Annotated in this window: 46 protein-coding genes and 4 tRNA genes (2 of these 50 running past the window's edge); 35 read left to right on the forward strand and 15 right to left on the reverse strand. The window is 56.0% G+C overall.

Annotated features, from left to right (window positions below):
- The 5 genes in view from bcsC to bcsR are tightly spaced (at most 11 nt apart) and all read right to left on the reverse strand, a layout consistent with a single transcriptional unit that may run on beyond the window.
- Positions 1-1,917: the 5' portion of a cellulose synthase complex outer membrane protein BcsC gene (gene bcsC, locus AC6I8X_RS00795; protein WP_497840407.1), read on the reverse strand. It extends 1,392 nt beyond the left edge of the window; the window shows 1,917 of its 3,309 coding nt (coding positions 1-1,917); the start codon lies at positions 1,915-1,917; its stop codon lies off the left edge, out of view.
- Complete coding sequence (bcsB, locus tag AC6I8X_RS00800; RefSeq protein ID WP_313683876.1) at positions 1,910-4,207, reverse strand: cellulose biosynthesis cyclic di-GMP-binding regulatory protein BcsB; 2,298 nt, start codon at positions 4,205-4,207, stop codon at positions 1,910-1,912. Before bcsB ends, bcsC begins: the two co-directional genes overlap by 8 nt.
- An 11-nt stretch (positions 4,208-4,218) precedes the next feature.
- Positions 4,219-6,825, reverse strand: coding sequence for a UDP-forming cellulose synthase catalytic subunit (bcsA, locus tag AC6I8X_RS00805; RefSeq protein ID WP_497840408.1), 2,607 nt, complete (start codon positions 6,823-6,825; stop codon positions 4,219-4,221).
- Positions 6,822-7,553, reverse strand: coding sequence for a cellulose biosynthesis protein BcsQ (gene bcsQ, locus AC6I8X_RS00810; RefSeq protein ID WP_497840409.1), 732 nt, complete (start codon positions 7,551-7,553; stop codon positions 6,822-6,824). The genes bcsA and bcsQ overlap by 4 nt, the downstream gene beginning before the upstream one ends.
- On the reverse strand, positions 7,553-7,747 hold the full coding sequence (gene bcsR, locus AC6I8X_RS00815; RefSeq protein ID WP_313683882.1) for a cellulose biosynthesis protein BcsR: 195 nt from the start codon (positions 7,745-7,747) through the stop codon (positions 7,553-7,555). Before bcsR ends, bcsQ begins: the two co-directional genes overlap by 1 nt.
- 199 nt (positions 7,748-7,946) lie before the next feature.
- Here bcsR and bcsE point away from each other — a divergent pair, with 199 nt between their 5' ends.
- The 6 genes from bcsE to AC6I8X_RS00845 all read left to right on the forward strand — a co-directional run bounded on the left by bcsE (position 7,947) and on the right by AC6I8X_RS00845 (position 16,796).
- Positions 7,947-9,494 carry a cellulose biosynthesis protein BcsE gene (gene bcsE / locus AC6I8X_RS00820; RefSeq protein ID WP_313683884.1) on the forward strand — a complete coding sequence of 516 codons (1,548 nt, stop codon included), beginning with the start codon at positions 7,947-7,949 and terminating at the stop codon, positions 9,492-9,494.
- Entirely contained in the window at positions 9,494-9,682 is a 189-nt protein-coding gene (gene bcsF / locus AC6I8X_RS00825; RefSeq protein ID WP_084871687.1) for a cellulose biosynthesis protein BcsF, read from the forward strand. Before bcsE ends, bcsF begins: the two co-directional genes overlap by 1 nt.
- Entirely contained in the window at positions 9,682-11,319 is a 1,638-nt protein-coding gene (gene bcsG / locus AC6I8X_RS00830; protein WP_497840410.1) for a cellulose biosynthesis protein BcsG, read from the forward strand. The genes bcsF and bcsG overlap by 1 nt, the downstream gene beginning before the upstream one ends.
- A gap of 194 nt (positions 11,320-11,513) precedes the next feature.
- The gene (gene hmsP, locus AC6I8X_RS00835) at positions 11,514-13,526 is read left to right on the forward strand and encodes a biofilm formation regulator HmsP (RefSeq protein ID WP_313683893.1); all 2,013 of its coding nucleotides are present in this window, start codon (positions 11,514-11,516) and stop codon (positions 13,524-13,526) included.
- Between the two features lie 229 nt (positions 13,527-13,755).
- Positions 13,756-15,042, forward strand: a complete 1,287-nt coding sequence (locus tag AC6I8X_RS00840) for a dicarboxylate/amino acid:cation symporter (protein WP_299455451.1) — start codon at positions 13,756-13,758, stop codon at positions 15,040-15,042.
- A gap of 245 nt (positions 15,043-15,287) precedes the next feature.
- Positions 15,288-16,796, forward strand: a complete 1,509-nt coding sequence (locus tag AC6I8X_RS00845) for a M16 family metallopeptidase (RefSeq protein ID WP_497840411.1) — start codon at positions 15,288-15,290, stop codon at positions 16,794-16,796.
- A 3-nt stretch (positions 16,797-16,799) separates the two neighbouring features.
- Here AC6I8X_RS00845 and AC6I8X_RS00850 read toward each other — a convergent pair whose 3' ends face one another.
- Positions 16,800-17,672, reverse strand: coding sequence for an alpha/beta hydrolase (locus AC6I8X_RS00850; protein ID WP_299455447.1), 873 nt, complete (start codon positions 17,670-17,672; stop codon positions 16,800-16,802).
- A gap of 367 nt (positions 17,673-18,039) precedes the next feature.
- Positions 18,040-18,972: a 2-dehydro-3-deoxygluconokinase gene (gene kdgK, locus AC6I8X_RS00855; protein ID WP_497840412.1), complete on the reverse strand. Its 933-nt coding sequence runs from the start codon at positions 18,970-18,972 to the stop codon at positions 18,040-18,042.
- Positions 18,973-19,254: 282 nt separating this feature from the next.
- Here kdgK and pdeH point away from each other — a divergent pair, with 282 nt between their 5' ends.
- Positions 19,255-20,028, forward strand: coding sequence for a cyclic-guanylate-specific phosphodiesterase (gene pdeH / locus AC6I8X_RS00860; protein WP_299455443.1), 774 nt, complete (start codon positions 19,255-19,257; stop codon positions 20,026-20,028).
- 62 nt (positions 20,029-20,090) lie between these two features.
- On the forward strand, positions 20,091-22,151 hold the full coding sequence (locus tag AC6I8X_RS00865; protein ID WP_497840413.1) for an AsmA family protein: 2,061 nt from the start codon (positions 20,091-20,093) through the stop codon (positions 22,149-22,151).
- Here AC6I8X_RS00865 and ppiC read toward each other — a convergent pair whose 3' ends face one another.
- Positions 22,152-22,433: a peptidylprolyl isomerase PpiC gene (gene ppiC / locus AC6I8X_RS00870; RefSeq protein ID WP_084871696.1), complete on the reverse strand. Its 282-nt coding sequence runs from the start codon at positions 22,431-22,433 to the stop codon at positions 22,152-22,154.
- A 152-nt stretch (positions 22,434-22,585) separates the two neighbouring features.
- Between ppiC and rep the strand changes: the two genes are divergently transcribed.
- Positions 22,586-24,610, forward strand: a complete 2,025-nt coding sequence (gene rep, locus AC6I8X_RS00875) for a DNA helicase Rep (RefSeq protein ID WP_313684720.1) — start codon at positions 22,586-22,588, stop codon at positions 24,608-24,610.
- 37 nt (positions 24,611-24,647) lie between these two features.
- Here rep and ppx read toward each other — a convergent pair whose 3' ends face one another.
- Positions 24,648-26,132 carry an exopolyphosphatase gene (ppx, locus tag AC6I8X_RS00880; protein WP_313684729.1) on the reverse strand — a complete coding sequence of 495 codons (1,485 nt, stop codon included), beginning with the start codon at positions 26,130-26,132 and terminating at the stop codon, positions 24,648-24,650.
- A gap of 7 nt (positions 26,133-26,139) precedes the next feature.
- A complete protein-coding gene (gene rhlB, locus AC6I8X_RS00885; protein ID WP_497840414.1) occupies positions 26,140-27,435 on the reverse strand; it encodes an ATP-dependent RNA helicase RhlB in 1,296 nt (431 codons plus the stop codon).
- A gap of 117 nt (positions 27,436-27,552) precedes the next feature.
- On the opposite strand from rhlB, the gene trxA reads away from it, so the two are divergent.
- The 16 genes from trxA to AC6I8X_RS00965 all read left to right on the forward strand — a co-directional run bounded on the left by trxA (position 27,553) and on the right by AC6I8X_RS00965 (position 41,183).
- Positions 27,553-27,885 carry a thioredoxin TrxA gene (gene trxA, locus AC6I8X_RS00890; RefSeq protein ID WP_021183775.1) on the forward strand — a complete coding sequence of 111 codons (333 nt, stop codon included), beginning with the start codon at positions 27,553-27,555 and terminating at the stop codon, positions 27,883-27,885.
- A gap of 347 nt (positions 27,886-28,232) precedes the next feature.
- The gene (rho, locus tag AC6I8X_RS00895) at positions 28,233-29,492 is read left to right on the forward strand and encodes a transcription termination factor Rho (RefSeq protein WP_013507337.1); all 1,260 of its coding nucleotides are present in this window, start codon (positions 28,233-28,235) and stop codon (positions 29,490-29,492) included.
- Between the two features lie 275 nt (positions 29,493-29,767).
- Positions 29,768-30,844 (forward strand): UDP-N-acetylglucosamine--undecaprenyl-phosphate N-acetylglucosaminephosphotransferase, encoded by a 1,077-nt coding sequence (gene wecA / locus AC6I8X_RS00900; RefSeq protein WP_299455429.1) that lies wholly within the window; start codon positions 29,768-29,770, stop codon positions 30,842-30,844.
- Between the two features lie 31 nt (positions 30,845-30,875).
- On the forward strand, positions 30,876-31,925 hold the full coding sequence (gene wzzE / locus AC6I8X_RS00905) for an ECA polysaccharide chain length modulation protein (protein WP_497840415.1): 1,050 nt from the start codon (positions 30,876-30,878) through the stop codon (positions 31,923-31,925).
- A 10-nt stretch (positions 31,926-31,935) separates the two neighbouring features.
- Positions 31,936-33,060 (forward strand): non-hydrolyzing UDP-N-acetylglucosamine 2-epimerase, encoded by a 1,125-nt coding sequence (gene wecB, locus AC6I8X_RS00910; RefSeq protein WP_313684707.1) that lies wholly within the window; start codon positions 31,936-31,938, stop codon positions 33,058-33,060.
- Between the two features lie 2 nt (positions 33,061-33,062).
- Positions 33,063-34,322 carry a UDP-N-acetyl-D-mannosamine dehydrogenase gene (wecC, locus tag AC6I8X_RS00915; protein ID WP_497840416.1) on the forward strand — a complete coding sequence of 420 codons (1,260 nt, stop codon included), beginning with the start codon at positions 33,063-33,065 and terminating at the stop codon, positions 34,320-34,322.
- A gap of 21 nt (positions 34,323-34,343) precedes the next feature.
- Entirely contained in the window at positions 34,344-35,051 is a 708-nt protein-coding gene (gene rffC / locus AC6I8X_RS00920; protein ID WP_313684703.1) for a dTDP-4-amino-4,6-dideoxy-D-galactose acyltransferase, read from the forward strand.
- Positions 35,038-36,168, forward strand: coding sequence for a dTDP-4-amino-4,6-dideoxygalactose transaminase (rffA, locus tag AC6I8X_RS00925; RefSeq protein ID WP_313684701.1), 1,131 nt, complete (start codon positions 35,038-35,040; stop codon positions 36,166-36,168). The genes rffC and rffA overlap by 14 nt, the downstream gene beginning before the upstream one ends.
- Entirely contained in the window at positions 36,168-37,421 is a 1,254-nt protein-coding gene (gene wzxE, locus AC6I8X_RS00930; RefSeq protein ID WP_497840417.1) for a lipid III flippase WzxE, read from the forward strand. Before rffA ends, wzxE begins: the two co-directional genes overlap by 1 nt.
- Positions 37,418-38,488: a TDP-N-acetylfucosamine:lipid II N-acetylfucosaminyltransferase gene (gene wecF / locus AC6I8X_RS00935; protein ID WP_497840418.1), complete on the forward strand. Its 1,071-nt coding sequence runs from the start codon at positions 37,418-37,420 to the stop codon at positions 38,486-38,488. Before wzxE ends, wecF begins: the two co-directional genes overlap by 4 nt.
- A complete protein-coding gene (wzyE, locus tag AC6I8X_RS00940; RefSeq protein WP_497840419.1) occupies positions 38,485-39,828 on the forward strand; it encodes an ECA oligosaccharide polymerase in 1,344 nt (447 codons plus the stop codon). Before wecF ends, wzyE begins: the two co-directional genes overlap by 4 nt.
- 39 nt (positions 39,829-39,867) lie before the next feature.
- Positions 39,868-40,602, forward strand: coding sequence for a lipopolysaccharide N-acetylmannosaminouronosyltransferase (gene wecG / locus AC6I8X_RS00945; protein WP_497841006.1), 735 nt, complete (start codon positions 39,868-39,870; stop codon positions 40,600-40,602).
- A gap of 158 nt (positions 40,603-40,760) precedes the next feature.
- A tRNA-Arg gene (locus AC6I8X_RS00950) sits at positions 40,761-40,837 on the forward strand.
- A 64-nt stretch (positions 40,838-40,901) separates the two neighbouring features.
- Positions 40,902-40,977, forward strand: a tRNA-His gene (locus tag AC6I8X_RS00955).
- 16 nt (positions 40,978-40,993) lie between these two features.
- Positions 40,994-41,080: transfer RNA gene (locus AC6I8X_RS00960), tRNA-Leu, on the forward strand.
- A gap of 26 nt (positions 41,081-41,106) precedes the next feature.
- Positions 41,107-41,183: transfer RNA gene (locus AC6I8X_RS00965), tRNA-Pro, on the forward strand.
- Positions 41,184-41,757: 574 nt separating this feature from the next.
- Here AC6I8X_RS00965 and hemY read toward each other — a convergent pair.
- From hemY to hemC, 4 genes are read right to left on the reverse strand one after another with little or no spacing between them, the layout of a single operon-like run.
- The gene (gene hemY, locus AC6I8X_RS00970) at positions 41,758-42,954 is read right to left on the reverse strand and encodes a protoheme IX biogenesis protein HemY (protein WP_497840420.1); all 1,197 of its coding nucleotides are present in this window, start codon (positions 42,952-42,954) and stop codon (positions 41,758-41,760) included.
- Between the two features lie 2 nt (positions 42,955-42,956).
- Entirely contained in the window at positions 42,957-44,090 is a 1,134-nt protein-coding gene (gene hemX, locus AC6I8X_RS00975) for a uroporphyrinogen-III C-methyltransferase (RefSeq protein ID WP_299455413.1), read from the reverse strand.
- A gap of 23 nt (positions 44,091-44,113) precedes the next feature.
- A complete protein-coding gene (hemD, locus tag AC6I8X_RS00980; RefSeq protein ID WP_084871712.1) occupies positions 44,114-44,854 on the reverse strand; it encodes a uroporphyrinogen-III synthase in 741 nt (246 codons plus the stop codon).
- Complete coding sequence (gene hemC, locus AC6I8X_RS00985; protein ID WP_299455410.1) at positions 44,851-45,795, reverse strand: hydroxymethylbilane synthase; 945 nt, start codon at positions 45,793-45,795, stop codon at positions 44,851-44,853. Before hemC ends, hemD begins: the two co-directional genes overlap by 4 nt.
- A gap of 283 nt (positions 45,796-46,078) precedes the next feature.
- Between hemC and AC6I8X_RS00990 the strand changes: the two genes are divergently transcribed.
- From AC6I8X_RS00990 to AC6I8X_RS01035, 10 genes are all read left to right on the forward strand, one after another.
- Positions 46,079-48,637, forward strand: coding sequence for a class I adenylate cyclase (locus AC6I8X_RS00990; RefSeq protein ID WP_299455408.1), 2,559 nt, complete (start codon positions 46,079-46,081; stop codon positions 48,635-48,637).
- 121 nt (positions 48,638-48,758) lie between these two features.
- The gene (gene lptM / locus AC6I8X_RS00995; protein ID WP_299455406.1) at positions 48,759-48,962 is read left to right on the forward strand and encodes an LPS translocon maturation chaperone LptM; all 204 of its coding nucleotides are present in this window, start codon (positions 48,759-48,761) and stop codon (positions 48,960-48,962) included.
- A gap of 30 nt (positions 48,963-48,992) precedes the next feature.
- Positions 48,993-49,817, forward strand: a complete 825-nt coding sequence (gene dapF / locus AC6I8X_RS01000) for a diaminopimelate epimerase (RefSeq protein ID WP_084878255.1) — start codon at positions 48,993-48,995, stop codon at positions 49,815-49,817.
- On the forward strand, positions 49,814-50,518 hold the full coding sequence (locus tag AC6I8X_RS01005) for a DUF484 domain-containing protein (protein ID WP_313689032.1): 705 nt from the start codon (positions 49,814-49,816) through the stop codon (positions 50,516-50,518). The genes dapF and AC6I8X_RS01005 overlap by 4 nt, the downstream gene beginning before the upstream one ends.
- Positions 50,515-51,423, forward strand: coding sequence for a tyrosine recombinase XerC (gene xerC / locus AC6I8X_RS01010; RefSeq protein WP_084871717.1), 909 nt, complete (start codon positions 50,515-50,517; stop codon positions 51,421-51,423). The genes AC6I8X_RS01005 and xerC overlap by 4 nt, the downstream gene beginning before the upstream one ends.
- Positions 51,423-52,139: a 5-amino-6-(5-phospho-D-ribitylamino)uracil phosphatase YigB gene (gene yigB / locus AC6I8X_RS01015; RefSeq protein WP_310616776.1), complete on the forward strand. Its 717-nt coding sequence runs from the start codon at positions 51,423-51,425 to the stop codon at positions 52,137-52,139. Before xerC ends, yigB begins: the two co-directional genes overlap by 1 nt.
- 55 nt (positions 52,140-52,194) lie before the next feature.
- Positions 52,195-54,357 (forward strand): DNA helicase II, encoded by a 2,163-nt coding sequence (gene uvrD / locus AC6I8X_RS01020; RefSeq protein ID WP_084871719.1) that lies wholly within the window; start codon positions 52,195-52,197, stop codon positions 54,355-54,357.
- Positions 54,358-54,432: 75 nt separating this feature from the next.
- Entirely contained in the window at positions 54,433-54,489 is a 57-nt protein-coding gene (gene ysgD / locus AC6I8X_RS01025) for a YsgD/CorL family protein (RefSeq protein WP_409521669.1), read from the forward strand.
- Between the two features lie 186 nt (positions 54,490-54,675).
- A complete protein-coding gene (gene corA / locus AC6I8X_RS01030; RefSeq protein ID WP_313683525.1) occupies positions 54,676-55,629 on the forward strand; it encodes a magnesium/cobalt transporter CorA in 954 nt (317 codons plus the stop codon).
- A 140-nt stretch (positions 55,630-55,769) separates the two neighbouring features.
- On the forward strand, positions 55,770-56,822 hold the full coding sequence (locus tag AC6I8X_RS01035) for an AbrB family transcriptional regulator (RefSeq protein WP_416410650.1): 1,053 nt from the start codon (positions 55,770-55,772) through the stop codon (positions 56,820-56,822).
- Here AC6I8X_RS01035 and rarD read toward each other — a convergent pair.
- On the reverse strand, positions 56,793-57,671 hold the 3' portion of the coding sequence (gene rarD, locus AC6I8X_RS01040) for an EamA family transporter RarD (RefSeq protein ID WP_497841007.1). The gene runs 21 nt beyond the window's last position; 879 of the gene's 900 nt are visible here — the last part of the coding sequence; its start codon lies beyond the right edge, outside the window; its stop codon occupies positions 56,793-56,795. The genes AC6I8X_RS01035 and rarD overlap by 30 nt on opposite strands.

The raw sequence follows: 57,671 nt of genomic DNA on the forward strand, positions 1-57,671 counted from the left end.
CTGCTGCGCTCGCTCGCTGTCGCCGCTGTTCTGCCAGGCAAGCGCCACGCGACGGCCGCTGTTGAGGCTTTCCTGCGCCACGCTGGCCGGTAATTGCTGCAACGCCTGGCGCGCTTCCTGTGGGCGATGCAGTGCCAGCAAGGCTTCGATACGTCCCAGCGCGGCGTCATTGTTGTGTGCATCCTGTTGCAGCACTTGCTGATAAGCCGCCAGCGCACTGCGTGCATCGCCACGCTCCAGCGCCCGGTCGGCGCGGGCGAGGACTTTCTGCTGATGAAGGCGCTCAGCCAGCCCACGCATATTGTCATCCCAGCGCGCCTGCGGCAGACGGTTGAGCGCCGCCAGCGCGGCGTCATCCTCATCACCGGAGGACAGCCACAGTGCCTGCGCGTAGGCAGCGCCGGGGTCCTGCGGATGCTGGCGCACCATATTGTCGATGACTGCGCGGCCCTGGGCGGCTTCTCCGCTGTTGCGCAGTGCCCCCGCCAGCCGGTACGACAGCCAGATGTCGTCAGGCATCACCAGCGCTGCCTGGCGATACTTCACCACCGCCTGATGCCACTGGCCCTGTTGTGCCAGCGCATCCGCTTCGGCGAGCAGGCGGTCACGGCGCAGTGCCGTCAGACGGCGTTGTGCCGTGCTGTTGCTGCGATCCATTCGCAGCGCCTGCTGCCAATATTGTTCCGCCTGCGCGCTGTTGTGGCGTGCCTGCGCCACATCGCCCAGGCCAATCAACGCCCAGCTGTCGCGACTGTCGATGGCCTGGGCGTAGCGATATTGACGTTCCGCCCCGGCGATATCGCCTTTCTTCAGGGCGTTATCCCCGCTGTTGATCGCCAGCCAGTAACGGTTGGTTTGCAGCAACGATTGCCATTTGCCCACCTGGGTACTGGACTGGCCGTTTTTGATCGCTTTTTCCAGCCAGCTAATGGCGGCGGCACGGTTATTGGCGCGCGCCTGGGCCTGGCCCATCGCGCCCATCAGTTCGGCATCGTCAGGTGTGGCTTTCAGCGCTGCGCTCAATGAGGCTATTGCCCCTGCGCCACCGCCAGCATCGACCAGCGCCAGCCCACGCATGCGCTGACGGTACGCCGGATCGGCCAGCAGTTTTTGCTGCCGTGCCAGCTCCTGCTGTCCGCGCTGTTGCGCATCGCCGGAGGTAAAAATGCTGAGATATTGTTGCAGACTGGCGACGCTGCGATCGCTGACCGGCTGATTCTGAATCTGTTGCAGCCAAAGCTCGGAGGCGGCATCACGGCCACCATCGCGTTTGGCGAGGCTGCGCAGTTGCGTCAGCGCGTCACCCGGCTGATTGTTATCAAATGCCATGCGCGCCAGTTGCAGTTCCACGCCAATATTGCCGGGGTAACGCTGCTCCAGCTTCTGCAACTGACGGTACGCCGTCATCTGCTGGCCGGGCAGACGCGCCACCAGTTGCCAGTACTCCAGCTCGGTGGTGACATCCGGGAAGACGCCGTGAAATAGCGCGTCCCAGGCGGCTTTGGCTTCAGGGAGGCGGCCCGCAGCCGCCAGCAGTCGTGCCTGTTGCAGCTGCTGGCGACCAACGCTTGTGGTCAACGCCAGACCGGCTGCGGATTCCCGGGCGGCAGCGGATTGTGGTGCCACACGTTTCAGTTCATCCAGCAGCTGCCGGGCTTTGGTCTGATCGCCCTGACGCAGCGCCATACGGATCTGCGCTGCCAGCACCTGGGGATTATCAGGGTCGATTTTTTCCAGCCGGTACAGCGACTGCTGTACCAGATCGTACTTGTTGGTCGATTCACCGGTGCGAATCTGCATCAGCAGCCATTCGACCGGCGACACCTGCGGGCCAGCCGGGGCGGCGACCGCACCTGCCAGCATGCCCAGCGTGCTGCTCAGCAGCAAGCTGACCCGCAACGCGCGTGCTTTATTCATCGTCTTCGTCTTCAGCCAGACGACGGCGACTCACCATACGCATCAGACGCCATGTCATCAGCGCAAACAGCAGCACAACCAGGGTCGCGCACACCGCCAGCCACACCGGATGGGTCGCCAGCATATTCCACAGACGCTCCCACCATGGCAGGTGGCCAACGTAGTAGGTATTGCCGACGCGCAGGCTGTAAACGCCCGATTCACGGATGATCGAGGCGGCACCAAAAATGGCGGCGCGCTTGCCGCTGTCCTGCATCGCGTTGTTGAGCAAATCCCAGCCGCGCGGGCTGTCGGCCAGCAGCGCCACCACGCTGCGTTGATCAAAGAACGGAGACTGGAAGCCGACAATCACCCCCATTGGCCCGCGTGAGCTGATGGTGGTCTGGCTCTCGACAGCGCGGTCAGCGGCGGAGGCGTGAATATTCGGTGCGCTGACCTGGCGGGTTGGCATATTGATCCAACTGCGGGCGGCAGCGACCAGAGCGTTGATCTTGCGGTCGTCCTGGAGATCGTCCGGGATGCTGCCGATCATCAGCAGATCGGCATCGGTGTTTTTCGCTTTGCTCCAGTCATCGCTGACCTGCACGCGCAGCGCCGGATAACCGGTTTGCGCACCGATGCTGCCAATCGCATTCAGCAGGGTGGTGACTTCGCTGTTGTTCGGTTTCGGCTGCACCAGTACCAGCGTCTGCGCCAAATCGGCGTAGCGGCTGTATGGGAAGCCCGCGTTGGCCCAGGCGCGCAGTGACGGCATTTCGATGTAATGACGATAGCCGGAGAAATCGATGCTGGAGTGATCGTCAATCACGACATGATGGTCAACGGCGGTGACGGTTTCGCAGCGTCCATCGGCGGTGCCGCCAATAAAGGTGTTGGCGTAGTCGAAGTTGAAACGCAGCTGGTTAACCACGCCAAGGCGCAACGCCGGGATGGTCAGCTGGCGGCTGCTATCCTGCAACCCCTGAATCAGCGGAATGTGCAGCATCTGCTTCGCCGCGGTGTCTTTCGGCGTCAGCGGGTAATCCTGCATAAACTGGTTGTTCAGATGAACCGCCAGACGCGAGCCATCCTGTTGAATCGGCGAGGTGTAGCGGTAAATCAGGTCCATATCGATACCGCGTGCGCGTACCAGGAACAGATCGGGTGGCAGGTTGAGTGTCAGGGCGATCGGATTGGGTTGCAGGCCGTCTGCCTGGAGCTGGTTCTGGTACTGCGTCAGTTCGCCAAAGGTGGTGCGACGGTCGGTGCGTACCCAGTTCGGCGCATCGTAGGCCTGGCGTGGTGCCAGCAGTTTGACGTTATCCACCGTCGAGCTATCGCCGCGCAGTAGCAGTTCACCCTGCGCAATCCCTTCCACCGCCGTCAGCAAATCTTTGTCATCACGGCCAAGGATCAGCAGCATTTTCTCATACGGGTTATCCGGCTGGCTGACCATCGTCACCGTGGGTTTATCCACCGGTGGCATATCCTTCAGGAAATCGGGGCGTTGGTCGTTGGTGGCGAACACCACCGCGTGCTGTTCCTTCGGCAGCTGGTTATACAGCACCGGGAAGGTCTGGCCGCGCCATTGCGCTTTGCTGCCAAAGTAAGAGGCGAGGATGGCAGCGGCGCGCTGTTGTTGCAGGTCTGGTGCGCTGCGGAACACCATCGGCAGCTGTAACGGACGGCTGTCGCGGCTATCAAAGAAAGGTTCCGGGAAATGCGACAGATCGTTTTTCAACGGCAGCTTTTGCAGCGTCAGGTCGAGCTTGCTCTCTTTACCGATATCCAGCCAGATGGTGCTGTTGGCCGGGTTTTCGCACACGTTGGCGTAGTGGCCGACCAGTTCCAGTCGTATGCGGTTAAAGTCGCCGATAAAGCGCGGATCAATCGCCAGCTGAGCCTGGTTCTCTTTGCCGAGCTGATCGGCGGTGAGGGTGATCAGGCTGACCAGTTCATCGTTGAGATAGACCTTAAGCTGCGACAGCGTCGGGATTAACGCCGGTGACGGACGATAGTTGAGGGTCAGCAGTGCGCGTGTCACCACTTCATCACTGCGCACGCCAAATTCAATCTGACTGGTTGGCACCGTGCCGCGTAATGTCATGCTGCCCGGCGGTGGCGCAACCTGATTGAACAGCAACTGGCTGGCACGCAGCGGCGCATTTGGCATCAGCAGGTCATTTGCCACCGGCAGCGCGGTCTGAACTGCGGCCTGGGGTGCAACCGGGGCGGCGGGCTGCGGTGCGGCCTGCGCCACAGTGGCGGTGCCCAGCAGCAGGGCGGTGAACCAACTCAGTTTTCTCGTCATGGTCATATCACTTAATGAGTGTTTTCTGTTTTCACGCGGCCAATACCCTGCGGCAGCAGTGATGCCAGCCAGCCCAGAAGTCGGGTGAGCAGGCTGAATAAACGACGCAGCTGCGGCGGCCCGTACTCCGCCAGACGCAGATAGCCTTTAAAGCCCAGCACCATAATGTCGGCGAGGCTTTGCACCGGCTTGTCTTCCGGGAATCCGTCCTGCCACAGCGCCCAGGTATCGGCGCGGGCAAAGGTACATTGAATAAATTCAATGTGTTGTTCGGTGGTGAGTTGATGCAGGCGGATACCGGCGCGGCGACCAAATACGCGTTGCACCTGGCAGGGGAAGCTGAACTCCTGCTGACCGCGGCGCAGCAGCAGCCATACCGGCTCCTCTTCCTGCAACGCATCCGCTTCGCGTAGCTCTACGCCGACGCCACCGTCCGAGTAGTCACGCAGCGTGCACGGCACCATATGACCATCTTCACGCGCAATGGCGGCGGGCATGGCAATCTCGACGCGATGGGCTTCGCGAATCTGCCGGGCTTCAACCGACACCGCCACCGCACCGCCAAGGATGACCATGTTGTAGATCACCCAAACCAGGCTGACCCAGATGGTGAGGATTTCGTTGGACGGACCGTAAGCCATGCGCCAGAAGGCCATCACGATGCCCGCCAGATTCAGCAGCACCAGAATCATGTAGGGTTTGGTGATCACCCAGTCGAGATGGCGTTTTTCCACCAGACCCCCCTTGGCGGTGACATTGAATTTACCTTTGTGTGGATTAAACAGTGCCACCGTGGTGGGGCGGGCGATATACCAGGCCAGCACCGTTTCATACACTTCACTCCAGAATGAGTGCCGCCAGCGTCCCTGAATACGCGAGTTGGTCAGACTGGTGTGCAGCATATGCGGCAGCACGTAGATGGCAATCGCCAGCGCCGGAGCGTAGATGATATAGGCGTGGCACAGCAGGAATGCCAGTGGGGCCAGTAGAAAGATCAGCCGCGGAATCCCGGCAAGAAAATGCAGCATGGCGTTGGCGTAACACAGGCGCTGAACCAGTTTTAACCCTTTGCCGAACAGCGGGTTATCCAGACGGAAAATCTGCACCATGCCGCGCGCCCAGCGAATGCGCTGGCCGATATGCGCCGACAGGCTTTCGGTCGCCAGCCCGGCAGCCTGCGGAATGCGGATATACGCCGAGGTATAGCCGCGCCGGTGCAGGCGCAGCGAGGTGTGCGCATCTTCGGTGACGGTTTCCACTGCGATGCCGCCAATTTCATCCAGCGCGCTACGACGCAGCACTGCACAGGAGCCGCAGAAAAACGCCGCGTCCCAGGTATCGTTGCCATCCTGCACCAGACCATAAAACAGCGAACCTTCATTCGGCGTCTGACGGAAGCGTCCGAGGTTGCGCTCAAAAGGGTCGGGGGAGAAGAAGTGGTGTGGCGTCTGCAACATCGCCAGCTGGTGATCTTGCAGGAACCAGCCCATAGAGAGTTGCAGAAACGAACGTGTCGGTACATGGTCGCAGTCAAATATCGCCACGTAGTCGCCCCGACAGCGGGTTTTCAGCGCATGGTTGATGTTGCCCGCTTTGGCATGTTCACGGGTCGGGCGTACCACGTATTGCACGCCGACTGTGGCGGCAAACTCGCGGAACTCGTCACGCGTACCGTCATCGAGAATATAGATAGTCAGCTTATCCCGCGGCCAGTCGATACCCATGGCGGCATAGATGGTCGGTTTCACCACGCTAAGTGGCTCGTTATAGGTCGGCACAAGGATATCGACGCTCGGCCAGCTGGAAATATCCGCAGGCATAGAAAGCGGCTGGCGATTGAGCGGCCATAATGTCTGAAAATAGCCCAGCACCAGCACCGTCCAGGAGTAGGTCTCTGCGCCAATCAACAGCAGGCCGAACGCCAGGCTGAGGGGATCATCCCAGTTGAGGGTTTCGGTATAGCGCCACCACAGATAGCGACAGGAGACGGTGAGCGACAGCACAATCAGCATGATGGTGGACAGTCGTCCTGGTACGCGGCGTACCAGCATCGCCAGGCTCCACAGCAACAGCACGAAAACAAACTGCGTCATGATGCCGAATGGCTGTGAAATACACAGCAACGCCAGCAGGCTGGCGGTAATGGCGGCGGTAATAAACAGCAGCTGGCGCAGGCGCGGTGGTAAGCGCTGCAGACGCTGTTCGCAACGCAGGGTCAGACGATGCTGCTCCAGCCTGCTCGGCAGCGCGCCAAGCCAGCGGTACAACTGCTGACGCCAGCGGAACAGGGGCTGAAACGCGTTGAAGCGCTGACGTTCGCTGCGCGGGTTGTCATCCAGCGGCAGCACCAGCAGCAGCCACAGGCTTTGCAACAGATAGCGCAGAAAATCGAGCGGACGCGGACGCTGTGGAGAAATCTGCGGATAGTAACGCTGACGCTGTTGCAGAATACGCTGCCAGCCCGGCGTTTCCAGGCGCAGCAGCGACCAGGCCAGCACACACCACATCAGATGCAGAATGATGGTCGGCCAGCCGGCACCGTGCTGGCGAGCGGATTGGGCGCGCTGTTGCAGCGCCTGCCACGCCTGTGGCACCAGCAACCAACGCAGCGGGTTCATTTATCCGTTCCTGCCACGTTGAGCAGCAGCCAGTTGGCCAGGGTGTTTATCTCTTCGCTGGCGAGGGCGTGCGGGCGATATTCACCCACCGGCTGCTTCATCATCAGCGCTTCCGCCAGTGCCTCATCCCGATGGATCACCTGGGGAATCAGGTTGTTCAGCGAACTGATCCACAGCTGATGCAGATCCTGTTGAAGTCTGCTGTTGGCGTTGAACTGGTTGATTAAAAACAGGGTGTGCGGCAAAAAATGTGGATGATGCAGACGCAACTGGCAGTTGGCATCCGGGGTCAATACCTGCACCAGCCGATCAGCGGCGCGCAGAAAAGGCAGATGCCAGAGCGATACATCCGCCGGGATATCCATAATCAACCAGCGGTATTGTGATTGCAGTGGCGGTAAAGCATTAAGCAACGGTTCAGCAAATTTCTCTCCGGCAGTGCGAATGCTTAACCCCTGCTGATGGGTTAATGCGCCGAATGGCAGGAAATCCAGCCCTGGCAGGTAACGCTGTGCCTGGTGTTGCCACGGTTGATTAGCGAGCAGTGCGGGTGCCCAGCCTGCCGGTTCCATGACGGGAAGATTAAAGTGAGTAGCCAGTTGATTTGCAGGGGAAAGATCGATGACCAGCACCGATTCCTGCAATGCGTTCAGCGCCCAGCCGAGCGCGGCGCAGAGCGCAGTGGCACCACAGCCGCCGCGCAGCCCCTGAAGAGCAATGACCGGCATTAGCGTTCAGGCTCCTGTGCGACCGTTAATTCCTGAAGTAGCGGCCAGCATGACACCAGGGTATTCAGACGCTCTGCGCGGGCAATATCTATGTAGCGAAATGCCTTTAAAGAAAAGGCCTCACTCAGGGCATTTATGTCATCCTGCTCGCCACTGGTATGTGATACCAGCGAAAAGGCATTTTCTGTTTTCATTACTTTTTTGCCACCGGAAAAACGACAACGGATGAAAAATGGTTATATTTATTTGAGATAAGTTTAGCGTTAACAAAAACGCTAAACACCCACACAGATCAATGTGATTTGAGTTAGTGCGCTTATTTTTTATTTCAACAGTTCCAATCGCTGCCGTCTATAATAAACTAGCCTGGATTGTACAGATCGCGAATCAAATATGAAAAATCTCTATGCGCTCGGCCTGCAACAGGTTCAGCAGGAATTAATTACGCTGCAAACGCCAGGGCTTTACTGGATAACCAGCCAAAGGCCGGAGGATGCGCGATCGTTGCTGCGTCAGGTGGTTAGTCACCAGCAGGCGGTAACCCTGATCAGCTCGGGTGAGAAGCCCCGCGCCTTGCTGACCCCGGATACTTTAAGCGGACCGGCACGCATTCCATTATTTTCGCTGCCGTCGAATAAATCCAGCTTGTTACAATTGGTTAATGATTTTGCGCGCGTGCTGAATAGAAAAAATGGATTGCTGCTGTTTTATAGTAATACCGTGCAGTGGGAAAAATTATCGTCAGAGGAGTTGACGGCCTGGCTGAAACGTATGCGTCGTCTGTTAATGGAAAAACAAATGACGTTGCTGGTAATAACTTCCGGTACATCAATAATTAACCTGCGCAATCATTTGCAGCGTTATTTTCGCCAGATTGATGGTGTCGCCCATTTAGAGTATGAACAGGATAGCTGGCAATATCGAATTAACTGGTGGTATTCCGCCGATCGTTTGTTAGCTGACCGCGCTATCCGGCTCAATTTTATCGACCAGCAGTTTATTGCTGCCAGCGAGGCAGAACAAAATATTCCGCTGAGCCTCAATGATGAGAATCAATTTCTCGCCGAGGAAAGCGTGCTGGAAGGTGCGCCACCGCTGTCCGCGCAGTGGCGATTGTTTAGCAATAATGATGGGGTGTATACCCGTGCGCAGCAGGCCAATGCGGCCACGGTGATCTTCAGCCTCGCCAATAACCACGACATCAATGCGCTGGCGAAGATGGTCCATAGTTTGCGTCGTTCACGCGGTAACGCACTGAAAATTGTGGTGCGCGAGATGAATACCAGCCTGCGCTACAGCGATGAACGCCTGCTGCTGGCGTGCGGCATCAATGCCATTGTGCCGACAGCGGCAACCCTGTCGCGTTTTCTCACCACGCTGGAAGGGATTCAGGGCCAGCAATTTACCCGCCATGTCCCGGCAGATCTCCCGGCGCTGATGCAGGCGTTGCAGCCGTTGCAGCAACGCGGTTATCTGCCGCTGGAGGGTTTTTGCAGCGCGGTGCAGAAACTGATGAAAAATACGCTGCTGCCGGAAAACGATAAAGGTTTGATGGTGGCGTTACGTCCGGTGCCACAGCTGAAGCCGGAACAGGTCCTGACCCTGTGCAAACCACGTCGCTTTGGCGACCTGGTGACGCAACGTGAGGATCGTATTTACCTGTTTCTTTCTTCCTGTCGCTTTAACGATTTGGATATTGCGCTGAAATCTATTTTTTCGCTGCCCCATGACGAGTTGTTCAGCAACCGTATGGTGTGGTTTGAGGACAACCAGATTGTGTCGGAAGTCCACAAAATGCGGCAGCTGACGCCGGTGACGCAGCATGATCTGCCTGCCGTGCCGGTGGCCGTAAACCTGGATCCGTCCCCCTCTGCGCCCCATGCACGCGCGGCGCAGGTTCCCCAGCCGATTAGCCTGAATATTGAGGGAGCGCCGCGCTGATGACACTAATGGACTGGGTGCAGGTCATCATCCTGCTGTTATTAATTCTGCTCTTTCTTAAATCCCTGTTGGCCCGCTGGCTGCCGCGCAGCAGCAATAGCCTGCTGATGCGCCTGCTGCCTGCTCGTGCGCTCAAGTCGGAAGGGGTCTGGCAACGGAATACGACGAAAACGGATACCAAACCGTAATGAGTGATAAAAAATCTTTGGCAAGCGGCTGGTGGCGTGGGCTTGGCGGCTGGAATTTCTATTTTCTGCTTAAGTTTGGTCTGCTGTGGTATGGCTACCTGAACTTTCATGCGCTGAGCAACCTGGTGTTTCTCGCCTGGCTGCTGTTTCCGCTATCGTCGCTGCGCTGGCACCGGCTGCGCAACTGGGTGTCGATACCGATTGGTTTTGGCCTGTTCTGGCACGATACCTGGCTGCCGGGTCTGAGTTCGATTCTTAGCCAGGGCGATCAGGTTGCGGGGTTTTCCACCGCTTACCTGCTGGATCTGCTCGATCGCTTTATCAATTGGGAGATGATTGGCGCGGCTTTTGTGCTGCTGGTGTTGTATCTGTTTATCGCCCAATGGATTCGCATCACGGTGCTGGTAGCGGTGGCGCTGATTTGGCTGAACGTGATCAACATTGCCGGCCCCTCTTTCAATCTGCTGCCCGGTAAAGCGGCCACGCCAGAAGTGGTGCTGAATAACCCACCCGCTGCTGGCGGTAAAACCCCGGATGCGCTCGATCAATCTGCGCCGCCGACCAGTGCCAATCTTACCGCCTGGCTCAATCGTTTCTACGACAGCGAACGTCAGCGCGTCACCCATTTCCCGGACAGCCTGCCTGCTGACTCACAGCCGTTTGATATTCTGGTGATCAACATTTGTTCGCTGTCGTGGTCCGATCTGGATGTGGCTCAGCTGCGCAATCATCCGCTGTGGCACCATTTCGACATTATGCTGGATAACTACAACTCGGCTACCGGCTATAGCGGCCCGGCGGGAATTCGTTTGCTGCGCGCCAGTTGCGGACAGACCTCTCACAGCAATCTGTATAAAGCCACCGATCAGCGCTGCTACCTGTTTGATAACCTGGCAAAACTGGGCTTCAAACAGGAACTGATGATGGATCATACCGGCGTGTTCGGTAACTATTTGCAAGAGCTGCGTGATTATGGCGATATGCAGGCGCCGCTGATGTCGCAAAATGGTATCGCGCCGGAACTGACCTCGTTTGATGGCTCGACGGTGTTTAATGATGGTCAGCTGATGCAGCGCTGGCTGGATCAACGCAGCAAGAGCAACGATGCGCGCAGCGCCACCTTCTATAACCTGATCCCGCTGCATGATGGCACGCGTGAATTAGGCAGCACCCGGACTGCCCCCTGGCAGCCACGCGCCAAAGTGTTGTTTGACCAGCTCGACACCTTCCTGACCAATCTGGAGAAATCCGGGCGGCGCGTGATGGTGCTGGTGGTACCGGAGCACGGTGCCGCCTTGCAGGGCGATAAGATGCAGATGTCCGGTTTGCGCGATATCCCCAGCCCAGCCATTACCCATGTGCCGGTGGGGATCAGCTTTGTGGGGATGAAAGCACCGCATCAGGGCCAGCCCCTGACCATCAATACGCCCACCAGCATGCTGGCGCTTTCGGAGCTTATTTCTCGCGTAGTGGATGGCCAGGTATTTAATGCGCCGAATGTGAATATGTCAGCGCTGACTGATAATCTGCCGCAAACGCCGGTGGTATCTGAAAACGATAATGCGGTGGTGATGATGTATCAGGGCAAACCCTGGATTCGTCTTAATGGCGGCGATTGGGTGGCATACCCGCAATAAATATATAACGACCACAAGCGCGATTTATCGCGCTTGTGGTGCCGGTACGTTAATTAATCCGAATAATGTCTTTTATCCCCTCGCCAGCCGATTTTTCGACTTTCTCCCGGCGAAAAAAAACCGTGATCTGGGATATACTTGCTGCGCATTTTCCTGTCTGATAACACGGCTAAGAGTTGCCAGGAGAGATTTTGTTGCGCGTCAGTCGTTCTTTAACGATTAAGCAGATGGCCACAGTCTCCACCGTGGCGTTGGTTACTATCTGTATCTTTATCGTCATCCAGTTATTTCATTTTGTGCAGCAGCGCAGGATTGACTACGCCCAGCAGATGGAGAACGTGGCGCATACCGTGCGTCAGCCGCTGTCCGAAGCGGTGTTAAAAGCCGATATTCCCCAGGCCGAACGCATTCTTAATACCCTGAAACCCGCCGGCATTCTGTCTCGTGCCGATGTGGTATTGCCCAATGCGTTTCAGACACTGCACGCGGATTTTGAGGTGGAGAAGCCGATACCACGACTGGTGGCGCGTTTGTTTGAGTTGCCAGTACAAATTACGCTGCCACTGTATTCGGTAGAACGGACTGGGCTGCCGAAGCCGATTGCCTACCTGGTATTACAGGCTGATTCATCCCGGGTGTATCAGTTCATCCTCAGTACCCTGGCAACGATGATCACCACCTATCTGCTGCTGGCACTGATTTTGTCGGTATCCATCAGCTGGTGTATCAACCGACTGGTAGTGCACCCGCTACGTAATATTTCGCGTGATTTGCAGGAGTTGCCGCCGCAGTCAATCCTGACGCATAAGTTGCCGCTGCCCAACAACCATCGCGACGACGAAATTGGTATGTTGATTCGCAGTTATAATCGCAACCAACAAGTACTGGAGTCGATTCACGATGAAATGAGCCGACTGACGACGCACTTTGCCGTCACCGATTTGCCGAATCGCGCGCTGTTTCTGGCCCTGCTCGATCAGCACCTCAGCCATCCTCATCGTCATAACCCCTGGGGGGTGATGGTGATCCGCATCGAAACCTTGCAGGACGCGAACGGCGTGTTGAGCGATGAGCAGCGCGACATCCTGATGCTGACGCTGGTGGAGAAAATCCGCAGCACTATCGATGACCATACGCTGCTGGCACAAACCGGACCCAGCGACTTCGCGCTGCTGATGAAGCGCGCGCACAATCCTTTTCGATCGATGCGACTGGCACGCAATCTGATGTTGCGCATCAACCAGCCGGTCAATCTGCAACAATTGCAGCTGCGGCCTAATGCCAGCATCGGTCTCGCGTTGCATGACGACACGCCCATTTCTGCCAGTGAACAATTGGATCGTGCCACTTCCGCGATGATGTCGGCGCGCCATCAGGGTAAAAACCAGATCCTGTTCTTCGACCCGGCGCTGACTGAGCGGGCGCAGAAACGCTTAACCCAGGAGCATGACATTTTGCAGGGGTTACAGGATGAAGAATTTGCGCTGTATCTGCAGCCGCAAATCAATATGGCGACCGGGGAACTGGCCGGAGCGGAAGCGCTGTTGCGCATGCGTCAGCCAGATGGCAGCTGGGGGTTGTCGGAAGAGTTTATCGCCAGCGCCGAGGAGATTGGCGTGATTGCGTCCATTGGTCGCTGGGTGTTTGAAGAATCCTGTCGCATTATCGCCGCGTGGCAGAAGCAGGGCATTAATATCCCGCTCAGCGTCAATATCTCGGCGGTGCAACTGCGCGACCCCAGCGTGGTCAGTCATTTGCAGGGGTTACTGGCGCGTCATCGTATTACGCCGGGCAACTTTGTGCTGGAAATTACCGAAACCGCGCAGATTGGCGATGCTGAACAGGCGATGGCGTTGCTGCGCATGCTGCAGCAGACCGGGGTGGCTGTGGCACTGGATGATTTCGGTATGGGCTACTCCAACCTCAACTATCTGCACCAGTTTAAGGCGTTGCCGGTCAATAAGTTAAAGATGGATCGCAGTTTTGTCGCCGCCCTGCCGGATGATGACACCATGGTACGTATCGTGGCCGCCATCGCGGACATTATCCATCTGGATGTTATTGCCGAAGGGGTGGAAACCGCCGAACAACGTGACTGGCTGCTGGCACGTGGTATCACCATTGGTCAGGGCTATCTCTATGCCGAGGCGCTGCCGCTCAATGTCTTCAATCAACGCTGGCTTGACAAGTTATCACCCACCGAATAATCACCTGATTTATTGATTTTCCTTGCGAAATTGCACAATACTCACTTGCTGAAGCGTTTCAGTTCATAGTTAGAGTTTTGTAACTTTTGTAAGGAATGTAACCCTATATTAATCCTGTTAACCGGATGTTATTTTCCCTGAGGTCGGCAGGGTCTTCCCGGATCCCGCAACGACCTCATCAAATTATTAAATAAATGACGGTGAAATCCGTCTTCACTGGACACCTGTTATGAAAACCTCGCTGTTTAAAAGCCTCTATTTTCAGGTGCTGGTTGCCATTGGCATCGGCGTTCTGTTAGGCCATTTTTATCCTGAGTTAGGCGCGCAGATGAAGCCGCTCGGAGATGGCTTTGTTAAGTTGATCAAGATGATCATCGCCCCCGTGATTTTCTGTACGGTGGTGACCGGTATTGCCGGCATGGAGAGCATGAAAGCAGTTGGGCGGACTGGCGCGGTTGCGCTGCTCTATTTTGAAATTGTCAGTACCATCGCACTGATTATCGGCCTGATTGTGGTCAACGTGATTCAGCCGGGCGCGGGAATGAACATTGACCCTGCCACGCTGGACGCTAAAGCGGTTGCCGTTTATGCCCAGCAGGCGGAACAGCAGGGTGTGGTTGCCTTCCTGCTGGATGTGATCCCGAACAGCGTGATCGGTGCCTTTGCCAGCGGCAACATCCTGCAGGTGCTGTTGTTCGCGATTTTGTTCGGTTTTGCCCTGCATCGCCTCGGTGATAAAGGCACGCTGATTTTTAACGTGATCGAAAGCTTCTCTAAAACCATCTTCGGCATCATCAATATGATTATGCGTCTGGCTCCGATTGGTGCTTTCGGTGCCATGGCGTTCACCATCGGTAAATACGGTGTCGGCTCACTGGTGCAGCTCGGTCAGCTGATTATTTGCTTCTATATCACCTGTATTTTGTTCGTGGTGGTGGTGCTGGGGCTGATTGCTCGCGTTGCCGGTTTCAACATCTTTAAATTCGTGGCTTACATCAAAGAAGAGTTGCTGATCGTGCTGGGTACCTCCTCTTCAGAATCCGCGTTGCCGCGTATGCTGGATAAGATGGAGCGCCTCGGTTGTAAGAAGTCGGTGGTGGGGCTGGTGATCCCAACGGGTTACTCGTTTAACCTCGATGGCACCTCGATTTATCTGACGATGGCCGCCGTGTTTATCGCCCAGGCGACCAACGCGCATATGGACGTCTTTCATCAGATCACCCTGTTGGTGGTGCTGCTATTGTCATCGAAGGGGGCAGCAGGTGTGACCGGTAGTGGCTTTATCGTGCTGGCCGCCACCTTGTCGGCGGTGGGACATCTGCCGGTGGCTGGTCTGGCGTTGATTCTCGGCATTGACCGTTTTATGTCCGAGGCGCGTGCATTAACTAACCTCGTCGGTAATGGTGTGGCGACGGTGGTGGTGGCGAAGTGGGTCGGTCAGCTGGATGAGCAGCAATTGCAGGAGACGCTTTCTTCAGCGAAAAAGGTAAAAAACGCACCAGAATCTTCACTGTAAAGCAGCAATTGCGTTAATTTGCCGGGAAATGCCCGCTGTGACTTGCCCTCACAGCGGGCATTTGCATAATAAACCCCATTGATTTTTTTCCCGGTTTTTCACCTCGTTGCGCGACTTCCTGGCCATCTTGTGGTCAAAGAGTCAGTTGAAGAATAAACGTGGCGGCAAATTGCCGCACCGGTCGCTGTTAAGTGTGACCGAACGTGCCGTGATAACGAGTGTTGATCTGTTTGATAGGGGTTCACATGCAGGGCACCAGAATTCGGCTTTTGGTTGGCGGATGGCTGCTGGCGGCATCCGGTTTCAGCGTACACGCCGAAACGCTCCAGCCTGATCCCGCCTGGCAGGAAGGCAAACTGGACAATGGTTTTAGCTGGCAGCTGCTGACTACGCCGCAGCGTCCCAGTGACCGTATTGAGCTACGCCTGATCGTTAATACCGGTTCGCTGGTGGAAAGTGCACAGCAAACCGGTTTCAGCCATTTGTTACCACGTCTGGCGTTGGTGCATAACACCGCGCTCGACACCAATCAGCAACGCGCGCTGTGGCAACAGGCGATGGATCCCCATCGTCCATTGCCACCGGCGATTTCGTCGTATGATTTCACCCAATATAATCTGAGCCTGCCCAATAACCGGCCGGAACTGCTGAAAGAAGCGCTGAGCTGGCTGTCGGCAACCGCAGGCAAAATGACGCTGAATGAACAGGTGGTGGCAAGCGCTCTGAGCGCGTCCGATCCCATCGCCACCTGGCCACCCAATACCCAGGATGTCTGGTGGCGCTATCGTCTGAAAGGCTCCGCGCTGTTGGCGCACGACCCCGGCCAACAGCCGCGTGCGCCGGTGGATATTGCGCAGCTGAAAACGTTTTATCAACAGTGGTACACGCCCGATGCTATGACGCTGTACGTGGTCGGTAATGTCGATAGCCGCGGCCTGGCGGAGCAGATTAATAAAGCGTTCTCGTCCCTGCAGGGCAAACGACTGTCACCGGCGGCGATGCCGACGTTGTCGCCGTTGCCGCATCAGCCAGTGAACCTGGTGAACGGTGGGATGAGTCAGGATCGCTTATCGCTGGTGTGGGATACCGCGTGGCAGCCAATTCGTGATTCGCAAAATCTGGAACATTACTGGCAGAGCGACCTGGCGCGTGAGGCGTTGTTCTGGCATGTGCAGCGTGCGCTGGGGGATAGCAAAGCGCAAAGCGTGCAGGTCGGCTTTGATTGCCGTGTGCTGTATCAGCGTGCACAGTGCGCCATCAATATGGATAGTCCTAACGCCTCGCTGCAACAGAATATGAATCTGGTGGCGAAAGAGCTGGCGTCGGTACGTGATAAAGGCTTACCGCAGGATGAGTTTGATGCGCTGATGGCGCAGAAACTGCTGGAGCTGAACAAGCTGTTCGCTACCTATGCACGCACCGACACGGATATTCTGATGGGACAGCGTCTGCGCTCGCAGCAAAATGCGGTGGTAGATATCGCGCCAGAGCAGTATCAGAAGCTGCGCCAGGCGTTTCTCGGCGGTTTAACCCGGGACCAGCTCAATCAGGAATTGCGTCAGCAACTGTCGCAGGAGCTGACCATGGTGCTGATTCAGCCGGAAGGGGAAGCGGAGACCAATGTGAAGATGTTGCAGGAAGGCTGGGATAAAGTGATGGCCCCGCCAGCGACCCCTGTGACGCCAGCCACGCCGGATGATGGCAAAAACGACGGCAATGCCAGCGGTAGCGAGCTGGCTCCGCCGTCGTCTTAAGTGTCAGGTTTTGGCCCGCAGCCACTCGGTCACCAACATCGGCCAGCTGGCTAACGGCAAATCGGCGACGCCACGGATGCCAAATCCGTGGCCGCCTTTCTGATAGAAATGAATTTCTGCCGGAACCTGGTTTTCGCGCAGCGCGCTAAAGAACACCATGCTGTTATTGACCGATACCGTCTCATCGTCCGCTGCGTGGATCAGCAACGTCGGTGGCGTCTGGTTATGCACCCGGGTTTCCAGCGAATAAGCCTCAATGGTTTTCTGATCCGGCCAGGCGCCCAGCAGGCGGGTGCGCGAACTTTCGTGTGCCAGACCATCACGCATGCTGATCACCGGGTAAATCAGCACCATCGCGTCGGGCCGAGGGGAAAAGCTGTCCGCCTGATCCTGCACCGGATAGATCTTCTCGGCGAACCGCGTGCCGAGGCTGGCGGCGACATGTCCGCCTGCGGAGAAGCCCATCATCACAATATATTTGCCGTTCATCCCACGCTGCGCGCGTTCGCGCAATACCCGTACCGCCCGTTGCGCATCTGCCAGTGGGGCGTCCGGGCCTTCATGATGGCCGTCATAGGGTAAACGGTAGGTCATCACCGCCAGCGTATATCCCATCGAGGTGAAGAAGGTTGCCAGTGCGCTGCCTTCCCGATCGATGAGTACCCGCTGATAACCACCACCCGGGGCGACCAGCAGCGTGATGCCGTTGGAGTCCTGTGGATGCCAGATCGCCATTTCCGGGCAGCGTACGCCCGTGGCGGCGCGATCGTAGGGTTCATATTCTTTGGCGAGATCGACAATTTGCGGCTGTGCGCGTGAGTCGCTGGCACCCGGGGCATCACCGTGCGGCCAGATATTAATAATTTCTGTGTGCATAAATCAGTCCTGAGCGAGTTATGTTGTCTTTCTTGTTGTCGCGGCCGGATCAACAGCCTCCTGCTGTTGTTGATTAAAACATGGTCTTTTTTGCAGCGATCGTCCAGCCGAAAACCGGCGATTAGCAGAGATTCGGACAATACCTGGCGCACATTTTTGTTGCCATAACTCATTGAATTTAAAATTAGATCTTAAGTGTGGCTAAAGTGCTGTTACCCGATCTGGAGGGGTTTTGGATTACATCAGTCAATAAGCAAAATTTGCCGTGATAAATGTGGATTTAAGGGAAATTTTCAGGGTGGTGTTGTTAGCCGGGATGATGATTGGCTGGCGAAAAAACGCCCTGACTGGCAGGGCGTTGGTCCCGTTACTGCGGCATGGCACTCAGTGGGATAATTGCGCCACGATGCTGAATCACCGTGCTGGCGGTAAGGTGACCGCGTGCAGCAGCGGCATCCGGATCGGCACCCTGCAGGCGCAGCGCCAGATACCCTGCGCTGAATGAATCCCCGGCGGCAGTGGTATCGATCACTTTTTCTTTCGCCAGTTTAATGGCGGGCACATCGACCAGCGACGCATCACCCACCGCCACCAGGCAGGATTCCGCTCCGCGTTTGATGACAATTTCCGCGACACCCGCCGCACGTGTGCGGGCAATCACTGTTTCCAGCGGCTGCTCGCCCCACAGCAGATGCTCATCATCCAGTGTCAGGAAGGCGATATCGGTGTTTTGCAGCATGGCGGCATAGGCCTGCTGCGCGCTGGCCTTATCTGCCCACAGGCGCGGACGATAATTATTATCGAAAATGACTTTGCCGCCGTTGCGGCGACAGGCACTGAGCAGTGCCATTAACTTCTCGCGGCTGGCAGCGGGTAAAATCGCCAGACTGATGCCGCTCAGATAGAGATAATCGTAATGTGCCAGCTGCTGGCAAATCGCGTCAGATTGCGGGCTATCGAGCCAGTAGCGTGCGGCGGCATCGCTGCGCCAGTACCAGAAGGTGCGCTCGCCGTGTTCATCGGTTTCGATGAAGTACAGACCGGGCATTTTATTGTCGAGCCGCTGGATTAAATCGGTCTGCACCTGTTCCTGTTGCCAGGCGGCAATCATCTGGTCACTGAAGCTGTCGGTGCCGAGTGCGGTAACGTAATCCACGCGCAGCTGCTCTGAGGCAGACTGGCGCGCCAGATATACCGCGGTGTTCAGCGTATCGCCGCCAAAACCGCGTTTGATGTTCTCACCTTTTTCGGACAGCTCAATCATGCATTCGCCAATGATGGCGATTTTCTTCTGCGTCATGGTCTTCGGCCTGTAGTGAATTCTGCCTCTAGTCTCGCGTCTGGTATGGCAGTCGTCAATGTTTTTCAAAACGGCGTTTTAATTCCACTTAAGGCAGCAAAGTGGCGTCTCAAAGGTGATTTAGCGGTCAAACCGCCGTTTGTTTTACCGATTAAGCGCGACATGCGCTGTTACACTCAAGAGCTCGTGTGGCTGGTCGGTTGATAAAGTTATCCAGGTGATCGCCGATAATTGCCGCTGAGATGCTATTTGCAGGCACTCACCACCTACCAGGAAAAAACCATGGTGATGAAGAAATTAAGTCATCGGCTGCCTTCTTCAATTGAACTGGAGCAACAACAGGAAACGCGTCTCTTCTGGCAGCAGTGCCAACGATTCTATACTTTCCAGCCGATCTACCAGGTCTCAGGCCGCTTGCTGGCTATTGAATTACTGACTGCGGTGACGCACCCATCCGCACCAGAAAAAAGGCTTTCGCCGGAAATCTATTTTGACGCGCTGGATATTGCGCAGCGTCTCGATGTGGTGCAGGAACAGCTTGAGCTGCTGATGCAGTGGTCGGTGCTGTTTTGTCAGCGTCAGCTGGTGGCATCGGTCAATATTGATGGCCCTACGCTGCTGGCGATTCAGCAACATCCACAGATCCGCAGCCTGATTGCCCAACTGCCATGGGTACGTTTTGAACTCACCGAACACCATGTGTTGCCACAGGAAGAGATGATCGCGCAGATGCCAGAACTTGGTCCGCTGTGGCTGGATGATTTCGGCTCCGGCATGGCGAACTTTTCAGCACTGACTGAACTGCGTTACGACTATATCAAGCTATCGCGTGAGCTGTTTATTCTGCTGCGTTCCACCGAAGAAGGGCGCACGCTGTTTTCCATGTTGCTGGCGCTGATCAATCGTTATTGCAACGGCGTCATCGTCGAGGGTGTGGAAACCGAGGAAGAGTGGCAGCAGGTGCGCAGCTCTCCGGCGCTGGCCGCACAAGGTTATTTCTTCTCCCGCCCGGTTCCGTTCAGCGAACTGGAAAACATGGCCTTAGCGCTTCCCTGATGCCGTTCTTTAACGTCTCGACTATCTTTAAATGAGACGTGGAAGGGCAAGGAGGAAGCAGCATGTCTCGAACAGGAAAAGTCCTGAGCTGGGTTATCGGGATTTTTTTGTTGCTGGTTGTGGTGGTCGTGGTTGTGATTGCAACCTTTGACTGGAACCGCCTGAAGCCAACCATCAACCAGAAAGTCTCGGCAGAACTGAATCGACCTTTCGCCATTCGCGGCGATTTAGGTGTCAGCTGGGTGCGCAATCGCGCAGAACCAGGCTGGCGCAGCTGGGTGCCATGGCCGCAGGTCCATGCCGATGACATAATGCTGGGCAATCCCCCGGCGATTGCGGATGTCACCATGGTGCATTTACAGCGGGTCGAAGCGACCTTAGCGCCGCTGGCGTTGCTGCATAAGCAGGTTTATCTGCCGTGGATCAAGCTGCAACAACCCGATGCCCGCCTGGTACAAACCGCCGACAAACAAAACAACTGGACTTTCAACCTCGCCAGCAGCCAAACCAGCGATGCCAGTGCTGCGCCTTCGGCGTGGTCGTTCCGCCTCGATAATATTTTGTTTGATCAGGGGCAGATCCACTATCTCGATGCCATTAACAAAGCCGATGTCAGCGTCACCATCAATCCGCTGGGCAAACCGGTGCCTTACGCGCAGGTGGCGGGCGGAAATGATAAGCAGCAGGGCGCGGGTGACTTTGTGTTTGGCTGGAAAGCCAGCGGCACTTACAACAATCAACGCCTCGATGGTGAAGGCAAAATCGGTGGTATGTTGTCGCTGCGCAGCCAGACCACGCCGTTCCCGTTGCAGGTTGATGTGCGTAATGGCACCACGCGGGTGCGCGTTGATGGCACTTTGCAGGACCCGCTCAATCTCGGCGGGCTGGATGTGCGCCTGCGCTTCGCGGGCGACACACTGGCGAATTTGTATGGTTTAACCGGCGTGTTGTTGCCGGATACGCCGCCGTATGAAACCGATGGGCACCTGATCGCGCGTTTCAACGAGGACAAAGGGCCATCGTTCCGCTATGAAAATTTTAACGGCCATATCGGCGACAGCGATATTCATGGATCGCTGGTTTACCGCCAGCAAAAACCGCGTCCGATGCTGACCGGCGAACTGTCCTCAAATCAGCTGCGCATGGCTGACCTGGGGCCGCTGATTGGCGTCAACTCCGGTAAAGGCAGCGAAAAAACGCAACAGGCGAAAGCGCAGCGTGGCGAAGCCTCAACGCAACCTGCCGATCGCGTGCTGCCGCATGATAAGTTTGTGACCAAAAGCTGGAACGCGATGGATGCCGATGTGAAATTCAGCGGCAAACGTATCGAACACAGCAATTCGCTGCCGTTAAGCGATCTTTATACCCATTTACAGCTGAATAACGGCGATTTACGTCTCGATCCGCTGCGTTTTGGCATGGCGGGAGGGACACTCAACGCCACCATCCATCTGGAGGGGGATCGCACGCCGATGCGCGGTCGTGCGGATTTGCATGTACGCAAACTGAAGCTGCGCCAGCTATTTCCTGGCGTGCAGGCGATGCAGAAAAGCCTCGGCCAGCTTAATGGCGACGCGACGCTGAGCGGCACCGGTAATTCGGTGGCGGATTTGCTGGCAACCAGCAACGGTGAGCTGAAGCTGCTGATGAACGACGGGCTGATCAGCCGTAGCCTGATGGAGATCGCTGGGCTGAATGTCGGCAACTATGTGGTTGGTAAGATTTTTGGCGATGATGAGGTGCGTATCAACTGCGCCGCCACTAATCTCAACATCCGCAATGGGCTGGCGACGCCACAGCTGTTTGTGTTTGATACCGAGAATGCGGTGATTAATGTGTCGGGCAGCGCCAACTTCGCCAATGAACGTCTTGATTTAACCATCGACCCCGAAAGTAAAGGCGTGCGCATCATTACGCTGCGTTCACCGCTTTACGTGCGCGGCACCTTTAAAAGCCCCGACGCCGGGGTGAAAGCCGGGCCGTTGATTGCCCGTGGTGCCGCTGCCGTGGCGCTGGGTACGGTGCTGGCACCGGCTGCGGCACTGCTGGCACTGGTTTCGCCGAGCGACACCGATAGTAATCAATGCAGCAAGGTGTTGCAGCAGATGAAGCAGAAGAAATGATCAGTTACGCCACAGCACCTTGATGATGTGGTAACCAAAGGCGGTTTTCACCGGTCCGTAAGGTTGCAGTAACGGGCAGCTGAACACCGCCTTATCAAAGGCTGGTACCATCTGGCCTTTGCGGAACTCGCCCAAATCGCCGCCGTTACGCCCGGAGGGGCAGGTGGAGTGTTTTTTCGCCAGCTGCTGGAAATTCGCGCCTTTTTCCAGCTGGGCCAGCAGCGCTTTTGCCTGTGCTTCATCCTTCACCAGGATGTGTAAAGCCGCCGCAGTTTTCGCCATGATTCGGTCCTGTTGTGTATAATCTCGCGCATTATAGCCCGCACAGATTCGTAGCGGCGCGATTTATCGCGCGAGTGTGATGCGCCTGAAGCACGCGCGATAAATCGCGCCGCGACATGTGCAATTTTTATCCTGATGAGTGAAATCCTGTTATGCGTTTAAACCCCGGCCAACAACGTGCTGTCGAATTTGTCACCGGTCCATGCCTGGTGCTGGCCGGTGCTGGCTCGGGTAAAACCCGTGTAATCACCAATAAAATTGCCCATCTGATCCGCGAGTGCGGCTACCAGGCGCGTCACATCGCCGCCGTGACCTTCACCAACAAAGCCTCGCGCGAGATGAAGGAACGTGTGGCGCAGACGCTGGGGCGCAAAGAGGCGCGCGGCCTGATGATCTCCACCTTCCATACCCTGGGGCTGGAAATCATAAAGCGCGAATATGCCGCGCTGGGCATGAAATCCACCTTTTCGTTGTTTGATGATCAGGATCAGCTGGCGCTGCTGAAAGACCTGACTAAGCAATGGCTGGAAGAAGACAAGACGCTGTTGCAGCAACTGATTTCCACCATTTCCAACTGGAAAAATGACCTGGTGGATCCACAGGGCGCGGTGGGGCTGGCGAAGTCACAACGTGACCAGATTTTTGCCCACTGCTACCAGCTGTACGATCAACACCTGAAATCCTGTAACGTGCTGGATTTTGACGATTTAATCCTGCTGCCGACGCTGCTGCTGAAACGTAATCAGGAAGTCCGCGAGCGCTGGCAGCAGCGCATTCGTTACTTGCTGGTGGATGAATATCAGGACACCAACACCAGCCAGTACGAATTGGTCAAACTGCTGGTGGGCGCACGGGCGCGTTTTACCGTGGTGGGCGACGATGATCAGTCGATCTATTCCTGGCGTGGTGCGCGTCCGCAAAACCTGGTGCTGCTGAAAGAAGATTTTCCGGCGCTGGAGGTGGTGAAGCTGGAGCAGAACTACCGTTCCTCACAGCGCATCCTTAAAGCCGCCAATATCCTGATTGCCAACAATCCACATGTGTTTGAGAAGCGCCTGTTCTCCGAGCTGGGTGTCGGTAGCGAGCTGAAAGTGCTGATGGCCAATCATGAAGATCATGAGGCGGAGCGCGTCGCGGGAGAGTTGATTGCGCATCACTTTATCAATAAGACGCAATACAAGGATTACGCCATTCTCTACCGCGGCAACCATCAGTCGCGGGTTTTCGAGAAGCAGCTGATGCAGAACCGTATTCCCTATCGGATTTCGGGGGGCACCTCGTTCTTCTCGCGACCGGAGATTAAAGATCTACTGGCCTACCTGCGTGTACTGACCAATCCCGAAGATGACAGTGCCTTTCAGCGTATTGTGAATACGCCGCGCCGCGAGATCGGACCGGCTACCCTGCAAAAACTCGGCGAGTGGGCCACGCTGCGGAATAAGAGTATGTTCAATGCCAGCTTCGATATGGGGCTGGGGCAGACTCTGAGCGGGCGCGGGCTGGAACATCTGCAACGCTTTACCGGCTGGCTGAATGAGGTGATTCAACTCACGGAGCGCGAGCCGGTGAATGCGGTTCGTGACCTGATTCGCGGCATCGACTACGAAAGCTGGCTGTTTGAAACCTCACCCAGCCCGAAAGCGGCTGAAATGCGCATGAAAAACGTCAATATGCTGTTCCAGTGGATGACGGAAATGCTGGAAGGAAACGAGCTGGATGAGCCAATGACGCTGGCGCAGGTGGTCACACGCTTTACCCTGCGCGACATGATGGAACGCGGGGAGAGCGACGAGGATGTCGATCAGGTACAGCTGATGACGTTGCATGCCTCGAAAGGGCTGGAATTCCCTTATGTCTATCTGGTGGGGATGGAGGAAGGTTTGTTGCCGCACCAGAGCAGCATCGATGAAAACAATATCGAGGAGGAGCGTCGTCTGGCGTACGTGGGGATTACCCGTGCGCAGAAGGAGCTGACCTTTACGTTGTGCCGCGAGCGACGTCAGTATGGCGAGCTGGTACGCCCGGAGCCGAGCCGTTTTCTGCTGGAATTGCCGCAGGATGATGTGGTGTGGGAACGCGAGAAAAAAGTGGTCAGCGCCGAGGAACGGATGAAAACCGGGCAGACGCGTGTCGCCGGGTTACGGGCGATGCTGGAGAACGCGAAGAAGGGGTCATAATGTAGCGACGCGATAAATTCGCGTCGCTACGGGTAGATCAGGACAGGGTTAATAACCAATGTACATACGACTGATAATGACTCTCCTGCTCCAGCAACTCCGCCCTTAACGGATGCGCCTGCAGCCAGCCCGCTGGCAGCGTCAGGTGCAACGCATCATCATCCGCCTGCAAGCGTACCGCCGGTAAGGTGTCATCGCGACGACGGCTGGAGAAGATAATCGCCAGACGCAACAAACGGCACAGACGCTCAGCCAGGCGCGGTGGCACGGCATTTTGCTGCGTCAGTAGCGCGAGATCGATGCTGCCGCTCTGGTTCTGTAACAGGCAGGCCAGTAGTTTTTTCTGGGCGGGGGTAAAACCGGGAAGATCGAGATGGCGAATCAGGTAAGCGGCGTGCTGTGAAGCCTGGCGGAAATCGACGCTCAGGCCAATTTCATGGATAGAGCAGGCACTGAGCAGGAGATCGCGACATCGATGATCCAGTTTCCAGCTGGTACTTACCTGGCGAATAAAACTTTCCGCTAATTGCCGGACACGTTCGGCCTGATCCACATCGATGGCAAAACGACGCTGCACGTTTTGCAGGGTACGGCTGCGGATATCGCGATCAATCGGCAGATGAAGCATGCCATAGACCAGGCCCTCGCGCAGTGCGCCACCGGCCAGCGTCATGCTCTCGATACCGAGTTCCTGAAAGATAGCGATCAGGATCGACAGACCGCTGGGGAAAACCAACGCGCGTTCCAGCGTCAGTCCCTCAATTTCCAGCTCTTCCAGCTTGCCGCACTGAATGGCGCGCTGTTTCAGCTGTTGCAGTTTGCTCAGGGTGATACGTTCATCCATCCCCTGCGCCACCATAATTTCCTGTAACGCCTGCACGGTGCCCGAGGCACCCACACAAATCTGCCAGCCTTTTTCCCGCAGAGATGCCACCACCGGACGAATCATTTCGCGTGCAGCCTGCTCGGCCTGGGCGAAATTCTCCTTTGCCAGATGACGATCGCTGAAGTAGCGCTCCAGCCAGGTTACGCAACCCATCGACAGACTAAACAGCGTGGTGGCATGGGAGCCCTCACCGGTGACCAGTTCGGTACTGCCACCGCCAATGTCCACCACCAGACGTTGATCGGAACCGCCGGTGGTATGCGCCACGCCCTGATAAATCAGTCGGGCTTCTTCTTCGCCGCTGATCACATTGACCGGGCAACCAAGAATCTGCTCTGCGGTGGCAAGAAAATCCTGCGCGTTCGCGGCAAGACGCAGCGTGGCAGTCGCGACCACGCGGATCTGCTCAGCAGGAATATCCTGCAACTGTTCGGAGAAAAGTTTCAGGCACTGCCAGCCGCGTTGCATCGCTTCTGCTGATAGCTGGTTCTCTTTGTCCAGACCGGCAGCCAGACGCACTTTGCGTTTAATACGCGCGACCGTCTGAATGCTGCCTGAGACTTCGCGCACCACCAACATATGAAAGCTGTTGGAACCCAGATCAATCGCAGCATAAAGTGACGATGCGCTTAGCATGGTGTGCTTAACCCGAACGTTTACGGTTGTTATTACGCGGTGCGCCACTGCGACGGTTGGCATTGTTGCCACCACGACGCGGGCCATTGCCAGAGCGGTTACGGGTCAAGCGTTTCGGCGGCGGCAGGTCACTCAGCAGTGCTTCGCTGTTGTATTTGCTCACCGGAATGCCGTGACCGATATACTCCTCAATGGCTGGCAGGTTCAGTGCATACTCTTCACACGCCAGGCTGATGGAGTGACCGCTGGCACCCGCGCGGCCAGTACGGCCAATGCGGTGCACGTAATCTTCACGATCGTCGGGCAAATCGTAGTTAAACACGTGGGTAACCGCAGGAATATGCAGACCACGCGCGGCGACATCGGTTGCCACCAGGATATCAACGTCACCTTTGGTGAAATCGTCGAGAATGCGCAGACGTTTTTTCTGTGCCACATCACCGGTCAGCAAACCGACGCGATGGCCATCGGCAGCCAGGTGGCCCCAGATGTCTTCACAACGATGCTTGGTGTTGGCGAAGACGATGGCACGATCTGGCCACTCTTCTTCAAGCAGGGTCTGCAGCAGACGCATTTTCTCTTCGTTAGAAGGATAGAAAAGCTCTTCTTTGATGCGATGGCCGGTTTTCTGCTCCGGTTCCACTTCCACGTATTCAGCGTTGTTCATATGTTCGAACGCCAGTTCGCGCACACGGTACGACAACGTGGCGGAGAACAGCATGCTCAGACGCTGTGTCGCAGGAGGAATGCGGCGGAACACCCAGCGGATGTCTTTGATAAAACCGAGATCGAACATACGGTCGGCTTCATCCAGTACCACCACCTGAATCGCGCCCAGATTGATGTGGTTCTGTTTGGCGTAATCAATCAGGCGTCCGGTGGTACCCACCAGAATATCCACGCCCTGTTCCAGCACTTTCAGCTGTTTATCGTAACCGTCGCCACCATAGGCAAGACCCAGCTTCAGGCCGGTGGCTGCTGCCAGCGGTTCTGCATCAGCATGGATCTGCACTGCGAGTTCACGCGTCGGCGCCATGATCAACGCGCGCGGCTGATTAACCTGGCGGCCTTCAGCTGCAGGATGAGTAAGAAGATGATGAAACGTTGACGTCAGAAACGCCATCGTTTTGCCGGTACCGGTTTGCGCCTGACCCGCGACGTCACGCCCTGAAAGCGTAAGAGGCAACGCGAGCGCCTGAATGGGCGTGCAGTTATGAAAGCCTTTCTTTTCAAGGGCTTCCACTACCTTTGGGTGCAGGGCGAAGTCGGAAAACTTCTGTTCTGTTAAGTGTGTTTTGCTCATAGTGTGGTAGAATATCAGCTTACTATCGCTTTACGAAAGCGTATCCGATGAAATAAAGTCAACCTACGTTGGTAAATTTTACGCCAATTCGCCAGGCATAATCTTGTGGAGTAAAACATGAGCAGCGATAAAATCGTTCACCTGACCGATGACAGTTTCGACACTGACGTGCTGAAAGCAGACGGTGTGACACTGGTAGATTTCTGGGCTGAATGGTGTGGTCCTTGCAAAATGATCGCGCCGATCCTTGATGAAGTCGCAGAAGAGTACGACGGTAAGCTCACCATCGCCAAGTTGAACATTGACGACAACCCGGGCACCGCGCCGAAGTATGGCATTCGCGGCATTCCGACCCTGCTGCTGTTTAAGAACGGCGAGGTGGCGGCTACCAAAGTTGGCGCACTGTCAAAAGGCCAGCTGAAAGAGTTCCTGAACGCTAACCTGGGCTAAGCCCAGCGCGGTGTTTCGTCCGCAGTGGTGAATTTTTTCTCCACTGCTGGACGTCTCCGTTTTAGCGTGATAAGTTGTCAATACTGCATTACGCACTTACCTTGTAGTTTGCATCTAAAGATTTCCTTTGTCAGACCCTATTCGCATTGAACGTTTTCGTGGTTTGGCAATCTGACGGCTAGTACCCCTGGCAACATTATCGACCGTCTCCTCGCTCCCTTATCGCCATCCCTGACGATATCCGTCGAGCAGAGTCGAATAAAGAGCCATTAAACAGGCATGGAATATTCGCCATACCATTCACGACAAACATTTCGAGAATTACCCCGAGTTTAAGAACCCATCATATGAATCTTACCGAATTAAAGAATACGCCGGTTTCTGAGCTGATTACTCTCGGCGAAAATATGGGGCTGGAAAACCTGGCGCGTATGCGCAAGCAGGATATTATTTTCGCCATTCTGAAGCAGCACGCCAAGAGTGGTGAAGACATCTTCGGTGATGGTGTGCTGGAGATACTGCAGGATGGATTTGGTTTCCTCCGCTCTGCAGACAGCTCCTACCTCGCCGGTCCCGACGATATCTACGTTTCTCCCAGCCAAATCCGCCGCTTCAACCTCCGCACAGGTGACACCATCTCCGGTAAAATCCGTCCGCCGAAAGAAGGTGAGCGTTATTTTGCCCTGCTGAAGGTTAATGAAGTTAACTACGATAAGCCGGAAAACGCCCGTAGTAAGATTCTGTTCGAAAACCTCACGCCGCTGCACGCAAACAGCCGTTTGCGTATGGAGCGGGGTAATGGCTCAACTGAAGACCTGACCGCACGTGTGCTGGATCTGGCTTCTCCGATTGGCCGTGGCCAGCGTGGTCTGATCGTTGCACCGCCGAAAGCCGGTAAAACCATGCTGCTGCAGAACATCGCACAGAGCATCGCTTACAATCACCCGGATTGCGTGCTGATGGTGCTGCTGATTGACGAACGTCCGGAAGAAGTGACCGAGATGCAGCGCCTGGTGAAAGGCGAAGTTATCGCATCGACCTTCGACGAACCGGCTTCCCGTCACGTGCAGGTTGCAGAAATGGTGATTGAGAAGGCCAAGCGCCTGGTTGAGCACAAAAAAGACGTGATCATCCTGCTCGACTCCATCACCCGTCTGGCGCGTGCCTACAACACCGTTGTTCCAGCCTCCGGTAAAGTGTTGACCGGTGGTGTGGATGCCAACGCCCTGCATCGTCCGAAGCGTTTCTTCGGTGCGGCACGTAACGTGGAAGAGGGCGGCAGCCTGACCATCATCGCGACTGCGCTGGTTGATACCGGTTCGAAGATGGACGAAGTCATCTACGAAGAATTCAAAGGTACGGGCAACATGGAACTGCACCTTTCCCGTAAGATTGCGGAAAAACGTGTGTTCCCGGCGATTGACTACAACCGCTCCGGTACGCGTAAAGAAGAGCTGCTGACTTCTTCTGAAGAACTGCAGAAGATGTGGATCCTGCGCAAAATCATCCATCCGATGGGTGAAATCGATGCGATGGAGTTCCTCATCAACAAACTGGCGATGACCAAAACCAACGACGAATTCTTCGATATGATGAAGCGTTCCTGACGCGTTGGGTGTGGAGAGCGCCTCAGCCGTTCTTTCCGCACAATTTGCCAGGATTTATCACTAACGCCACGTCTTAACGTGGCGTTTTTCATTTCCGGGCATTAGGATTAGGCCTGTCGGGAGTATTTATAATGACTGTGGCAGAAGTGATTATTTTTTAATCAAACGCACACTTCTGAGGCGGAATTAGGACTCGGGATGAACGGCAAAGGCGAAAAAATTGCTTATTGTTGTCCACGATTTTAGCTGAGAGCGTTAATGTGAATTTACTCACTATGAGTACTGAACTTGGTATAGTTTTTCTGTTTTCCTTAGCGTTCCTGTTTTTTGCTCGTAAAGCGGCTAAAAAGATTGGGCTGGTTGACACACCCAATTCCAGAAAACGTCACCATGGTGCCATTCCGCTTGTCGGGGGTATCTCCGTCTACGCGGGGATCTGCTTCGCTTTTATCATTTCCAACTACTATCTCCCCCATGCTTTGCTGTATCTCAGCTGCGCCGGTGTGCTGGTGTTTGTCGGTGCACTGGATGATCGCTTCGACATCAGCGTGAAGATTCGTGCCGGGGTGCAGGCTGCCATTGCCGTCGTGATGATGGTGGGGGCCAAACTCTATTTACTCAGTCTCGGTTTTATCATTGGCCCGTTCGAGTTGATTGTTGGCCCGTTTGGCTACGTGCTGACGCTGTTTGCCGTCTGGGCGGCTATCAACGCCTTCAATATGGTTGATGGTATCGATGGTTTGCTGGGGGGCTTATCCTGCGTCACCTTTGGTGCGATGGGCATCATTCTGTACTTTGACGGTCAGAGCAGCCTGGCGATGTGGTGCTTCGCCATGATTGCCGCCACCATCCCTTATATTCTGCTTAACCTCGGTTTCCTCGGACGACGCTACAAAGTGTTTATGGGTGATGCCGGTAGCACCATGATCGGTTTCACCATCATCTGGATCTTACTGGAAACCACGCAGGGTCTGAGCCACCCGATTACGCCCGTGACGGCGCTATGGCTGATTGCCATCCCGCTGATGGATATGGTTGCCATCATGTATCGCCGTCTGCGTAAGGGGATGAGTCCGTTTTCTGCCGACCGCCAGCACATCCATCATCTGATTATGCGCGCGGGCTTTACTTCGCGGCAGGCATTTCTGTTGATTACCACTGCGGCGGCGATCCTTGCGGGTATCGGGGTATTGGGTGAGTATCTGGCCTTCATCCCGGAGTGGGTGATGTTGTTGCTATTTCTGGTGGCGTTTTGTTTCTACGGCTATTGCCTGAAACACGCCTGGCGCGTCGCGCGTAAAGTTCGCCGTATCAAACGCCGCTGGCAGAGCGCGAGCGAAGTTAAAAAATAATTATTAAGAACCCGAATAAGGATTCCTTGTTATGACCTCTGTTGTTGTGGAGAACGAACTGGATATTCGCGGCCTGTGCTGTGCACTGTGGCGCGGCAAACGCTGGATTATGGGTCTGGCGCTGCTGTTTGCACTGCTGGCATGGCTGGCTTCCATGCTGATGAAACAGGTATGGAGCACCACGGCGATTACCGATCGACCCACGGTCAACATGCTGGGCGATTATTTCGTCCAGCAGCAATTTATCAATAACCTTGATGCGCGTAACAACACGCTGAACCTGAACACACCCGCACCCACGGTGATGGACGAAGTGTATCAGGAGTTCACCATGCAACTGGCTTCATGGGATACGCGTCGTGAGTTCTGGTTACAGACTGACTACTATAAAAGCCGCAAAAGTGGCAATACCCGCAACGATGCGGCGTTGCTTGACGAGATGATCACCAATATCCAGTTCACGCCAGCTGATCCGGCGCATAACACCCTGGATAACATTAAACTGAATGCCGAAAGCGCCAGCGATGCCAATAATCTGCTGCGTCAGTACATTGCTTACGCCAGCGAACGGGCAGCACGCCATCTTGATGAGGAGTTGCAGGGAGCCTGGCAGGCGCGTAGCGAGCAATTAAAGGCGCAGGTGAAACGTCAGGAAGATGTGGCGCAGGCGGTATTCGAACGTCAGCGTCAGCGTATCGGGCAGGCGTTGAAAATCGCCAGCGAGCAGGGTATCAAAGAAAACCGCGCGGTTGCGAACAGCGGGAACCTGCCGGACAGTGACCGCTTCCTGCTGGGGCAGCAAATGCTGCAGGCCCAGCTTGATACTCTGCAGGCAAGCGGACCTGCCTACGATTTAAGCTATGATCAAAACAGGGTGATGCTGGCGACGTTGCAGGCCGGACCCCAGCTGGATAAGCAGTTCCAGACTTATCGTTACCTGCGTACACCGGAGGAACCGGTGACACGTAGTAGTCCACGTCGGGCGTTTATGATGATCATGTGGGGCGTCATCGGCGCGCTGGTGGGTGCGGGGGTTGCATTGGTGCGCCGTCCGCGCCCGATGTTACCAACGAGTCATTAAGAGAAGCCGCGTGAAAGTTCTGACCGTATTTGGCACTCGTCCTGAGGCGATCAAAATGGCACCTCTGGTGCAGGCGCTGGCGCAGGATGCTGCGTTTGAGTCACGCCTGTGCGTCACGGCGCAGCATCGCGAAATGCTCGATCAGGTGCTGCGTCTGTTCAACCTGCAACCCGATTACGATCTCAATATCATGCGCCCGGAGCAGGGCCTGACAGAGATCACCTGCCGTATTTTGCAGGGCATGAAAACCGTGCTGGCTGACTTCAGGCCCGATGTCGTCCTGGTGCATGGCGACACCACCACCACGCTGGCCGCCAGCCTGGCGGCGTTCTATCACCAAATTCCGGTGGGGCATGTGGAAGCGGGTCTGCGCACCGGTAACCTGATGTCACCGTGGCCGGAGGAAGCGAACCGCACCCTGACCGGCCATCTGGCAAGTTATCACTTCACGCCCACCGAAAACTCGCGCCAAAACCTGCTGCATGAAAATCTGCCGGATCAGCGTATTTTCGTCACGGGGAACACCGTCATTGATGCGTTGCTGTGGGTACGTGACCGCGTGCTGGATGATGCTGACCTCAATGCCAGGCTGGCGGCGCGTTATCCGTTCCTCAACCCGGATAAAAAGCTGGTGCTGGTCACCGGTCATCGGCGTGAGAGTTTTGGCGGCGGTTTCGAACGTATTTGCAGTGCGCTGGCGCACATTGCCCGCCAGCATCCGCAGGTGCAAATCGTTTATCCGGTGCACCTCAACCCCAATGTCAGCGAACCGGTGAACCGCATTCTGAGCGGCATCGAAAATATCGTGTTGATTGAGCCGCAGGAGTACCTGCCTTTTGTCTGGCTGATGAACCGGGCCTGGCTGATCCTCACCGATTCGGGTGGTATTCAGGAAGAAGCCCCCTCACTAGGCAAGCCGGTGCTGGTGATGCGTGACACCACCGAGCGTCCGGAAGCGGTGGCTGCCGGTACGGTCAAACTGGTTGGTACCGATGTTGACAAAATTGTCGCTGAAGTCAGCCAGCTGCTGGACAACGAAGACGCCTGGCTGGCGATGAGCCATGCGCACAACCCTTATGGCGACGGCCAGGCCTGCGCACGCATTTTGCAGGCCCTCAAAAATCACAGAGCATAACCATGAGTTTTCAAACCATTTCCGTTATTGGACTGGGCTATATTGGGCTGCCGACGGCAGCCATTTTTGCTTCCCGGGGAATAAACGTGGTGGGCGTCGATATCAACGCCCGCGCGGTCGAGACCATTAATCGTGGTGAAATCCACATCGTGGAACCGGAACTGGGTGACGTGGTACGTGATGCCGTCCACAGCGGCCATCTGCGTGCGACCATGCAGGCCGAAGCGGCCGATGCGTTTCTGATTGCGGTACCGACGCCTTTTATCGGCGATCATCAACCGGATCTCAGTTTTGTCCAGGCAGCGGCTGACGCCATTGCATCGGTGTTAAAAGCCGGGGACCTGGTTATCCTCGAGTCCACGTCACCGGTCGGGACCACCGAGCAACTGGCTGAATGGCTGGCGGCTGCGCGTCCGGACCTGCGCTTCCCGCAACACGGTGAGGCGGTGGATGTCGCCATTGCCTATTGTCCGGAGCGCGTGCTGCCAGGCAAAGTGATGGTGGAGTTAATTGAGAACGATCGGGTTATTGGTGGCATGACGCCCGCCTGTTCCGCGCGAGCCAGTGAGCTATACCGGATTTTCCTGCGCGGTGAGTGCGTGGAAACCAACGCGCGTACTGCCGAGATGTGCAAATTGACGGAAAATAGCTTCCGTGACGTCAATATCGCCTTTGCCAATGAATTATCGCTGATTTGCGCCGAACAGGGGATTAACGTCTGGGAATTGATTGCGCTGGCGAATCGTCATCCGCGCGTCAATATCCTGCAACCTGGCCCGGGCGTTGGCGGCCACTGCATTGCGGTCGATCCCTGGTTTATCGTGGCGCAAAACCCGCAGCAGGCGCGACTGATCCGCACTGCGCGGGAAGTTAACGATGCCAAACCGCGCTGGGTGCTGGATCAGGTAAAACAGCAGCTGGCGGAATGTCTGACGGCCAGCGGCAAGCGCGCCAGTGATATCACCATCGCCTGCTTCGGTCTGGCGTTTAAACCCAATATTGACGATCTGCGCGAAAGTCCGGCGATGACGGTAGCGCACCTGATCGCCGAATGGCATAGCGGTACCACCTGGGTGGTGGAACCGCATATCAGTGAGATCCCCGCACGCCTCGTGCGCGAAGCCACGCTGGTGACCACCACGGCGGCACTGCAACACGCCGATATCCTGGTGATGCTGGTCGATCACGCCGCATTTCGCGCCATCGATGCAGCACAGGTGACACAGTCGTGGATTGTCGATACCAAAGGAGTCTGGCGATGAAACAATTTCGGGTTACCCGCTATGTCCGTCAGCGTCAGTATTAATCCCCTGGCGTGGGAAAGCGGTTTCTTCGCCGTGCAGACGGCGCGGCTGGATCCTGATGGCGATACGCCGCTGACGCTGGCGCTGCAACAGCCCTGTGCGCTTTGGCAAATGAAGGTGGCCGCTGAACGTAACGATGTGATTGATGCCATCAGTCGGCACGGTTTCCAGCTGGTGGAAGGAGAAGCTGACCTTGCCATCAACATTAAGCGTACCGAACGGCAAACCGGTGTGCGTATCGCGCGTGAAGCGCAGATCCCGCAGCTGCGCGCTGCCGCCGCGACGGCGTTCCGCCTGAGCCGCTTTCGTGCGCCCTGGTTTCACGCCGATGACAGCAGCCGCTTCTATGCGCAATGGATTGAAAACGCCGTGCGCGGCACCTTTGATAATCAATGCCTGATCGCCTGCGATGAACAGGGCGCGTTACAGGGATTTGTCTCGATACGCGAACAGAACGACGATGCGCGCATCGGCCTGCTGGCGGTGTTGCCTGAAGCGCAGGGCAAGGGGATTGGTCAGCGGCTACTGCTGGCGGCAGCGGACTGGGGGCGGGTGCGCCAGCTTAATCGCCTGCGTGTTGCCACCCAGCTCAGTAACCTGGCGGCGATGCGCCTCTATTTACGCAGCGGTGCGCGGCTCGAAAGCACCGCCTACTGGTTTTACAGGAACGCACATGATCCCATTTAATGCCCCGCCGGTGGTGGGCAGCGAAATTGAATATATGCAGTCGGCGATGGCCAGCGGCAAATTGTGCGGCGATGGCGGCTTTACCCGGCGCTGTCAGCAGTGGATGGAACAACACTTCGGCAGCAAAAAAGTTCTGCTGACCCCCTCCTGCACCGCCTCGCTGGAGATGGCGGCACTGCTGATTGATATCCAGCCCGGTGATGAAGTGATCATGCCGAGCTACACCTTTGTGTCCACAGCCAATGCCTTTGTGTTGCGCGGTGCGACCATCGTCTTCGTTGATGTGCGGCCCGATACGCTCAATATCGATGAAACCCTGATTGAAGCGGCGATTACCAGCAAAACCCGCGCTATCGTGCCGGTGCATTACGCCGGGGTGGCCTGCGAAATGGACACCATCATGGCGCTGGCGGCGAAGCATAAACTGTATGTGATTGAAGATGCCGCGCAGGGCGTGATGTCGCAATACAAAGGGCGCGCGCTGGGTACCATCGGCCATATTGGTTGCTTCAGCTTCCATGAGACCAAAAACTACACCGCGGGTGGTGAAGGCGGTGCGACGCTGATTAATGAGGCAAAGCTGGTGGAACGTGCGGAGATCATCCGCGAAAAAGGCACCAATCGTAGCCAGTTCTTCCGGGGTCAGGTGGATAAATACACCTGGCGCGATATCGGTTCCAGTTATCTGATGGCGGATTTGCAGGCGGCCTATCTGTGGGCGCAGCTGGAAGCAGCCGAACGCATCAACCAGCAGCGTTTACGCCTGTGGAACAACTACTTTGCGGCACTCCAGCCGCTGGCAGCAATCGGACGCATTGCGTTGCCGGTGGTGCCGGACAGCTGTCGCCACAACGCGCATATGTTTTACATCAAGCTGCGCGACAGCCATGATCGGCAGGCACTGATCAACTGGATGAAAGAAGCGGAAATTCTCACCGTATTTCACTATATCCCGCTGCATTCATCACCGGCAGGAGAGCGCTTTGGTCGCTTCCACGGTGATGACGTGTTTACCACGGCTGAGAGTGAGCGCGTGCTGCGTCTGCCGCTGTTCTACAATCTGTCGGACAACAATCAGCGCACGGTCATTAACTCTCTGCTGAGCTTTTTTGCCTGATGTCGCTGGCTAAAGCCTCGGTGTGGACCGCCTCGTCCACGCTGGTCAAAATAGTTGCGGGTTTGCTGGTAGTTAAACTGCTGGCTGTCAGTTTCGGGCCGGAAGGTGTTGGCCAGGCCGGTAACTTTCGTCAGATGATAACCGTGCTTGGCGTACTGGCGGGGGCGGGTATCTTCAACGGCGTCACCACCTATGTGGCGCAATTTCAGCAGCAGCCTGAGTCGTTGCGTGCCGTCACCGGTACCGCGTCAGCGCTGGTGCTGGGTTTCTCCACGCTGCTGGCGCTGGTGTTCCTGCTGGCGGCGGCTCCCATCAGTCGTGCCTTGTTCGGTCATGACCATTATCAGGGCGTGGTCAGGATCGTCGCATTTTTGCAGCTCGGCATCGCCTGGGCCAACCTGACGCTGGCGCTGCTGAAAGGCTTTCGCGATGCGCGTGGTAATGCGCTGGCGTTGATGGCGGGCAGCCTGATGGGGGTGCTGGCCTATGTGCTGTGCTGGTGGGTTGGCGGTTATGCCGGTGCGCTGGTTGGCCTGGCGCTGGTGCCCGCGCTGATCGTGATTCCGGCGCTGGTGATGCTGCGCCGTCATGATCGGGTCTTGCCGCTGCGCTGGTTACAGCCGGTGTGGCAGCCGGAGCTGGCACGTAATCTGGCGAAGTATACCCTGATGGCGCTGATCACTTCGGTAACGCTACCGGTGGCTTGGGTGATGATGCGTAACCTGCTGGCGCAGCAGCAAGGCTGGGCGCAGGTGGGGTTGTGGCAGGGGGTGACCAGTATCTCTGATGCTTACCTGCAATTTATCACCGCCACGTTTAGCGTCTGGCTGCTGCCAACTCTGGCACGGCTGGAGCATAAGCCACAGATCACCCGCGAAATTCTGCGTGCGCTGCGCTTTGTCCTGCCTGCTGTGGCGGCAGCCAGCTTTTGCGTCTGGCTGCTGCGCGACGTGGCTATCTGGTTGCTGTTTTCCACAAAATTTGCCGCGATGCGCGATCTGTTCGTCTGGCAGCTGTGCGGTGACGTGTTTAAAGTCGGCGCGTATGTTTTCGGCTACCTGGTGATCGCCAAAGCCTCGCTGCGCTTCTATATTTTGACTGAAGTCAGCCAGTTCATCTTGCTGCTGGCCTTTTCCCACTGGCTGATTCCGTTACATGGCACAACAGGTGCCGCGCAAGCCTATATGGCGACCTATATCTGCTACTTCACCCTGTGTTGTGGCGTTTTCACGATTTATTGCCGGAAAAAATGACGTTAACTCATGTGCTGGGATCGGACATCCCCCATCATAATCACACGGTGTTGCGCTTCTTTGATGAAGTGATCACCCGCCTGCTGCCGGTGAACACGCCGCGTCGGTTTATGGTGGTGACGCAAACCCCGCAAGCATTGCAGGCGTATCAGTCACTGCAGATTGAAACCTTCCCGAATAAACGCGCGCTGGCGCAGGCGGTGATGCAACGTGCCGCCGATCGTCAGCAGCGCTTCTTTTTCCACGGGCAGTTTAACCCGACTATCTGGCTGGCATTGCTGAGCGGTAAGCTACGGCGGCGGCAGGCGTTCTGGCACATGTGGGGTGCCGATTTGTACGAAGAGGGCAGTGGCCTGAAGTATCGGCTGTTCTATCTGCTGCGCCGCCTCGCACAGGGACGTATGGCGCGCGTATTCGCGACGCGCGGCGATTTGCACCATTATCAGCAGCGTCATCCGCATGTGCCGGGGTCGCTGCTGTATTTCCCGACGCGGATGCCGGAATGTGCGATGCCGGTCGCGGCTGAACATAATGAACTGACCATCCTGTTGGGCAATTCGGGCGATCGCAGCAATCGCCATATTGCCGGTTTACAGGCGATCAGAGCACAGTTTGGCGAACGGGTGAAGGTGGTGGTGCCGCTGGGCTATCCTGCTGATAACGATGTGTATATTGCGGAAATTGCCGCAGCTGCCGCGCAGCTGTTCCCACAGGGGCAGGTAACTTTACTACGCGATAAGATCGATTTTGATGCTTATCTGGCACTGCTGAGCCGCTGCCAGCTGGGTTATTTTATGTTTGAACGCCAGCAGGGGATTGGTACCATCTGTCTGTTGATTCAGGCTGGCATTCCGTTTGTGCTCAACCGCAAAAACCCCTTCTGGCGCGATCTCAGCGAGCAGGGGGTGCCGGTATTGTTCAGCGACGATGCGCTTGATGAGGCGCGGATCGTGGAGGCACAGCGCCAGTTAGCGCAATGCGATCCCTCCGCCATCGCATTCTTTGCCCCTGGCTATCTGACAGGGTGGCGCGAGGCGCTCACTCTGAGTGAAACGGAGACATTATGACCCTCATGCAGTTTAGCGGTCTGCTGGTGGTGTATCTGTTCTCGCTGGGGTTCATTCTGACCCTAACCTGGCGGGAATTTAAACGGGTGCGTTTTAATTTCCACCTGTTTTTCACCTTGTTGTTTTTACTGACCTTTTATTTCGGTTTTCCGCTCACCAGCATTCTGGTGTTCCGCTTTAATATGGCGGTGGTGCCGCCGGAGTATCTGTTGCAGGCGCTGCTGGCCGCTACCAGTTTCTATGCGATTTATTACGTCAGCTATAAAGTACGCTTACGCCCGGCCACTGCCGCGCCGCCGAAACCCTGGCTACAGATGAATCGGGTGGAAACGAACCTGACTTGCCTGCTGCTGGCGTTGGTGGCAATGGGTACGGTCACGGTGTTCTTTATGCACAACGGCCTGCTGCTGTTCCGGCTGACGGCGTACAACCAGATTTTCTCCAGTGAAGTGTCCGGTGTTGCGCTCAAGCGTTTCTTCTATTTTTTCATTCCGGCAATGCTGATCCGTTACTTCCTCAATCCCACACAACGCCAATGGTTACTGTTTTTGCTGGTGTCGGTAGCCTTTGGTTTGCTGACTTATGCGCTAGTCGGCGGTACGCGTGCCAACATCATCATCGCCTTTGCGCTGTTCCTGTTTATTGGTATTACCCGCGGCTGGATTACCTTATGGATGCTGGCGGGGGCGGGTGTGATGGCGGTTGGCGGTATGTTCTGGCTGGCGCTGCGTCGTTACAACCTCGATGTGATGGGTGAAGAGGCGTTTTACACCTTCCTCTATCTGACGCGTGATACCTTCTCGCCGTGGGAGAATCTGGCACTGTTATTGCAGCATTATCACAAGATCGAGTTCCAGGGCCTGGCACCGATGTGGCGTGACTTTTATGTGTTTATTCCCAGCTGGCTGTGGCCCGGTCGTCCTTCGATGGTGTTGAACAGCGCTAACTACTTTACCTGGGAAGTGCTGAATAACCATTCCGGCCTGGCGATATCGCCGACGCTGCTGGGGTCGCTGCTGGTGATGGGCGGCGTAGGGTTTATACCGCTGGGTGCCATCGCGGTGGGGATGCTGATGAAAGGCTTCGATAACCTGTATGCGCGTGGCCGTGATGAAACCAACCGCTATAGCGGAGCCATTCTGCAAAGCTTCTGTTTTGGCGCGGTGTTCAACATGATTGTACTGGCACGTGAAGGGCTGGATGCGTTCGGCTCACGCGTGGTGTTTTTCTGCATTATTTTTGCTGCCTGTTTGCTGGTGGCGAAGCTGCTTTACTGGCTGCTGGATCGTGCCGGACTGATTCGTCAGCGTGGTGAGCCGGTTTTACCCAGCCCCTCTTAACTCTGGGGCCTAACAGGAAGATGTTTGACGTTGAATAAGATGAATACAGAGGCGTTGCGTTACCCCGTGCGTGGTGTCGATCTCTGCGCTTTCGGGGATATGGCCTCCTTTCTGCACTTTCTGCTGCCAGACGATAAACCGCGCAGCGGTACGCTGGTGGCGATCAACGCAGAGAAAATGCTGACGCTGGAAAGCGACGCTGAAGTCCGCCAGTTGATTGAACAGGCCGAATTCAAGTATGCCGATGGCATCAGCATCGTTCGCTCGCTACGGAAGAAATACCCGCAACTCAAGGTGAACCGTATTGCCGGTGCCGACTTATGGGAAGCCCTGATGGAACGTGCCGGACGCAGCGGCATTCCGGTATTTTTGATTGGTGGTCATCAACAGGTGTTGCAGGAAACCTGCGATAAGTTGCGTCAGCAATGGAATGTGAACATCGTTGGCAGCCAGGATGGCTATTTCTCCCCGGATCAACGCGAGACGCTGTTTGCGCGTGTGGCGGCAAGCAAAGCCCAGATTGTGACGGTGGCGCTGGGATCGCCGCGCCAGGAGCTGCTGATGCGCGATTGTCGCGCCCATTACCCCAATGCGCTGTATATGGGCGTGGGAGGCACCTACGATGTTTTCACCGGCCGGGTGGCGCGAGCCCCTCGCTACTGGCAAAAAATGGGGCTGGAGTGGCTGTATCGTTTGATTCGTCAGCCATCGCGCTGGCGTCGCCAGATAAAATTACTTAAATATTTAGGTTATCACTGGCGCGGCGATCTCTGATATTGCTGATAAATGCAGCAATTCACGGCTGCAGCAAGGGGAAAGTGCCGCATTTATCGACGGAATGCACAAAGCGTAATCAAACGCGTTTTTTTATTAAAAAAGCACTGGACAGTCTGGTACCAAGCCCGTAGTATGCCCATCCGCAACGGCGCTACGCGCCCGTAGCTCAGCTGGATAGAGCGCTGCCCTCCGGAGGCAGAGGTCTCAGGTTCGAATCCTGTCGGGCGCGCCATTAAGTTTGTGCGCAAGAGCTTCGGTGGTTTTAAATACCGCGTTAAGTAGTAAAAAGATTTATGGTGGCTATAGCTCAGTTGGTAGAGCCCTGGATTGTGATTCCAGTTGTCGTGGGTTCGAGTCCCATTAGCCACCCCAGATTTTGCTGGGACATGCGAAGGTGGCGGAATTGGTAGACGCGCTAGCTTCAGGTGTTAGTGTTCTTACGGACGTGAGGGTTCAAGTCCCTCTCTTCGCACCAGGCAAAATATTAAGATAGATAAAAATCGGCGAGTAGCGCAGCTTGGTAGCGCAACTGGTTTGGGACCAGTGGGTCGGAGGTTCGAATCCTCTCTCGCCGACCATCTTAATATGAAAAACAACCTGCTAAGAGCAGGTTTTTTTTCGTCTATAGATCAGCGATTTTGTCGGTTGTCTCCTGATGGCGACATGTAATTGTATGATTTATAATGGTTTTACAGATCCTTGCACTGCCTGTCGCCCGACAGAGACAGCTTTATCCCGGCATGTCGCGGTTTCCCGACATGATGCGATAACACCAAAACCTTTCCATTTTTAATTCATTGATATAAAAAGAATAAATTCATTATCTGCCAACCTGGCACGACTTATGCAATAATGACATTGTAGATGCTCATTCCACCTCTTATGTCTGCTGATGCTGCATAAACCTGGGAATGATGCAGAGCCCCTTACGGTACCCGTTGTCCAGCCTGGCAGTATCGCGTAAGCCTTACTGCAGTTAGAAGGACATTACGTTGAGTCGGGTACCATCAGTTGTCTTACCGACCTGATCTTACACCTGCTTCTGGCAGGTGTTTTTTTATCTGCAAAATGCCAAATCCTGCGGTGGTCTTAATTTCGGCGCAAAAAAAGCCGGGCGAACCCGGCGTGCACAAAAATACAACCATAACAAAATCAGGCGCTGGGATTGTTCTTCAGCGTCAGGAGCAGGCCTTCGCGGCGCATCTTAGCCGCTTCTTCCGGGCGATGCAGGCGATCGTAAACATCGGCCAGCCATGCATAATCAAAGGCATCCGGGCGCTGTGCCAGCGCCGCCTGGAAGGCTTCTGCCGCCTGCTGCCATTCACCGTGGCGCATCAGCATCTGGCCCAGCGTGCTATGCAGCAGCGGTGTGGCGCCGTGTTGTTTGATCTGATTGCGCAGGGCTTTTTCCAGTGATTGTGGATCGCCGCTTTTGATACGCGGCATCAGCAGCACCAGACGGTCGTCATACTGACGTTTCAGGCCATCCAGCACGATGGACTGTGCGGTATCCGGATCATCACACTCAATCAGATGCTCTGCCATGGCAACCTGCAACGCGGTTTCCTGGCGGGTTTTGCGGCTCTGATTTTGCCACCAGCGCTTCAGACCATCGCTGCCCTGGTCGGCCATCGCCTGATTCATCAGCCCCAGCCATGCCTGCTGCTGCAACGCTGCGCGCTGCGTGTCATTATTAATCTGCACTTTCTGCATCGATGGCAGGATATCCAGCAACGCACCCCAGGCACCGGTACGGATGTAGGCCTGTTCAGCCAGACGCAACACTTCCGGGTGGCGCGGGGCCACTTCCAGCAAGCGATCGATGCCATGACGGGCCGCGTGGTCCTCATTGCGCGCCAGTTGCAGACGAACACGGGTGATTTCCACCGGAATGGTATCGTTTTGCGCCAGTTCCGCTGCACGTTCCAGATGTTGGTTGGCGCGAATTTCGTCACCGCGTTGCTGAGCGGCTTCAGCAGCCAGCAGATAGTTAGCAACCGGTTGATCGGCGTGGTCGGCATCTTTCGACAGCAGCTTCTCAGCCTGCTTGTAATCACCTTCCGCCAGCTTCATCAGCGCGGTTTGCGTCTGACGCTGTGCACGGCGGCGCTTACGACCGGTAAACCAGCCGCGGGTGCGGACGCCGGTACGCAACAGACGGCGTAATACCCACTCCACAAACAAAATCACCAGCAGGCTGAGGATCAGGATGATGCACAGACCGGTGACGCTGGTTTCAATATTCCAGTTGTCCGTCTGAATCAGCACATAACCCTGGTGACCGGCAATCATCGGGCCAAGTACCACTCCGGCAATCAGCAGCAGAAAAAGGATCAATACTTTCAGCATACTTAGCCTCCCTGCTGGTCAGCCGCAACCGCTGGCTGTGCCAGCAAATTACGCACGCGGGTCTGCATCAGTTTCTCCAGCAGTGGCTGGCTCTCCAGCGTGTCGGGCACATCCATCGATATGCTCTGCTGGCTCAGCTCATCCAGTTGCTCAAGGAAGGCTTTGGTGGCGGCATCGTTAGTGTCGTACCAGGCGCGTACCCAGGTGGACACCGCATCAATCGACTGTTTATAGATTTCGTCCTGATGACGTGGCACCGCCTGCGCGGCAATCAGCAGACGTGAACGAATGTTTTCACGCAGATACACATCCTGATTGGGTGCCAGTAATGGCTGGGCGGTGTTGTCGCGACGGCGGATGGTGATGAAGTCATCCATAAAGTTGTGCCAGCTTTTCGCCAGGTTTTGTCGCCACTCATGCAGGGAGCCGGAAAGCTCGCCGCCATCGGCATCCATCGGCGAATCATCGCTGTCGTTATCGGCCAGTCGCAGATTATCGACACCGTTCGACAATTGATTCAGTTTGAGAATGATACCGTCGTAATCGACCTGACTGACCGCCGACAGGGAACTGATATCCTGGGTCAGGGCGCGACGCACGTTCATCACGCTGGGGTCGTTCATCTCGGCAAGGCTGGTGTCAGCGCTTTTCAGCAGGGCAGCGGCGGTGGTGACATCCTGATCGCTCCACAGCTTACGACCCGCCAGTTTGACCAGATAGTCAGCCTGTGCCAGCAGCCAGGTGCGGGTATCGTTACCCGAAATAGTGGCGACTTTTTGCCGCAGCGCTTCAAGCTCCTTCGCGCTGGCGTCCTGTTGATTGCGCGCCTCCTGTAAAGCGCTGTTGGCGCTCTCCAGTTGCTGCGTCAGCTGTTGTTTATCGCTGCCCAGTTGCTGTTGCAGCGCACTCAGCTGCTCGTTCAGGTCCTGATTAGTCTGAGCCTGTAAGTCGGCCTGGTGTTTCCCATTCAGGTAAAGTCCCGCGCCAATCGCCAGCGCAATCACAATCGCTACTGCACCCAGTACCTTGCCATCGTTTTTTTTATTGCGAGGCGGTTTACCGGCCGGAGGTGTAGCGTTGTTACCCGCTGGGGTAGTTTCATCAACCATGGCGGAGGAGGCTTTTTGTTCCGTCATTGCGGCTCATCCCAATGTTAAGTTCAGCGTAACGCACGCAGCAGCGCATCGTTATCGGCACCATCGGCTACCTCAATATCCTGCCAGCCCATGCTGGCTGCCAGGGTAGCCAAACGTTCACTGACGACCAGCAGCCGACAGTGTAATAACCATTCCCGCCGATCGATTGGCGGAAACAGCCCAAACAGTTGTTGTAACATTTCGCCGCTGGTCACTACCAGCGTCGTAATCCCGCGATCGCGCCAGCGACGACCTTCAACCGCGCCGTCATAATACTTTTCACAGCGCTGATAACATTCACAATAACGGACATCGACACCGCGTTCCGTCAGGGTATCCGCCAGCAATTCGCGGCCTGGACTGCCGCGCAGAATTAAGGCGCGCTTGCCGCTGACTTTTTGCAGACGGTTCAGACGCACCAGTTCTTCACTGGTTTCCCGCGCATGAGGATAGTCTACTTTCAGATTACTGACGGTATGCAGTGCCAGCGCCGTGCTACGACCGATGGCGTAATAATCGAGCTGTGTGGGCCAGGCAAACCCCTGGCGCTGCAATGCGGGGTGGGCAAAGGTCACCACCTGCTGTGACAGCAAAAACACCAGGTCGTCAGGTTGCAGGTCAGAAAGTTGTTGTGGCAAATCATCGACATCGCGACCCGGCGTGAACTCAATCAGCGGCAGGCTCCACGCCAGTTTCCCCTGGGTTCGCAATCGCGCGACCAGTTCGCTGGCAGCAGGCTCGGGACGGGTCACGAGGATGGTCATGCGGGCGGCTGTCCCTGATAGACTTCACGCAGAATGTCGCGCGCGCCATTTTCCAGCAGTTCTTCCGCCAGTGAAATGCCCATCTTTTCGGCCTGATCGCGTGGACCACGGCGTTCACCGGTGATCATCTGGCTGCCATCGGGTGAACCAACCAGACCACGCAGCCATAACTGATCGCCTTCTTCCAGCACGGCAAAGCTGCCAATCGGTACCTGGCAACCGCCTTCGAGACGGGTATTCATCGCACGTTCGGCGCGTACGCAAACGGCGGTATCGCCGTCATTCAGCGCCTGCAGCAGGGTAATCAGTTCGGCATCGTCGAGACGGCACTCAATGCCGACTGCGCCCTGGCCCACGGCGGGTAACGACAGTTCCGCCGGTAAAGCCAGACGGATACGATCTTCCAGCCCGAGGCGTTTCAGCCCGGCCGCAGCGAGGATAATCGCATCATATTCACCGGCATCCAGTTTGCCGAGGCGGGTACCCACGTTGCCGCGCAGTGAGCGAATCACCAGGTCGGGACGGCGAGCGCTGAGCTGACATTGACGACGCAAGCTGGAAGTACCCACCACCGCACCCTGCGGCAGGGCATCAATGGAGTCGTAATGATTAGAGACGAAGGCATCGCGCGGATCTTCGCGCTCGCAGATAGTGACCAGGCCGAGTCCTTCAGGAAAATCCACCGGCACATCCTTCATAGAATGCACGGCGAGGTCGGCGCGGTTTTCCAGCATCGCCAGTTCCAGTTCCTTGACGAAAAGCCCTTTCCCGCCCACTTTAGCCAGCGGTGTATCAAGGATGACATCACCTTTGGTGACCATCGGAACCAGTTCCACGCGCAGGCCCGGGTGGGCTGCCATCAGGCGCTGCTGGACATATTGTGCCTGCCAAAGCGCCAGGGGGCTTTGTCTTGTAGCAATTCTGAAAATTTTGTCTAACATGCTGTTAACCGTTTTGATCGTTCACCGAATATCCTATCATCGATGGGGGAATGCTGTCAGATTTCACCGTGATGTCCGGGAAACATTCTGTGGTCTTAGTCCGAAAACACAGGGTAGAGTTCGGAACGTGCTAAACTGTTAAGTAGCGCAACTTTCTTTACGGTCAATCTGCCAGGTGTTAGATTGATCACGTTTCCAGCAATAATTTGCCCGACATCTTTATTATTAAGTGGCAGATTTCGGAAACAGGGTGCTTAACACTGGGACAATCAGGCGAAACGTCTTGTACCTCTACATTGAGACACTGAAACAGAGACTGGATGCTATCAACCAGCTGCGCGTTGACCGCGCGCTGGCTGCGATGGGACCTGCTTTCCAGCACGTCTACAGTCTGCTGCCAACATTATTGCATTATCATCATCCGCTGATGCCGGGTTACCTTGAGGGTAACGTTCCACATGGCATCAGCTTTTACACGCCTGATGAAAACCAGCAGCAGCTGTTGCAGGAGCTGGCGGGTCGTCAGCCGCTGAATCTCAGCACTGATGCCAAAGGCGAAATGCCGATCACCGGCATCTATTCCATGGGCAGCACCTCTTCGGTCGGTCAGAACAGCGTGTCCGATCTCGATATCTGGGTGTGCCACCAATCCTGGCTGGATAATGAAGAACGCCTCAACCTGCAACGTAAATGTACGCTGTTGCAGAAGTGGTGTGTCTCGATGGGCGTGGAAGTCAGCTTCTTCCTGATTGATGAGAACCGTTTCCGTCATAACGAAAGCGGCAGTCTCGGTGCGGAAGATTGCGGCTCGACCCAACATATTTTGCTGCTGGATGAGTTTTACCGTACCGCCGTGCGTATGGCGGGTAAACGCATTCTGTGGAACATGGTGCCTGGTGAAGAAGAGCATCATTATGATGATTACGTCATGTCGCTTTACGCGCAGGGCGTTTTGACGCCGAACGAATGGCTCGATCTCGGTGGTCTCGGCACCTTGTCGGCGGAAGAATACTTCGGCGCCAGCCTGTGGCAGTTGTATAAAAGCATCGACTCCCCTTACAAAGCCGTGCTGAAAACCCTGCTGCTGGAAGCCTATAGCTGGGAATATCCCAACACTCAACTGCTGGCGATGGATATCAAGCAACGCCTGCACGATGGCGAAATCGTCTGCTTCGGTCTTGATCCTTACTGCATGATGCTGGAGCGCGTGACGCGTTACCTTACCAGCATTGACGATTTGGCGCGCCTCGACCTGGTACGTCGCTGCTTCTATCTCAAAGTCTGTGAAAAACTCTCCAGCGAAGAAAACCATCATCGCTCGGGCTGGCGGCGTGAAATTTTATCGCAGCTGGTGCGCGAGTGGGGCTGGGATGATGAGAAGCTGGCGGTGCTGGATAACCGCGCGCAGTGGAAAATCGAACGCGTGCGTGAAGCACACAATGAATTGCTGGATGCGATGATGCAAAGCTATCGCAACCTGATCCGCTTTGCCCGTCGTAACAATTTAAGTGTCAGCGCCAGCCCGCAGGATATTGGTGTGCTGACGCGTAAACTGTATGCCGCGTTTGAAGCGTTGCCGGGTAAAGTGACGCTGGTTAACCCGCAGATCTCCCCGGACCTGTCAGAACCCAATCTGACCTTTATTCATGTCCCGGCGGGCCGTGCCAATCGTGCGGGTTGGTATCTGTATAACCAGTCGCCGGATATGAGTTCCATCATCAGCCATCAGCCGCTGGAATATAACCGCTACCTGAACAAACTGGTGGCGTGGGCGTGGTTCAATGGGCTGTTGACCAGCAAAACCCGTCTGCATATCAAAGGCAACGAGTTCTGTGACCTGCCGCGTTTGCAGGAGCTGGTGAATGATGTCTCGCATCATTTCCCGTTGCGCGTACCGGCACCGACGCCGAAAGCGCTCTACAGCCCGTGTGAAATTCGTCATCTGGCGATTATCGTCAACCTTGAGCACGATCCCACCTCGGCATTCCGCAATCAGGTGGTGCATTTTGATTTCCGTAAGCTGGATGTGTTCAGTTTCGGTCAGCAGCAGCAATGCCTGATTGGCAGTATCGATCTGCTGTACCGTAACTCATGGAATGAAGTGCGTACCCTGCATTTCAGCGGTGAGCAGGCGATGATCGAAGCCCTGAAAACCATTCTCGGTAAAATGCATCAGGATGCGGCCCCGCCGGACACAGTCGAAGTGTTCTGCTACAGCCAGCATCTGCGTGGCCTGATTCGTACCCGTGTCCAGCAACTGGTGTCGGAGTGCATCGAACTGCGCCTTTCCAGTACGCGTCAGGAGCCGGGCCGTTTCAAAGCGTTGCGTATGGCGGGACAAACCTGGGGACTGTTCTTTGAACGCATGAGCGTGTCGGTGCAGAAACTGGAAAACGCGGTCGAATTCTATGGCGCGATTTCTAACAACAAGCTGCACGGCCTGTCAATTAAGGTGGAGTCGAATCAGACGCCGCTGCCGCCAGTGGTGAATGGCTATGCCAGCGAAGGCATTATTCAGTTCTTCTTCGAAGACACCAATGATGACCGTGGCTTCAACATTTATATCCTTGATGAAAGCAATCGCGTTGAGGTGTATCACCATTGCGAAGGCAGCAAAGAGGAACTGGTGCGTGATGTCAGCCGTTTTTATTCGTCATCACATGACCGCTTCACTTACGGCTCCAGTTTTATCAATTTCAACCTGCCGCAGTTTTATCAAATTGTGAATACCGGCGATCGCTTTCAGGTGATCCCGTTCCGCAGCCAGACCCTGACGCAGCTTTGCGCCACACAGCCTGACAACGACAACGGCGATTTCCAGCCCCGCTACCAAATGCACTGATCCTGCCCGCCCGCGCGTGGCAGGTGTCAGACCTGTAACGCGATTGCGGGTATTTCCTGTTGCTTTTACAACGTCAACTGCGATGATAAGCATCCAGGTAAGGACAGAAAGAGCAGACAGAATGAGACAATTGATAAGTCAGCTGGGTATGGTGCTGGCACTGGTCAGCCTGTCAGGCTGTGGCCTGAAAGGACCGCTGTATTTCCCGCCCAAAGATCAGCCGCAAAAGACCAACACACAGGTGACGGAGCAGCAGCAGAAAGCGGCTTCAGCTGCGGATGTGAATGGTTTGGTCACCCAAAAATCAGGTATGCAGGCGAACTAATCTCCTATGAGTAATCCGGCGGAGCAGAAAATGCAGTTCTCGAAAATGCACGGTCTCGGCAACGATTTCATGGTTGTGGATGCCGTGACGCAAAACGTCTTTTTTTCGCCGGAGCTGATTCGCCGTCTGGCGGATCGCCACCTGGGGATCGGTTTCGATCAGCTGCTGATCGTCGAGCCACCCTACGATCCGGACCTCGATTTCCACTATCGTATTTTCAACGCCGACGGCAGTGAAGTTGCGCAGTGCGGCAACGGCGCGCGCTGCTTTGCTCGTTTTGTCCGGCTGAAAGGTTTGACCAACAAAAGCGACATTCGCGTCAGTACGCAAACGGGGCGTATGGTGTTAAGCGTCACCAATGATGAACTGGTGCGCGTTAACATGGGTGAACCCAACTTCGACCCGCAGCAGGTGCCCTTCCGGGCCAACAAAGCCGAGAATCTGTATCTGCTGCGCGTTGCGGATCAGACGGTGATGTTCGGTGCTGTCTCGATGGGTAACCCGCACTGTGTGATCCAGGTCGAGAGCGTGAAAACCGCGCCAGTGGAAACGCTGGGTCCGATTCTGGAAAGCCATGAGCGTTTCCCGGAACGCGTGAACGTCGGCTTTATGGAAGTGGTCAATCGGGAACACATTCGTCTGCGCGTTTATGAACGCGGCGCGGGTGAAACTCAGGCATGCGGCAGTGGCGCTTGTGCTGCTGTCGCCTGCGGTATTCAGCAGGGCATTCTGGCGGAAAAAGTCCGTGTCGATCTGCCCGGTGGAACGCTGCATATTGCCTGGAAAGGGGCCGGTCAGCCGCTGTTTATGACCGGGCCAGCCACACACGTCTACGATGGGTTTATTCATCTATGAAAAATGTCGAAGAGCAGACCGACAGCGCGGTGCTGCTGGACGATCAGGCGGTCAGCACGTATCTGCGTCAGAACCCCGATTTCTTTATTCGCAATGCGCGCCAGGTCGAACAGATGATGGTGCCGCATCCGGTACGCGGCAGCGTGTCACTGGTTGAGTGGCATATGGCGCGGCAACGCAACCATATCCAGCAGCTGGAAGAGGAGATCACCCTGTTGATGGAACAGGCGACCGCCAACCATCAGCTGTTTGATCGCCTGCTGTCGTTGCAGGGCCATCTGGCCACTGCCGATAGTTTGCAGGATATGCTGACTCGTCTGCATCGCTGGGCGCGCGAGCTGGGTCTGGCGGGTGCGAATGTGCGGCTGTTCAGCGATAAATGGCACATTGGCGCGCCGTCCGATTTCACCCAACTGGGCCTGTCACGCCAGGCGTTTGAACCGTTACGGATTCAGCGCTTCGGTAATGAACAGCATTATCTCGGCCATTTGAATGGCCCGGAACTGTTGCTGCTGTTGCCGCAGGCGAAAGCTATCGGCTCGGTAGCGATGTCGCTGATGGGCGATCATGGTGAGCTGGGCGTATTAATCTTCAGCAGCCGTGATAACCAGCATTATCAGGCCGGGATGGGAACGCTGCTGCTGCAGCATCTGGCGCTGATGCTGCCGGAATTGTTGTCACGCTGGGTAGAGCGTGCATGAGTAGCGACAGTCCGCTGCTACCTGCCGTTGAGGGCTTTCTGCGTTACCTGAAAGTGGAGCGCCAGCTCAGCCCGTTGACGCAGGAAAATTATGCGCGCCAGCTTAAGGTGATTATCAGCCAGGCCGATGAAATGAAAATCACCGCCTGGAGTCAGCTGGAACCGGCGCAGGTGCGGAATATTGCCGCCCGCAGCCGTCGCGCGGGTCTGGGCCCGAGCAGCCTGGCGTTACGCATGTCGGCGCTGCGCAGTTTTCTTGACTGGCAGGTCAGACAAGGCCAGTTGAGCGGCAATCCGGCAAAAGGGATCTCTACTCCGCGCAATGCGCGCCATCTGCCGAAAAATATGGATGTCGATGAGGTTAACCAGCTGCTGGAAATTGACCTCAACGATCCGCTGGCGGTGCGCGATCGCGCCATGCTGGAAACCATGTATGGCGGCGGATTACGTCTGTCGGAGCTGGTGAATATGGATCTGCGCCATCTCGATCTCGACAGCGGTGAGGTCCGGGTGGTGGGTAAAGGCAGTAAAGAGCGCCAGGTACCGATTGGTGGCACCGCCGTGACCTGGCTGCAGCACTGGCTACCGTTGCGCGACAGCTTTGCGCCGCAGGATGATGCGGTGTTTGTCTCCAATCGCGGCAGCCGTATTTCCGCGCGTAACGTGCAGAAACGCTTCGCCGAATGGGGCATTAAACAGGGCGTTGCCAGCCATATCCACCCACATAAACTGCGCCACTCCTTTGCCACCCATTTGCTGGAATCGAGCGGCGATTTACGCGCGGTGCAGGAGCTGCTCGGCCATGCCAATCTCTCGACCACGCAAATCTATACCCATCTTGATTTCCAGCATCTGGCAACGGTGTACGATTCAGCCCATCCGCGTGCCAAACGAGGAAAGTCGTAATGAAGTTTTATCGTCCGCTGCGTCAGATCAAAGCGATCACTTTTGATCTCGACGACACCTTATATGACAACCATCCGGTGATCCGCAAAACCACCGCAGAATCCCATGCCGCGTTGCAGGCTTATCACCCGGCATTGGGTGATTTCACCCCGGCGGATTACCAGGCGCTGCGTGATGAATTGCTGGTACGCGAGCCGGAGATTTATCACGATGTGTCCGAATGGCGCCGTCGTTCGGTAGAGCTGGCGCTGATCAATGTCGGCCTTTCCGCTGCTGAAGCCACCAAAGGTGCCAGTGAAGTGATGAGCGTGTTTCATCGCTGGCGGAGCGAGGTGGAGATGCCGGAAGAGACGCATGCGACGCTGACCGCGCTGGGCAACAAAGTCCCGCTGGTGGCGATCACCAACGGCAATGCCAATCCGGAAAAACTCGGCCTCTCCTGTTATTTTGAGTTCGCGCTGCGCGCCGGGCCGCATGGTCGCGCTAAGCCGTGGCAGGATATGTATCATCTCGCCTCAGAGCGTTTAGGCATTGCGCCGGAACATATTCTGCATGTCGGTGACGATCTCACCACCGATGTGGCCGGTTCACTGCGCGCCGGGATGCAGGCATGCTGGATTAACCTGCGTGACGGCAACCTGATGCAAATTGACGATGCGCGCCTGCTGCCGCACGTTGAAATTTCGCAGTTGGCATCACTGACCTCGCTGCTATAATAAACATCTGTAAATCCATCCAGTATCTGGATGTTCTCTTTTTAAAACGGTGCTTATGGACGTTTCTGATCTGCTTAACGGCTTAAATGACAAACAGCGCGAGGCGGTCGCCGCGCCGCGCAGCAACCTGCTGGTGCTGGCCGGAGCAGGCAGTGGCAAAACCCGTGTACTGGTGCATCGCATTGCCTGGCTGTTGTCGGTGGAGAACTGCTCGCCTTATTCAATTATGGCGGTCACCTTTACCAACAAAGCGGCTGCGGAGATGCGTCATCGTATCGATCAACTGATCGGCACCAGCCAGGGCGGCATGTGGATCGGCACTTTCCACGGCCTGGCGCACCGTTTACTGCGCGCCCACCATCTTGATGCGGGGCTGCCGCAGGATTTCCAGATCCTCGATAGCGAAGATCAGCTGCGTTTGCTGAAGCGCCTGATCAAAGCGATGAACCTTGATGAGAAACAATGGCCTGCGCGTCAGGGCATGTGGTACATCAACGGCAAAAAAGATGAAGGTCTGCGTCCAAAACATATCGAAAGCTACGGTAATCCGGTCGAGCAAACCTGGCTGCGGATTTATCAGGCCTATCAGGAAGCCTGCGATCGTGCTGGGTTGGTGGATTTTGCCGAGCTGCTGCTGCGCGCGCATGAGCTATGGCTTAACAAGCCGCATATCCTCAACCATTATCGCGAGCGTTTCAGCAACGTGCTGGTGGACGAATTCCAGGATACCAACAACATCCAGTACGCGTGGATTCGTATGCTGGCGGGTGACACTGGCCGGGTGATTATCGTCGGTGATGATGACCAGTCGATTTACGGCTGGCGCGGTGCCCAGGTGGAAAACATCCAGCGCTTTTTGCAGGATTTCCCCGGTGCGGAAACCATCCGTCTGGAGCAGAACTATCGCTCCACCAATAATATCCTGAAAGCGGCTAACGCCCTGATTGCCAATAACAACGGACGGCTCGGCAAAGAGTTGTGGACCGACGGCAGTGATGGCGAACCGATTTCACTTTATTGCGCCTTTAACGAGCTGGACGAAGCCCGCTTCGTCGTCAATCGCATCAAAGCCTGGCATGAGAACGGCAACGCCCTGAACGACTGCGCCATTCTCTATCGCAGCAACGCCCAGTCGCGTGTGCTGGAAGAGGCGCTGTTGCAGGGCAGCATGCCGTACCGTATCTACGGCGGCATGCGCTTCTTCGAGCGTCAGGAAATTAAAGACGCGCTGGCTTATCTGCGGCTGATGGCTAACCGCAACGACGATGCGGCGTTTGAGCGCGTGGTGAATACGCCGGTGCGTGGCGTCGGTGATCGTACCCTTGATGTGGTGCGTCAGACGGCGCGCGAGCAGCAACTGACCCTATGGCAGGCGACGCGTGAACTGCTGCAAAACAAGGTGCTGGCTGGCCGTGCCGCGGCGGCGCTGCAACGTTTCTGCGAACTGGTGGACTCACTGGCGAGTGAAACCGCCGAACTGCCGCTGCATGTGCAGACTGACCGGGTGATCAAAGATTCCGGTTTGTGGCTGATGTACGAGCAGGAGAAGGGCGAAAAAGGTCAGGCACGCATCGAAAACCTTGAGGAACTGGTGACGGCAACGCGCCAGTTCAGCTATCAGGATGAAGACGAAGATTTGATGCCGCTGCAGGCGTTTCTCTCCCATGCCGCGCTGGAGGCGGGGGAAGGCCAGGCAGACAAATGGCAGGACGCGGTGCAACTGATGACGCTGCACTCCGCAAAAGGGCTGGAGTTCAGCCAGGTCTTTATCGTCGGCATGGAAGAGGGTATGTTCCCCAGCCAGATGTCGCTGGACGAAGGCGGTCGCCTCGAAGAGGAGCGTCGTCTGGCCTACGTTGGCGTCACGCGTGCGATGGAAAAACTGACGCTGACCTATGCCGAAACCCGTCGTCTTTATGGTAAGGAAGTGTATCACCGCCCCTCGCGTTTCATTGGCGAGCTGCCGGAGGATTGCGTGGAAGAGGTGCGTTTGCGCGCCAGCGTCAGTCGTCCGGTCAGCCATCAGCGGATGGGAACGCCGGTGGCGAAAAACGACAGTGGCTTCGCGCTCGGCCAGCGTGTACGCCATGCCAAATTTGGCGAAGGCACCATTATTAACCTCGAAGGCAGCGGTGAACACAGCCGCCTGCAGGTCGCTTTTCAGGGACAGGGCATCAAGTGGCTGGTGGCCGCCTATGCCCGCCTGGAAACGGTGTAGCGCGGTTGCGCTGCCTTGACGACTTTTTCGTCTCAGCGTAACATGCGCGCACTATTATCATGAGAGGACAACGCCTTGGACACGCCCAGTCGATGCTGGCTCAATTCCCTGGTTCACAGGAATAACATCTAAGGCTACCTCTTATTAGCTGGTAGCCTTAGCGGTTATCAGCGGCCTCCCGTTTTTTCCGTCGCATGAGTCAGCACTGATGTACCCCTGAAGCGAAAGTTTCGGTGTTCAGGCTTTGCCGTGCCCGTTTTGCGTAAGCGAATCGGTTCACCGCCTTGTCCCATAAAGTCTGCAATGGGGAGTATTGCTATGCTGAGCGCATTTAAACTGGATCGCAGCCGCCTGACGCGCCTCGAACTGGATGAACAAAACGAAAAGCTCAACACGTCAGTGTGGGTCGATCTGATCGAGCCGGATGAAGGTGAGCGCGATCTGGTGCAAAGCGAGCTGGGCCAGAGCCTGGCAACACGGCCAGAACTGGAAGACATCGAAGCCTCGGCGCGTTTTTTTGAAGATGAAGATGGCCTGCACATTCACTCATTTTTCTTCTATGAAGACGCGGAAGACCATGCCGGTAACTCGACGGTGGCGTTTACCATCCGTGAAGATCGCCTGTACACCCTGCGTGAGCGTGAATTGCCAGCGTTTCGCCTGTATCGCATGCGCGCACGTAACCAGACGCTGATCGACGGTAATGCCTTCGAGCTGTTGCTCGACCTGTTTGAGACCAAAATTGAACAGCTGGCGGATGAAATCGAGAACATTTATAGCGCGCTGGAAAAACTCAGTCGCGTGATTATGGAAGGGCAGCAGGGCGAAGAGTATGACCTGGCGCTGTCACGTCTCGCGGAACTGGAAGATATCGGCTGGAAGGTGCGTTTGTGTCTGATGGATACCCAGCGTGCACTTAACTTCCTGGTACGTAAAGCCCGCCTGCCTGCGAACCAACTGGAGCAGGCACGCGAAATCCTGCGCGATATCGAATCTCTGCTGCCGCACAATGAATCGCTGTTCCAGAAGGTTAACTTCCTGATGCAGGCTGCGATGGGTTTTATCAACATCGAGCAGAACCGCATCATTAAGATCTTCTCGGTGGTGTCGGTGGTCTTCCTGCCGCCAACGCTGGTCGCTTCCAGCTACGGGATGAACTTCGAGTTTATGCCGGAACTGAAATGGAGTTTCGGCTACCCGGCAGCAATTGGACTGATGATCCTCGCGGGTCTGGCACCCTATCTCTACTTCAAACGTAAGAACTGGTTGTAACATTGCGCGATAAATCGCGCCGCTACACATGCAATATGTAACAATTCCTGGGCCGTCTATACGGCCCGATTTTCTGGCTATACATCACATTTCTGCGTAATCTGTTCTCTCATTTTTATTAACATTTACCCTTCCACCCTATGGCGCGTCTCTCTTTGCGACAGCAATGGACCATTCTGCTGATTGCTTCTCTGATTCTGGGCATTATCTTCCAGCTGTTTCACCTGCCTGCGGCATTGTTGCTCGGTCCAATGATTGTTGGAACCGTGATGGGATTATCGGGTGCTGCGGTACGCATCGATAAACGCTTCTTTGTGCTGGCTCAGGCGGTACTGGGCTGCATGATTGGGCAAACCTTATCGCCCGCCATTTTGCCGCCACTGTTGCAAGACTGGCCGGTGGTGATGGCGGTGCTGGCGCTGACGCTGGCCGCCAGTGGGCTGTCAGGCTTTCTACTGGTCCGGTTCAGCAATCTGCCTGGCCCTACCGGGGCCTGGGGATCGTCGCCCGGCGGTGCGTCGGCAATGGTAGCGATGGCCGGAGATTTTGGCGCAGACGTGCGGCTGGTGGCTTTTATGCAGTACCTGCGCGTGCTATTTGTGGCGACGGCGGCAGCAGTCGTGGCGCGTATCGGTCTGGGTAATGGCGGTGGCAGCGCCGACCTGGTGTGGTTCCCGGCATTGCACAGCAGCTTTGCCCTGACGCTGGTGGTGATGGTGGTCGGAGCCTGGCTGGGACAAAAGCTGCGTATTCCGTCCGGTGCATTGTTATTACCGGCGTTGATCGGCGCGACCTTGCAGGGAACAGGGGTGGCGACCTTACAGGTGCCGGAATGGTTGCTGGCGCTGGCTTATGCGCTGATTGGCTGGAGCGTGGGGCTGCGCTTTACCCGTCCGATTTTCCTGCTGGCGCTGCGTACCTTGCCGCAAATGGTGGTATCGATAATCGGCCTGATGCTGTTGTGTGGTGGGCTGGCCTGGATGCTGACGCGTGTGCTGCATGTGGATCTGATGACCGCTTACCTGGCAACCAGCCCTGGCGGGCTGGATACCGTAGCGATTATTGCGGCGGGGAGCCAGGTCGATATAGCTTTTGTCATGGCGTTGCAGACCTTACGCCTGTTCACCATTCTGCTCACTGGCCCGGCCCTGGCGCGTTTTATTTCACGCTATGCGCACGCGCGTGCGAGCTGAAACAACAACCGCATCAAGGATAAATATGGCGAGTGCCAGCCAGATAAAACCAAAGGTCACCATTTTATCGGGCGTGACGGTCTCGCCATAAAACACCACCGCCAGCAGGAACATCAGCGTCGGACCGAGGTACTGGAAAAAGCCGATGGTCGATAAACGCAGGCGCGTACAGGCAGCGGCAAACAGCATCAGCGGGACGGTAGTGACAACACCGGCGGCCACCAGTTTGAGATTGAGGCTCAGGGGGTTAGCGCTCAGATGGCTGGTGGCGCTGTCGGCAAAACCAAACAGGTAGATTGCCGCCAGCGGGAACAGCCACAGCGTCTCAATCAACATGCCGCTCTGGGCATCAACCTGAATCTTCTTGCGCATCAGGCCGTAGAACGCAAAGCTCAACGCCAGCCCCAGCGCGATAACCGGCACCGAGCCAAATTTCCACAGCTGCACCAGCACACCGGTGGTAGCGAGAAACACCGCCAGCCATTGCAGACGGCGGAAACGCTCGCGCATAAATAACATCCCCAGCACCACGTTAATCAGCGGGCTAATAAAGTAACCCAGGCTGGCTTCAAGGATATGCTGATTATTCACTGCCCAGATATACAGCAGCCAGTTGCCACCGACGGTCACGGCGGTCAATGCCAGCAACAGCACCTTCTTTGGCTGACGTAACACGCTGCACACCTGATTCCAGTTGCGGCTCAGGGTAATCAGAAGCAGCATAAACAACGCTGACCAGATAACGCGGTGCGTCATGATTTCCAGCGGGGGGACCACTTTGACCAGCTTAAAGTAGGCGGGAGCGATGCCCCAGAGAAAGTAGGCACCGAGCGCATAGCCAATGCCCTG

Source organism: Pantoea sp. X-Soil-TKNS-1280 (genome assembly GCF_059730475.1).

Excerpts from the sequence above, each read along its gene's own strand:
- bcsB (WP_313683876.1), bottom strand. The coding sequence starts at position 4,207 with ATGACGAGAAAACTGAGTTGGTTCACCGCCCTGCTGCTGGGCACCGCC.
- bcsA (WP_497840408.1), bottom strand. The coding sequence starts at position 6,825 with ATGAACCCGCTGCGTTGGTTGCTGGTGCCACAGGCGTGGCAGGCGCTG.
- bcsQ (WP_497840409.1), bottom strand. The coding sequence starts at position 7,553 with ATGCCGGTCATTGCTCTTCAGGGGCTGCGCGGCGGCTGTGGTGCCACT.
- bcsR (WP_313683882.1), bottom strand. The coding sequence starts at position 7,747 with ATGAAAACAGAAAATGCCTTTTCGCTGGTATCACATACCAGTGGCGAG.
- bcsE (WP_313683884.1), top strand. The coding sequence starts at position 7,947 with ATGAAAAATCTCTATGCGCTCGGCCTGCAACAGGTTCAGCAGGAATTA.
- bcsF (WP_084871687.1), top strand. The coding sequence starts at position 9,494 with ATGACACTAATGGACTGGGTGCAGGTCATCATCCTGCTGTTATTAATT.
- bcsG (WP_497840410.1), top strand. The coding sequence starts at position 9,682 with ATGAGTGATAAAAAATCTTTGGCAAGCGGCTGGTGGCGTGGGCTTGGC.
- AC6I8X_RS00840 (WP_299455451.1), top strand. The coding sequence starts at position 13,756 with ATGAAAACCTCGCTGTTTAAAAGCCTCTATTTTCAGGTGCTGGTTGCC.
- AC6I8X_RS00845 (WP_497840411.1), top strand. The coding sequence starts at position 15,288 with ATGCAGGGCACCAGAATTCGGCTTTTGGTTGGCGGATGGCTGCTGGCG.
- AC6I8X_RS00850 (WP_299455447.1), bottom strand. The coding sequence starts at position 17,672 with ATGCACACAGAAATTATTAATATCTGGCCGCACGGTGATGCCCCGGGT.
- kdgK (WP_497840412.1), bottom strand. The coding sequence starts at position 18,972 with ATGACGCAGAAGAAAATCGCCATCATTGGCGAATGCATGATTGAGCTG.
- pdeH (WP_299455443.1), top strand. The coding sequence starts at position 19,255 with ATGGTGATGAAGAAATTAAGTCATCGGCTGCCTTCTTCAATTGAACTG.
- AC6I8X_RS00865 (WP_497840413.1), top strand. The coding sequence starts at position 20,091 with ATGTCTCGAACAGGAAAAGTCCTGAGCTGGGTTATCGGGATTTTTTTG.
- ppiC (WP_084871696.1), bottom strand. The coding sequence starts at position 22,433 with ATGGCGAAAACTGCGGCGGCTTTACACATCCTGGTGAAGGATGAAGCA.
- rep (WP_313684720.1), top strand. The coding sequence starts at position 22,586 with ATGCGTTTAAACCCCGGCCAACAACGTGCTGTCGAATTTGTCACCGGT.
- ppx (WP_313684729.1), bottom strand. The coding sequence starts at position 26,132 with ATGCTAAGCGCATCGTCACTTTATGCTGCGATTGATCTGGGTTCCAAC.
- rhlB (WP_497840414.1), bottom strand. The coding sequence starts at position 27,435 with ATGAGCAAAACACACTTAACAGAACAGAAGTTTTCCGACTTCGCCCTG.
- trxA (WP_021183775.1), top strand. The coding sequence starts at position 27,553 with ATGAGCAGCGATAAAATCGTTCACCTGACCGATGACAGTTTCGACACT.
- rho (WP_013507337.1), top strand. The coding sequence starts at position 28,233 with ATGAATCTTACCGAATTAAAGAATACGCCGGTTTCTGAGCTGATTACT.
- wecA (WP_299455429.1), top strand. The coding sequence starts at position 29,768 with ATGAGTACTGAACTTGGTATAGTTTTTCTGTTTTCCTTAGCGTTCCTG.
- wzzE (WP_497840415.1), top strand. The coding sequence starts at position 30,876 with ATGACCTCTGTTGTTGTGGAGAACGAACTGGATATTCGCGGCCTGTGC.
- wecC (WP_497840416.1), top strand. The coding sequence starts at position 33,063 with ATGAGTTTTCAAACCATTTCCGTTATTGGACTGGGCTATATTGGGCTG.
- rffC (WP_313684703.1), top strand. The coding sequence starts at position 34,344 with ATGTCCGTCAGCGTCAGTATTAATCCCCTGGCGTGGGAAAGCGGTTTC.
- rffA (WP_313684701.1), top strand. The coding sequence starts at position 35,038 with ATGATCCCATTTAATGCCCCGCCGGTGGTGGGCAGCGAAATTGAATAT.
- wzxE (WP_497840417.1), top strand. The coding sequence starts at position 36,168 with ATGTCGCTGGCTAAAGCCTCGGTGTGGACCGCCTCGTCCACGCTGGTC.
- wecF (WP_497840418.1), top strand. The coding sequence starts at position 37,418 with ATGACGTTAACTCATGTGCTGGGATCGGACATCCCCCATCATAATCAC.
- wzyE (WP_497840419.1), top strand. The coding sequence starts at position 38,485 with ATGACCCTCATGCAGTTTAGCGGTCTGCTGGTGGTGTATCTGTTCTCG.
- wecG (WP_497841006.1), top strand. The coding sequence starts at position 39,868 with ATGAATACAGAGGCGTTGCGTTACCCCGTGCGTGGTGTCGATCTCTGC.
- hemY (WP_497840420.1), bottom strand. The coding sequence starts at position 42,954 with ATGCTGAAAGTATTGATCCTTTTTCTGCTGCTGATTGCCGGAGTGGTA.
- hemX (WP_299455413.1), bottom strand. The coding sequence starts at position 44,090 with ATGACGGAACAAAAAGCCTCCTCCGCCATGGTTGATGAAACTACCCCA.
- hemD (WP_084871712.1), bottom strand. The coding sequence starts at position 44,854 with ATGACCATCCTCGTGACCCGTCCCGAGCCTGCTGCCAGCGAACTGGTC.
- hemC (WP_299455410.1), bottom strand. The coding sequence starts at position 45,795 with ATGTTAGACAAAATTTTCAGAATTGCTACAAGACAAAGCCCCCTGGCG.
- lptM (WP_299455406.1), top strand. The coding sequence starts at position 48,759 with ATGAGACAATTGATAAGTCAGCTGGGTATGGTGCTGGCACTGGTCAGC.
- dapF (WP_084878255.1), top strand. The coding sequence starts at position 48,993 with ATGCAGTTCTCGAAAATGCACGGTCTCGGCAACGATTTCATGGTTGTG.
- AC6I8X_RS01005 (WP_313689032.1), top strand. The coding sequence starts at position 49,814 with ATGAAAAATGTCGAAGAGCAGACCGACAGCGCGGTGCTGCTGGACGAT.
- xerC (WP_084871717.1), top strand. The coding sequence starts at position 50,515 with ATGAGTAGCGACAGTCCGCTGCTACCTGCCGTTGAGGGCTTTCTGCGT.
- yigB (WP_310616776.1), top strand. The coding sequence starts at position 51,423 with ATGAAGTTTTATCGTCCGCTGCGTCAGATCAAAGCGATCACTTTTGAT.
- uvrD (WP_084871719.1), top strand. The coding sequence starts at position 52,195 with ATGGACGTTTCTGATCTGCTTAACGGCTTAAATGACAAACAGCGCGAG.
- corA (WP_313683525.1), top strand. The coding sequence starts at position 54,676 with ATGCTGAGCGCATTTAAACTGGATCGCAGCCGCCTGACGCGCCTCGAA.
- AC6I8X_RS01035 (WP_416410650.1), top strand. The coding sequence starts at position 55,770 with ATGGCGCGTCTCTCTTTGCGACAGCAATGGACCATTCTGCTGATTGCT.